General features: G+C 42.5%; 38 protein-coding genes and 1 riboswitch (1 of these 39 running past the window's edge). Of the genes, 32 read left to right on the top strand and 6 right to left on the bottom strand.

All coding sequences use genetic code 11. The features are described from left to right. The 19 genes from bioB to IEY18_RS11350 all read left to right on the top strand — a co-directional run. On the top strand, positions 1-871 hold the 3' portion of the coding sequence (bioB, locus tag IEY18_RS11260) for a biotin synthase BioB (protein WP_188920856.1). The gene continues 182 nt to the left of window position 1, outside the view; the window shows 871 of its 1,053 coding nt (coding positions 183-1,053); its start codon lies beyond the left edge, outside the window; its stop codon occupies positions 869-871. Between the two features lie 47 nt (positions 872-918). Beyond that, the gene (locus IEY18_RS11265; protein ID WP_188920857.1) at positions 919-2,181 is read left to right on the top strand and encodes an aminotransferase class I/II-fold pyridoxal phosphate-dependent enzyme; all 1,263 of its coding nucleotides are present in this window, start codon (positions 919-921) and stop codon (positions 2,179-2,181) included. Continuing rightward, complete coding sequence (locus tag IEY18_RS11270; RefSeq protein WP_188920859.1) at positions 2,174-2,995, top strand: methyltransferase domain-containing protein; 822 nt, start codon at positions 2,174-2,176, stop codon at positions 2,993-2,995. The genes IEY18_RS11265 and IEY18_RS11270 overlap by 8 nt, the downstream gene beginning before the upstream one ends. A gap of 25 nt (positions 2,996-3,020) precedes the next feature. Then, positions 3,021-3,695 carry a dethiobiotin synthase gene (bioD, locus tag IEY18_RS11275; protein WP_188920947.1) on the top strand — a complete coding sequence of 225 codons (675 nt, stop codon included), beginning with the start codon at positions 3,021-3,023 and terminating at the stop codon, positions 3,693-3,695. 417 nt (positions 3,696-4,112) lie between these two features. After that, positions 4,113-4,970 (top strand): protease HtpX, encoded by an 858-nt coding sequence (gene htpX / locus IEY18_RS11280; protein WP_188920861.1) that lies wholly within the window; start codon positions 4,113-4,115, stop codon positions 4,968-4,970. Between the two features lie 513 nt (positions 4,971-5,483). After that, positions 5,484-5,831: a tetraheme c-type cytochrome CctA gene (gene cctA, locus IEY18_RS11285; protein WP_188920864.1), complete on the top strand. Its 348-nt coding sequence runs from the start codon at positions 5,484-5,486 to the stop codon at positions 5,829-5,831. Between the two features lie 243 nt (positions 5,832-6,074). Beyond that, on the top strand, positions 6,075-6,707 hold the full coding sequence (locus IEY18_RS11290; RefSeq protein WP_188920866.1) for a response regulator transcription factor: 633 nt from the start codon (positions 6,075-6,077) through the stop codon (positions 6,705-6,707). Between the two features lie 279 nt (positions 6,708-6,986). Then, complete coding sequence (gene hinT / locus IEY18_RS11295; RefSeq protein ID WP_188920868.1) at positions 6,987-7,343, top strand: purine nucleoside phosphoramidase; 357 nt, start codon at positions 6,987-6,989, stop codon at positions 7,341-7,343. Next, positions 7,340-7,858 carry a PaaI family thioesterase gene (locus IEY18_RS11300; protein WP_188920870.1) on the top strand — a complete coding sequence of 173 codons (519 nt, stop codon included), beginning with the start codon at positions 7,340-7,342 and terminating at the stop codon, positions 7,856-7,858. Before hinT ends, IEY18_RS11300 begins: the two co-directional genes overlap by 4 nt. After that, a complete protein-coding gene (locus IEY18_RS11305; protein WP_188920872.1) occupies positions 7,855-8,316 on the top strand; it encodes a PaaI family thioesterase in 462 nt (153 codons plus the stop codon). Before IEY18_RS11300 ends, IEY18_RS11305 begins: the two co-directional genes overlap by 4 nt. Before the next feature lie 36 nt (positions 8,317-8,352). Next, positions 8,353-8,751, top strand: coding sequence for a YcfL family putative periplasmic lipoprotein (locus IEY18_RS11310; RefSeq protein WP_188920874.1), 399 nt, complete (start codon positions 8,353-8,355; stop codon positions 8,749-8,751). A gap of 142 nt (positions 8,752-8,893) precedes the next feature. Further along, positions 8,894-9,010, top strand: a riboswitch (TPP riboswitch). 52 nt (positions 9,011-9,062) lie between these two features. Next, on the top strand, positions 9,063-11,237 hold the full coding sequence (locus IEY18_RS11315; protein ID WP_229779826.1) for a TonB-dependent receptor: 2,175 nt from the start codon (positions 9,063-9,065) through the stop codon (positions 11,235-11,237). 96 nt (positions 11,238-11,333) lie between these two features. Beyond that, entirely contained in the window at positions 11,334-11,594 is a 261-nt protein-coding gene (locus IEY18_RS11320) for a YkoF family thiamine/hydroxymethylpyrimidine-binding protein (RefSeq protein WP_188920878.1), read from the top strand. A 93-nt stretch (positions 11,595-11,687) separates the two neighbouring features. Further along, positions 11,688-12,338, top strand: a complete 651-nt coding sequence (pnuC, locus tag IEY18_RS11325; protein ID WP_188920880.1) for a nicotinamide riboside transporter PnuC — start codon at positions 11,688-11,690, stop codon at positions 12,336-12,338. Positions 12,339-12,419: 81 nt separating this feature from the next. Continuing rightward, positions 12,420-13,610: a phosphotransferase gene (locus IEY18_RS11330; protein ID WP_188920882.1), complete on the top strand. Its 1,191-nt coding sequence runs from the start codon at positions 12,420-12,422 to the stop codon at positions 13,608-13,610. Between the two features lie 147 nt (positions 13,611-13,757). Continuing rightward, positions 13,758-14,351, top strand: coding sequence for an HvfX family Cu-binding RiPP maturation protein (locus IEY18_RS11335; RefSeq protein ID WP_188920884.1), 594 nt, complete (start codon positions 13,758-13,760; stop codon positions 14,349-14,351). Positions 14,352-14,523: 172 nt separating this feature from the next. Further along, positions 14,524-15,072 (top strand): NAD(P)H nitroreductase, encoded by a 549-nt coding sequence (locus tag IEY18_RS11340; protein WP_188920886.1) that lies wholly within the window; start codon positions 14,524-14,526, stop codon positions 15,070-15,072. A 113-nt stretch (positions 15,073-15,185) separates the two neighbouring features. Then, positions 15,186-15,794 (top strand): GNAT family N-acetyltransferase, encoded by a 609-nt coding sequence (locus IEY18_RS11345; protein ID WP_188920888.1) that lies wholly within the window; start codon positions 15,186-15,188, stop codon positions 15,792-15,794. Between the two features lie 40 nt (positions 15,795-15,834). Further along, positions 15,835-16,245: a hypothetical protein gene (locus IEY18_RS11350; protein ID WP_229779827.1), complete on the top strand. Its 411-nt coding sequence runs from the start codon at positions 15,835-15,837 to the stop codon at positions 16,243-16,245. Between the two features lie 103 nt (positions 16,246-16,348). Here the strand turns inward: IEY18_RS11350 and IEY18_RS11355 are convergent, their stop codons facing one another. Both IEY18_RS11355 and cysK read right to left on the bottom strand, forming a co-directional pair. Beyond that, complete coding sequence (locus tag IEY18_RS11355; RefSeq protein WP_188920890.1) at positions 16,349-19,174, bottom strand: TonB-dependent receptor domain-containing protein; 2,826 nt, start codon at positions 19,172-19,174, stop codon at positions 16,349-16,351. Between the two features lie 851 nt (positions 19,175-20,025). After that, positions 20,026-20,994, bottom strand: a complete 969-nt coding sequence (cysK, locus tag IEY18_RS11360; protein WP_188920892.1) for a cysteine synthase A — start codon at positions 20,992-20,994, stop codon at positions 20,026-20,028. Between the two features lie 346 nt (positions 20,995-21,340). On the opposite strand from cysK, the gene IEY18_RS11365 reads away from it, so the two are divergent. Further along, positions 21,341-22,594, top strand: a complete 1,254-nt coding sequence (locus IEY18_RS11365) for a response regulator (protein WP_188920894.1) — start codon at positions 21,341-21,343, stop codon at positions 22,592-22,594. Positions 22,595-22,645: 51 nt separating this feature from the next. On the opposite strand, the gene IEY18_RS11370 is transcribed toward IEY18_RS11365, so the two are convergent. Then, positions 22,646-24,997, bottom strand: a complete 2,352-nt coding sequence (locus IEY18_RS11370; RefSeq protein ID WP_188920897.1) for a carbohydrate binding family 9 domain-containing protein — start codon at positions 24,995-24,997, stop codon at positions 22,646-22,648. Between the two features lie 205 nt (positions 24,998-25,202). Then, positions 25,203-25,985, bottom strand: coding sequence for a sulfate transporter CysZ (gene cysZ, locus IEY18_RS11375; protein WP_188920899.1), 783 nt, complete (start codon positions 25,983-25,985; stop codon positions 25,203-25,205). A gap of 221 nt (positions 25,986-26,206) precedes the next feature. On the opposite strand from cysZ, the gene smc reads away from it, so the two are divergent. The 11 genes from smc to IEY18_RS11430 all read left to right on the top strand — a co-directional run bounded on the left by smc (position 26,207) and on the right by IEY18_RS11430 (position 41,431). Then, on the top strand, positions 26,207-29,650 hold the full coding sequence (gene smc / locus IEY18_RS11380) for a chromosome segregation protein SMC (RefSeq protein WP_188920901.1): 3,444 nt from the start codon (positions 26,207-26,209) through the stop codon (positions 29,648-29,650). Positions 29,651-29,672: 22 nt separating this feature from the next. Beyond that, entirely contained in the window at positions 29,673-30,698 is a 1,026-nt protein-coding gene (gene zipA / locus IEY18_RS11385; RefSeq protein WP_188920903.1) for a cell division protein ZipA, read from the top strand. A 107-nt stretch (positions 30,699-30,805) separates the two neighbouring features. Then, positions 30,806-32,818: an NAD-dependent DNA ligase LigA gene (gene ligA / locus IEY18_RS11390; protein WP_188920905.1), complete on the top strand. Its 2,013-nt coding sequence runs from the start codon at positions 30,806-30,808 to the stop codon at positions 32,816-32,818. 91 nt (positions 32,819-32,909) lie between these two features. Next, positions 32,910-33,377 (top strand): DUF2919 domain-containing protein, encoded by a 468-nt coding sequence (locus IEY18_RS11395; RefSeq protein ID WP_308424064.1) that lies wholly within the window; start codon positions 32,910-32,912, stop codon positions 33,375-33,377. Between the two features lie 112 nt (positions 33,378-33,489). Then, a complete protein-coding gene (locus IEY18_RS11400; RefSeq protein ID WP_188920909.1) occupies positions 33,490-34,695 on the top strand; it encodes a cyclic di-GMP phosphodiesterase in 1,206 nt (401 codons plus the stop codon). Between the two features lie 127 nt (positions 34,696-34,822). Continuing rightward, positions 34,823-35,650: an SDR family oxidoreductase gene (locus tag IEY18_RS11405; RefSeq protein WP_188920910.1), complete on the top strand. Its 828-nt coding sequence runs from the start codon at positions 34,823-34,825 to the stop codon at positions 35,648-35,650. 361 nt (positions 35,651-36,011) lie between these two features. After that, positions 36,012-36,278, top strand: a complete 267-nt coding sequence (locus tag IEY18_RS11410; protein WP_188920912.1) for a DUF4212 domain-containing protein — start codon at positions 36,012-36,014, stop codon at positions 36,276-36,278. Positions 36,279-36,290: 12 nt separating this feature from the next. Further along, positions 36,291-38,009 (top strand): sodium:solute symporter family protein, encoded by a 1,719-nt coding sequence (locus IEY18_RS11415; RefSeq protein ID WP_188920914.1) that lies wholly within the window; start codon positions 36,291-36,293, stop codon positions 38,007-38,009. Positions 38,010-38,164: 155 nt separating this feature from the next. Beyond that, the gene (locus IEY18_RS11420) at positions 38,165-40,009 is read left to right on the top strand and encodes a DUF294 nucleotidyltransferase-like domain-containing protein (RefSeq protein ID WP_188920917.1); all 1,845 of its coding nucleotides are present in this window, start codon (positions 38,165-38,167) and stop codon (positions 40,007-40,009) included. Positions 40,010-40,034: 25 nt separating this feature from the next. Then, positions 40,035-40,697, top strand: coding sequence for an exonuclease domain-containing protein (locus tag IEY18_RS11425; RefSeq protein WP_188920919.1), 663 nt, complete (start codon positions 40,035-40,037; stop codon positions 40,695-40,697). A gap of 128 nt (positions 40,698-40,825) precedes the next feature. After that, complete coding sequence (locus IEY18_RS11430; RefSeq protein ID WP_188920921.1) at positions 40,826-41,431, top strand: hypothetical protein; 606 nt, start codon at positions 40,826-40,828, stop codon at positions 41,429-41,431. Between the two features lie 107 nt (positions 41,432-41,538). Here the strand turns inward: IEY18_RS11430 and IEY18_RS11435 are convergent, their stop codons facing one another. Continuing rightward, positions 41,539-42,603 (bottom strand): ketoacyl-ACP synthase III, encoded by a 1,065-nt coding sequence (locus tag IEY18_RS11435; RefSeq protein WP_188920923.1) that lies wholly within the window; start codon positions 42,601-42,603, stop codon positions 41,539-41,541. A 90-nt stretch (positions 42,604-42,693) separates the two neighbouring features. Further along, positions 42,694-43,365 carry a GntR family transcriptional regulator gene (locus tag IEY18_RS11440; RefSeq protein WP_188920951.1) on the bottom strand — a complete coding sequence of 224 codons (672 nt, stop codon included), beginning with the start codon at positions 43,363-43,365 and terminating at the stop codon, positions 42,694-42,696. Between the two features lie 329 nt (positions 43,366-43,694). On the opposite strand from IEY18_RS11440, the gene gmhB reads away from it, so the two are divergent. Continuing rightward, positions 43,695-44,261 (top strand): D-glycero-beta-D-manno-heptose 1,7-bisphosphate 7-phosphatase, encoded by a 567-nt coding sequence (gmhB, locus tag IEY18_RS11445; RefSeq protein ID WP_188920925.1) that lies wholly within the window; start codon positions 43,695-43,697, stop codon positions 44,259-44,261. Positions 44,262-44,675: the final 414 nt, after the last annotated feature.

Below are 44,675 nucleotides of genomic sequence, written 5' to 3' on the forward strand. Positions count from 1 at the left end.
ATATTGCCCTCAAAGTGCACGTTATGATACGGGCCTAGAAAAAGAGCGTTTACTAGAAATTGAAAAAGTTCTTACCGAAGCGCGTAGCGCGAAAGCTGCCGGTGCATCTCGTTTCTGTATGGGGGCTGCTTGGCGAAATCCTCACGAGCGTGATATGCCATATCTAACTGATATGGTGAAGGAAGTGAAGTCTATGGGGATGGAAACTTGTATGACTCTTGGTATGCTTTCTGAAGATCAGGCATCACAATTAGCAGATGCCGGTTTAGACTATTACAACCATAATTTAGATACTTCTCCTGAATACTATGGTGATGTGATTACCACGCGCACTTATCAGAACCGTTTAGATACTTTATCTCATGTGCGTGGTGCGGGCATGAAAGTGTGCTCGGGTGGCATTGTTGGTATGGGTGAGCAAGCGAGCGACCGCGCAGGATTATTGCAACAGTTAGCAAATATGGAAAAACACCCAGACTCAGTTCCGATTAATATGCTCGTGAAAGTAGCGGGTACACCCTTTGAAAAGTTAGATGAATTAGACCCGTTTGAGTTTGTCCGTACGATTGCTGTGGCACGGATCATGATGCCTTATTCTCGAGTCCGTTTGTCTGCGGGGCGCGAAGAGATGACCGATGAGTTGCAGGCGATGTGTTTCTTTGCTGGAGCAAATTCAATTTTTTATGGTTGTAAGCTTTTAACGACTCCTAACCCAGAAGAAAACAGTGATATGAGTCTATTCAGAAGGTTAGGGCTTCACCCTGAGCAGGGAAAAGTTGCAACGCCTGAAGAAGATGAACAGTTAATGCAAAAAGCGGCCGCTAAAAAAGATAAAGCGTCAGCGCAGTTTTTTGATGCTGGAGCGCTGTAATTGCACATTTATTTTGAAGTAATTCATACGGCTGCTAAAGAGAGTGTATGTCTAAACGATTGAGTGCACGTATCGCGGATACGCAACAGCAGCTCTCTGAGCAAGGCTTATTGAGAACAAGGTCGTGCCACAGTGAGCCCAACCTAACTGCGAGAGATCTTCTCAATTTTTGTGATAATGATTACCTCGGTCTTTCACAGTCTCTTGAATTAAAGCAGGCTGCAGCCGAAGGCGCGGAGCTTTATGGCGTAGGGTCTGGAGCTTCGCCTTTGGTCAGTGGTTATCAAACTGCGCATCAACAACTCGAACAATTACTTTGTCAACGAACAGGTCATGAAGCCGCATTGTTATTTTGCTCCGGTTTTGCCGCAAATGAAGCTTTGGTGAAGACATTGTTTAGACCCTCAGATGTCGTACTCACAGACAAATTAATTCATGCTTCCGTTATTGATGCCGTACAAGCGAGCGGTGCCCGGCTCGTACGCTTTGCTCACAATGATACTGTCAATGCAGAACATAAACTGGCACATTTCTCACCATTAGCCGTGATGACTGAGAGTGTATTCAGTATGGATGGAGACATCGCGCCATTAGAAAAGCTTGCTGCAATCGCTCAAAACCACGATGCATATTTTATTGTGGATGACGCACACGGATTTGGGGTTATTGGAAAAAATAGCTGTGGCGCATCAATGCTTTGCCCCAGTATTGATATACAGGTTGTCACGTTTGGCAAGGCTCTTGGGTGCCAAGGCGCCGCCATTTTAGGTCGACAAAAAGACATCGATTTTCTTGTTGCTAACGCGCGACACTATATCTATTCAACTGCACTTGCGCCTGTGAGTGCATTTGTAGCTTATAAAGCGATTGAAATGCTAGCAAACTCCAATCATCTCCAGCGTCAGCTTTCGCGCAATATTATTCACTTTAGAAAGCAATGTTTAGCCAAGGGCATCGTGTTAACCGAATCATCAACGCCGATCCAACCCATAATTATCGGCGAAAGTGAAAAGATGATGCAAATAGCTGAGTTAGTGAAAGCCGAAGGGTTCCGCATTGGCGCTATTCGCCCACCAACAGTACCATCAGGGAGCGCTCGATTGAGAGTCACCTTGTCTGCAAGGCATCAGCAAGCACAAATCAGTGGGCTCGTAGAAGCAATGCGCTGCGCAATTAATCAGGTATCCCCAACCCTATTGATGCACCTCTGTGACAACAACAAAGCAAAAGACAAAAGGATGAGTTTGTCCCTGAAGGATCAGCAGCAATCGATAATTGATATGAGTCATTGTGGTGGTGATAATGAATAGCGGCTTAGATAATAAACAACAAGTTGCCGCTGAATTTTCTGCCGCGGCAAGTCACTATTCAAACTTCAATAGTATGCAAAAACAGAGTGCCGGTATTCTATTTGACATGATAGGTACTGCAAAGGTGCTGGATAGTCATACTAACTTGCTTGACATTGGTTGCGGCCCTGGGACAGATTTTGACGCAATAAATAAGCCTGCTAGCGTTTTTGCTTTAGATATCGCGCCGGGAATGCTCGCCCAAGTGGTGCAAGATTTCCCCGAATATCTTGCGGTTCAATCCGATGCGCAAGCATTACCGTTCCAAAATGAATCATTTGATCTCATCTATAGCAACTTAGCAATGCAATGGTGCCCACAACTCGACTTGGTTTTTGCTGAAGTCGCACGGGTACTTAGATCTGGAGGCCATTTTTATGGTGCGATTGTCGCTGATGGCAGTTTACCGGAACTTGCTGAGCTCGGTTTGCGATTTAATGGTTTTCATACGCTGGATCAAATTCAAAAGGATCTCAGTCAGTGTGGTTGGCAAAATGTGCGAGTCGAACGAAAATGCTTAAGTGTATACTTTGATGATCTTAAGGCGTTGTTATATTCAATAAAAGGTGTCGGCGCTTCCACTATATCACCGCTTGACCAGCGACAGGCCGAAGCGAAAGCCAAGACTGCTTTTCAAGAAAATTCGATGGCAGGTGTCAAATTACGCGGTCGACAGGATTGGCAAAATTTGCTGGGAAAAGCAGAAGCGTTGCGGCAAGCCGATGGCTTGCCACTACACTATGAGATTGCTTTTATTCATGCAATTGCCAAATAGCTAGGATGGAAAAAAGGACATCATGATCTATTTTGTTGCAGGAACAGATACCGATAGCGGTAAAACTATAGTCTCCTCGGCCTTGCTTCACTTAGCTCAAGAGCAAGGCATACAGACGCTGGGAGTAAAGCCGATTGCATCGGGTTGCCAGGATACTCCTGCAGGACTACGCAACTCAGATGCACTGAGTTTGATGGCTAAATCTAGCATAAAACTTGAATACGATGAGGTAAACCCATTTAGTTTTGAACCTGCGATTGCACCACACATTGCAGCAAAGGAGCAGGGTGTACCTTTGAGTCCAGAAGCTTTACAGCAGACGATAGATTTGTGTCTTTATCAAGATGCTGAACTCTGCATCATTGAAGGTGCCGGTGGATGGCGTTTACCTTTAGGTTCAGGTGCATTTTTATCTGATGTCGTCAAAGCTTGGCAATTGCCTGTGATTCTAGTTGTTGGGGTCAAGCTCGGCTGTTTAAATCACGCAGTGCTTACACAAGAAGCGATTCTTGCCGATGGCTTGAAAATTGCCGGTTGGGTCGCGAATCAAGTCGACTCAAATATGAGTTGTTATCAAGAAAATATAGAGAGTCTCAATGAGTTAATGCAGGGGCCGTGTCTTGGTGAAATTCCATATTTAGCATCAGCTACTGCTGAAGTTGCAGCGAATTACTTATCGCTGAGTTTTATGAAGTCTTAGTGAAACAGCGCCTGCTGTAAGACGGGCGGTATAACCGAAACGGTAGCTTTTTAGCTTAAGAGTTTTGTTCGGCGCAGTGTTATGGTTCACGAAGCTTGATTGTGTACATGACAATACATTTTGGATTTTGCTCTATTTATTTTAATGCTCAGCACTATTTCTCCTCTCTATATCCGCGTTCCTAGGTTTTAGATTCAGCACTTTTTTTCGGATCGTGATTGCGTTGTTTTTCGCTATAAATGCACGTTTATATGTTGCTATTTAGCTCTTATATTTGCTGAAGAGGTTGCAGTTGATGTAAACCTAGTTTTCGATAAACACAAATATAAACAATTCCGCCCTTGATTTTGAACTTTTAGGACATATTATGTCTATTATGTGGTTAGACATATTATGTCTTTTTAGTAGGAGTTAAGAATGAAAAGAATTTTCCTTTTGATCGCGACCAATATCGCGGTATTAATGGTTGCTTCGATAGTGATGTCTTTGTTGGGGGTGAATAGCTCCACAATGAGCGGGCTGCTTGTGTTCGCTGCACTATTCGGTTTTGGCGGTGCGTTTGTTAGCTTGGCGATTTCAAAGTGGATGGCTAAGAAGACAATGGGCTGCGAGGTTATTGTTACACCTCGGGACCAGAATGAGCAATGGTTGATGGATACGGTAGCTGCGCAGGCGAAGGCCGTCGGTATCAAAATGCCAGAAGTCGCCATTTATGCATCACAAGATATGAATGCTTTCGCCACCGGACCAAGTAAAGATAATTCTTTAGTTGCAGTTAGTAGTGGCTTGCTTTATGGCATGACAGCTGATGAAGTCGAAGCTGTGCTCGCCCATGAAATTAGTCATGTTGCAAACGGTGATATGGTCACGTTAACTTTGATTCAAGGCGTGGTGAATACCTTTGTTATCTTTGCTGCACGGGTCATCGCAGGCATCATCGACAACTTTGTTGCTGGCGATGAAGAAGGGGAAGGTCTAGGCATGTTTGCTTATATGGCTGTGGTTTTCGTATTGGATATGCTACTTGGTATTCTTGCCTCGATGATCGTTGCTTATGTGTCACGCAAACGAGAGTTCAAAGCAGATGAAGATGCAGGGCAATTAGTTGGTAATCATAAAATGATTGCGGCGCTAGAGCGATTAAAGCAAGGACCAAAAAATGCAGAAATGCCGCCACAAATGGCTGCTTTAGGTATTCACGGTAAAACAAGTGTTGCGCAGTTATTGATGAGTCACCCACCACTTGAATCACGAATTGCAGCATTGAAATCATAAGTTGTATAAAAACCAAGAAAGGATGATAGCTATCATCTTAAAAAGGGGCATTAGCCCCTTTTTTATGGATGCTTGTTTCAAGGAACGATATCTTCAAACTACATAGTTATGCGTTGTATGCCTCTCAGAGGTTGTTTTGACAACTCATGCCATATAACCGCTTTAAATGTGTGGGTAAGCAGGTTTCAAGTTGAATGTTATGCGAGCTTATACGTACGGAATTTGCCGGTAAAGGGTGCGCTTGTTCTCAAAAATAATTCAAGTTTGATCCGTTAAGTGGTTTGAAAGCTGAATATTTGCTTATAAATCGCTATTTTTATTCCGCAAGCGTTTGTTTACATGATTTAGCGCACATTTTGCTTTTATTTATGTTGGTAAAGTGTCGCGCTCTGAGGGGCGAGTTGATTAATTACCAGTCGTTCGCTAAGTTAAACAGTGAGTGTCGAGTTTTTTAGATGCCTTTGTTAAAACAAGATAGATAAAAAAATGTCGTCGCATAGAGAGGGTATTACTGTGAGCAAAAAAATATTGAGTGCACTTTTTGGTGCAGGTTTAGCGGCATTAACAATGTCACCAGCGGCTTTTGCTGCTGACGAAACTCTTTCAGATTTTCATACTGAAATGGGTGGATGTGAGTCTTGTCACGATGAAGGCTCTCCTTCTGCAGATGGTGCTTACGAGTTTGAACAATGTCAAAGCTGCCATGGCGGTTTAGATGAAATGAACGATGTTCATAAGCCACATGATGGCAACTTGATGTGTGCTGATTGCCACGCACCGCATGATATGAATGTCGGCCAAGAGCCAACATGTGATAGCTGTCATGATGATGATAGAACTGCTGCTTCTGTATTGAAGTAATTATTACTTGAATCCATGCGCATGAAACGCTGGCAACTCGTCAGCGTTTTTTTTGCATTAAAAAATTGTATACAGTACTAGAACTGTGTGCTTGATCACTCGTTTCTGCTGTGACAAGCCAGAACTGACGAAAAAGAAATAGCACTAGCAAAAACAATAAGGTAACTTATAATGTATGCCCTTTCTTTTTGAGAGCATCAAAAGAAAGGTATAGGGAAGATAGATAACACATGGAGTGGCAGGATGTTCAAATTTGTACATTGGATAGTCGTATCTCGGTCAAGTATGGTCCAAGACCTACTGGCGATGAACTGGGAAAAGGAATTTCGAGTTAAGATCGAACGTTCTTCTATTGAAGAACTCAAGCCTGAGCGATTAAAAGGCCCTGCGTCTTTGATTATCGTCGATTTAGCAACAATTGACGTCCAGTCTGCTTATCAGCTGCAACGCGCTTTTGATAAGAGCAATCCACATATTCGTTTTGTTTTCATTCATTTCCCAGAGTCTGCTGATGCAGGGCTTTTGCTGCAATGTGCGAATGTAGCTGGCGTATTTCCGTTATCGACGGTTCATTCTGAAATTTCCGCTGGTCTCAAGGAGATTTCTAATGGTGTGGTTGTTATTCCGTTAAAAGTGCAAGAATCGTTGGAACGATCTGAATCGGTCTATGACAACGAACGCTTAACGGCACGCGAGCGTGAAGTGCTTAAGGCTTTATTATCTGGGGATACAAACCTTGATATCGCAAACTCCCTTTATGTAAGTGAAAGCACAATTAAAACCCACCTTTATCGAGCATTCAGAAAGATTGGCGTTTCTAGCCGTGGGCAAGCGATAGCTTGGGCACAACGAAATATCCATGAAGTACATGTCTAATAAAAGATTGTATTTAATCGTGTTGATAGGCTTTTGCTAAGCCCTATGTAAATCTTTAGAACAACACCAGTTTCAAGCACCACTTACTGTTTGGTCATATGATTAAACGAAGAGTGGTGTTTTTGTATCTGTAACTTGCCACTTTTAGTCGGTTGCCGTTTGCGGTTATTTTGTTAAAAGCCAGTAATCTCGCTGCAGTCGATTTAATTTTGTATATAATAGCCAAATGAATTTGTGACATTTCAGTATGATGATGAAATAGATTAGAGGAATGTTTGAATGACTGAAGAGACTATTTTTAGCAAGATTATTCGCCGTGAAATTCCCGCAGATATTGTATATCAAGACGAGCTCGTGACTGCTTTTCGAGACATTACGCCTAAAGCACCAACCCATGTTTTAATTATTCCTAACCATCATATTCCTACGATTAACGATGTGAAAGCCTCAGATGAGCTTGCTTTGGGACGAATGATGACGGTTGCTGCAAAAATTGCAGAAGAAGAGGGCATTGCCCAAGATGGCTATCGCTTAATCATGAATTGCAATGAGCATGGCGGCCAAGAAGTATTCCATATTCATATGCATTTGGTCGGTGGCCAAGCATTAGGCCCTATGTTGAGTCGAACCAAATGAAGCTAAATCCTGAATTTTTTCCGTTAACACAGTTAGCGACGCGCTTTGTTGATCAATTGACTCAATGTCGTCGGCTTGGCTTAAAAGTGCTGGAAGCGAGTGAGCACCATGTACTTATTGAGCTCCCTTATAGTACGGAGCTTATAGGGTATCCTGATACCGGAGTTATTCATGGTGGTGTTGTTACGACATTGATGGATACTGCGTGTGGTAGTGCTGTTGTGTGTGCAATTTTTGAGAAGTTCAAGTCTTTAGAAATTTCACCTACCCTAGATTTACGTGTTGATTATATGAAGCCAGCGATTCCAAATAAGCCGGTATATGGGTTTGCTGAATGTTACCGAATGACGTCTAGTGTTGCTTTCACTCGCGCGATTGCTTATCAAGATTCAATTGATGACCCGATTGCACATGCAGTTGGCTCATTTATGCGAATTAGCCCGGAGATGGTTGGCGAAGAATTTCGCCAAGCTTTAATGGGAAATGAGACCAAGAATAAAGGTGATAGCGCATGAGTGATTCAGTCAAGCCGGCAAAGGAACTTGATGTTCAAGGGATTGTCAAAAGAGCAACAGAGCTTAATGATTTTAGCCATCTACTTGAGCATGTACCCTATGCGAAGTTTATTGGGATGGCAGTCGAGCGGTTTGGAGACGAACTTGTCTTTAGAATGCCTGCGAATGACAATAATTTAGGTAACCCGGTGTTACCCGCAATTCACGGAGGGGTTATTGCTGGATTTATGGAAATGTCAGCAATCGTGCAGTTGATGGTGTTTATGCAAACTTCAAAAGTTCCAAAGATCGTTGATTTTTCAATTGACTACTTAAGAGCTGGCTACCATAAAGATAGCTTTGCAGAATGCCGAATTACACGCCAGGGGCGTCGTGTTGCGAATGTGAGTATCAATTGCTGGCAGACGAATCGTAAGCAACTGATTGCAACGGCAAGAGCTCACTTTTTGATTGAGTAACTGCAATAGATAAATGCGTGATTAAAGGAGATTGTCATGAAAAGGAAGAGTTTCGTATCTGCTATTTTGGTTTGTTTATTCATTTTGGCTGGCTGTGCAGACACAACTTCGGGTGTTTGGGTGAATTCACAAGGGCAGTCTAGAATTGATAATCACCAACTTGCACAAGATGTTATTTTGGAAAACTTGCAAACAAGACATATTGGCGACCTTATGCAAGGGATAACATTAATTACGAGTAAAGCCTCGATAGATCTGCGTTTACAGTACAAGTTTACTTGGTTTGATGCGCAGGGAGTTGCAATTGATGAAGAAGCGAGTCCATGGAAAAGCCTAACTTTGCATGGCATGCAATCGATTCAAGTGAACGCGGTCGCTCCCAATCCACAAGCGCAAAGCTTTGAGGTTTATCTTCGAGAAGCGCATTCATATTAATCCAATCTTTTAAGTATTTTTCACTACTGAATCAATAGAACACTTTAAAGGTGTTCTATTGGTTTTAGTTATTCACTTTCATCTGAATGAGTGAATTTAGTATTTACTAGCTGTTTATTGTTAGTTACTTTCATGTATACTTGCCCTCGCCAAGGGGTGTTTGACGAAAATAAATCGTCGTTAAACTGAGATGCTATATAGCGAACCCTTAGAACCTGATCCGGCTTATACCGGCGTAGGAATGGGCCAAATTCGCGCACTTCTTTATGCTTTCATGTTGCCGGATCTCAATATTTGTTTTTGAGGTCCACATGTCTAAATTTACAAAATTAACGCCATTATCAGCAGCTATTCTGGCTGCATTATCGTCCCCTGTTTCCGCGGTTTCTGCGGCTGAATCTGAAATAGAGAGAATCTTAGTTACGGCAGATTTTAGAGCCATTGAAATAGAAAAGGCGCCTTCAAGTGTTACGGTTATTGATCAGCAGCAAATAGAAGACGAGGGTGCACAGCACTTTGAGGATGTGCTCAATAGTATTGCAAACTTCAATTGGTCTGGTGGGAGCTCTCGCCCTAAGTATTTTCAAATCCGAGGTGTTGGTGAGCAAGAGCAATATCAAGGCGCTCCTAATTCATCAGTCGGCTATGTTATCGATGATATAGACCTGTCTGGATTGGGGATGGTGTCTAGCATGTATGACATGCAACAGGTTGAAGTTTTACGTGGTCCCCAAGGCACTCGATACGGTGCCAATGCGCTAGCGGGTTTAATTTACCTTAAAAGTAATGATCCAACACAAGATTTTGAGCATGGTGCACAAGTGAGTTTGGCAAATGATGACCTGCGTACTTTGAGTGGTTATAGCTCTGGTCCTGTGAATGATACGGGGAATTTGCTGTACCGAGTGGCCGTAGAGCAACACCAGCAGAACGGTTATCGAGATAATGTATACCTTGGAAAAGATGACACTAACGGCCGAGACGAACTTAGTGCAAGAGCTAAATTGCGTTGGTATGCCAGTGACGATTTGCAGTTTGATTTAACACTGATGCATGCTGATTTTGATAATGGGTACGATGCGTGGACATTAGACAATAATGGCTTTGATACGCTCACAGACCTGCCGGGTACAGATAATCAAAAAACATCTGGTGCAGGTCTTAAAGTTCAATATTCTGGATTTGAGAAATTCAACATTACATCGTTAACGTCATTAGCCGCTACGAAGCACCAGCATGCTTACGATGGTGATTGGGCGAATCCTGACTATTGGGCAAGTAAACAGTGTACAGATGATTATGATTCAAATGGAAATGGTCAGTATGATGACTTGATTGCATGTGAATACGACTACATTTGGGATAAAAAGGGTGACCGAGATACTTGGACACAAGAGTTTCGTCTAACGTCTACTGAATCCGGTAAATTATTCTCCCAATCAACGGATTGGTTGGTCGGCGTTTATATGATGAACCTGCAAGAATCGAATGACTTGTATTCTGAGTACAATACATATCCAGACGAAGTCCTTCAGTCAGACTATGAAGCGACTAACTTTGCCCTATTTGCACAAACAGACTCAGACTTAGGTGCAGGATTTGCTTTATCGGTAGGTTTGCGTCTGGAAGGCCGAGACAGCGAATATTTGGATAGCAATGGTGATGAGTTCAATCCAAGTGAAACCATGTGGGGAGGACACCTCGCTTTGAGCAAGTCGCTAAATGAAGCACATCAAACGTATGCGCGTATTGCTCGAGGCTATAAAGCTGGCGGTTTCAACATGACATTACCTGTAGAGCTTTCTGATAAAAAAGAATTTGATACTGAAATCATGTACAACTATGAAATTGGTGTTAAGTCTCAATGGCTTGAAGGAGAGGTAAGCTCAAATTTCGCCGTCTTCTTTATGGATCGTAAAGATCAGCAAGTGTCTGCTTCGCAACAAGATCCAAACCGGCCACAGCGATTTGTTCTGTACACTGAAAATGCAGGTAGTTCTGAAAACTACGGTGCAGAATTAGATGTAAACTGGTATGCATCGGAGAATATTCAGGTCTATGGTGCGTTAGGTTGGTTGGAAACTGCCTATGGAGATTACCTGTACCAAGATAAATATGGCTCCTTAGTCGACCTTTCGGGCAGAGAGCTTGCACACTCTCCAAATTACACATATAGCCTTGGTATTTCTTATCGTAATGATAGTGGTTGGTTTGCAAACTTAAATACCAATGGCAAAAGCGATTTCTATTACTCAGATAGTAACGACTCGCAGTCTGAAGCATATAACCTAGTGAACACCAAAATTGGTTACGAATCTGAAAATTGGTCTTTATACCTGTGGGGTAAAAACCTGTTTGATGAAAAGTTCGGTGTACGTGGTTTCTATTTTGGTAATGAGCCAGATCTGGGTTGGGCGGATAAACAATATATTCGATATGGCGACCCACAGCAGTTTGGCTTAACGTTTAATTATCAAGTTTTATAGTTAAAACGAAATGAGAGAAAGTCGGCCGTGTCCCAAGTGGTTGCGTTGCCGGCTTTTAAAATTCGTAGAATAGGGACGCTCCCTTGAGGTTGGATAATGAAATTGACCGCAGAAATAAGTATGTACCCATTCAGAGAGGACTATATCGAACCTATCCAATGGTTTATTGATAGAGTTTCTACTTATGAATCGATAGAACGTAAGACGAATGCGATGGCAACTCAAGTGTGTGGTGAATATACCGACGTGATGCAAATGCTGGCGATAGAAATGCAAGCAGCCCATGAAAAGTTTGGTAAATCAGTATTTGTTTGTAAGTTTATTGGTGGGGCGCTTGATTTAGGCCACCAACAATAAGTCGTCGCACATGCACTCAGCGTGTTTTATGGCAAGCAGACGACACTTCTGTCTGTACAACGGTAAATCATACATAGAAACTAGAAGATTGTGATGAAAGATCTGTTCTTATCCATTGGTAACACTTTGTCAGCAGCCTTGGGTGAAATACAAATGCTCACCATGTGGGAGTCTGTGGCTGTAATCCTAGCTCTTGCCTATTTAGTGCTCGCAATGAGGCAAAATATCTGGTGCTGGGCGGCGGCGTTTTTTAGTACTGCGATATATACCTTGCTGTTTTGGAAGGTGTCACTGTTGATGGAATCAGTACTTAACGTTTATTACATGGCGATGGCTGTTTATGGCTACCGATTATGGAAGGGTGGAGGTCAGCAAAATAGTGCTTTGCAAGTCGAGAGTTGGGGAATGAAGACCCACTTGATTTTGATCTGTGTGACTACATTGGTTGCCTTTATCCTTGGATGGTTAATGGCGACTTATACTGAGGCATCTTTTCCTTATCTTGACGCCGCAACGAGCTGTTTTGCAGTCATGACGACATATTTAGTGGCTAAAAAAGTGCTTGAGAATTGGTTGTATTGGGTCGTGATAGATTTAGTTTCTATTTATCTATATATGAGCAAAGGCTTGATGTTAACTTCGGTACTATTTGTGTTTTATGTCGGCTTAGCAGTTTGGGGTTACTTTATGTGGCGACAGCAATACATGCAAAACCTACAGTGTACCAACGCTGCCACAGCTTAATTTTGTTGGGAGAGGTTTGAGTGAAAAGGTGTATTGTAATAGTGCACAAATTGGATAGCAGAACCGAGCTAATCTAACGATATGGCAGAATGTACAGCGGATGATTTTCGCAAATTTGAAAAGCTACTGATGCAAGCCGGTTTTTGTGAAATTAGTGACTGGCAGTATTTAAACCTAGGCTTAAGTAATAAAAATTTTAGATTTTTAGCAAAGTACTCTGATTGCGAGCCACAGTTTTTTGTCTTGCGCCAAAATCAAAGCGAAATGCTCACTGAGCATGCTCGCAGGCTAGAGCTTGAAAACTGGCAACTAGCGAGCCAATTGGATATTGCCGCGCCGCTGATTTGGTCGAGTGAAGATGGTTTATTCTATGTCAGTCGTTTTATTGCACAGAAAGCCTTCGATTGGTCTTATTGGCAAGCCGAAGTCCCTGCAAAACAATTCAGACTCTATAGTGACCGACAAGACCTAAAGAGTTGTTTAACGAACAAGCTCTCCAACAGTACGAAACTGTACATCGATCTCGGTATGGTTCCGCTAGCTACCGTTGACGCAAGCAAATTAACTGCAGCGTCTAAACCTTGTGAACAACAAAGACTGTCCCGTTTAACTTTTGAAGCCATGATTCAACGCGCACCAGAACGTGCGCTTCTTGAGTTATTGAACACGCTCATTGAAGTTCCAGCACCCCATAATATGATTTCTACTGCAGAGCAATGGCACCACTATCGTGATCGGCTGATGGCGATTTCTGCTCAGCTTGAAGATTCAAAATTGTTGAATCCTCAGCTTAAACATTGGCAAGCGATGTTGAACAACATGTTAATGCAAGAATCTGAAATTGAGTCTTGGCTGCAACAAATGCAAGCTAACTTGTTAACCCCTCAGTTCTGTCATCGAGATTTGAATCCTTATAATTTGCTAGTCGAAAATGATCGCCTTGTTTGTATCGACTTTGAATATGCCTGTTGTTCAAACCCTTTATTCGACTTGGCTTCTATATTGTGTACGCATAGGTTAAATCCTGATCAGCAACAATGGCTCATTGAAAATTACCTTGAAAATCATCCAAATCTGAAATCAGCAGCCATAGATAGTGTGTATGCAGCTTGTAAAATCTATTGGCTATTTGCCACGAGCTGGGCGCTGATGATGGCGGCAGATGAGTACATGGGTATCGTAGGGCTTGATAACAGCGAAAGTGAGCCTGAAACCGTTAAAAATTTGGCTGACTACTTACAGTTTGCACAGACTTACCTTCGCTATATTTAATAAAAAAAGCTGTGACGTTCCTTTAACTTTTCCCATCACGGAAATACCCCTTCAGCAAAGCGGCATAAGAAATAATAACTTTATGTGAAAGTTTATTTATTGGTCCTAGGTCTTATGATTCAGAAGAGTAAGTATTTAGGAAAAAGTATGCAAATCGCTAATATTTATCAAAAGTTTTTAGACATCACTAAGCATTTAGATGGACTTGCGCCACTGGCCCTCCGATTGTATTTGGCGCCAGTGTTGATTCAGGCTGGCTACAACAAACTATCGCATTTTGATGATACGGTTGCATGGTTTGGAAACCCTGAGTGGGGATTAGGTCTGCCAATGCCTGAATTGATGACTGGACTGGCGGTCGGTGCAGAATTAGTTGGTGGCGGACTTTTGGTTGTTGGATTAGCAACTCGATTGGTCGCAATACCTTTGATGATTACCATGCTCGTTGCGGCTTTTACAGTCCATATTAAAAATGGTTGGTTAGCGATATCAGATCCGAGTTCTTGGTTAGCAAATGAGCAGGTCACCTCTGCTGCGGAAAAATTGGCAGCAGCGAAATCAATTTTACAAGAGCATGGTAACTATGATTGGTTAACCAGTTCAGGTAACTTTGTGATTCTAAATAATGGTATTGAATTTGCGATTACTTATTTCATTATGCTACTGGCTCTATTTGCGCTTGGTGGGGGGCGTTACACAAGTTTGGACTACATTTTGGCGAAGAAAAACCAGTTAGTTTAAATACATAAAGCTGTTTACGAATCCCACTCTATTTGGTGGGATTTTTTATTTGCAGCGTAAAAATTGATTTAGATCACGTTTTATTTGTCGTATGATGAAGCTCGTTAGCTGGAACCATTGGTTCGCTGACATGACAAGTATATGAAACCTCAAACTTCTATAGGGGTGCAACATGGATGCATTGCAGTTACTACATACTCGACAATCTTGCCCTCGACTTACCTTTCCGGCTCCTGATGAGAACCAACTTAAAAACATACTTGATGCTGGCATTCGTGTACCCGATCATGCCAACTTGTGCCCTTGGGAGTTTGTTGTTGCACAGGGCGAGGGGTTGAATAAACTTTCAGCTATTTTTAAAGAAGCTGCCATGGAGAAGGGGCTCGACGGAGAGGCGATAGAGCGTGTTGCAAAAATGCCACATCGAGCGCCGATGTTGATTACGGTGATTGCTAAAGTGAAAGAGCATCCGAAAGTGCCCATACTTGAGCAATATCTTGCGGCTGGATGTGCGGTGATGGCAATGCAGCAGGCAGCAGTGGCGCAAGGGTTAGGAGCTATTTGGCGAACGGGCGAATTCGCTTTCGATGCGATTGTAAATAAGCATTTAGAGGTGAACGGTGATGATCAGATCATAGGCTTTTTGTATCTGGGAACACCAGCGGTCGACGCGCCTGTAAAAGTAAGGCAAAGCGCCACTCCTTTCGTTAGGTACTTGTAAAAATACTGCTTTTCTGTGGTCGACTTGCATGTATGGATAAGTTGGGCAATGATTGTGATATTAACATTCATACAACAATTAGTTACAGCAATTGACTGGAAGGTAAGTAGTAGATGAAACAAAGACTTGATGGCTGCCTCACCGGAGAGCGAGTGGTTTTAGAGCCTATTTCAATTGATCATGTTGCGGCCATGAGCTTGGCTGTTGCTGACGGAGAACTTTGGAATCTTTGGTATGCCAGCGCTCCGCATCCAGATGATATGAAGCAATACGTAGAAGCAGCACTTGAGGATGAAAGTAGGGGAGACTCACTAGTATTTGTGGTTCGGGATAAATCGTCAGGGCAAATTGTTGGGACGACAAGGATACTTGCGTGGGATCAACCGAACCGGCGACTTGAAATTGGTCATACATGGTATAGCGTGAAAGCACAAAAAACCTTTGTAAATACAGAGTCTAAGCTATTGCTTCTCACCTATGCATTCGAAACGCTAGATGTGATGGCGGTTGAGTTTAGAACCCATTGGTGTAATCAAACGTCAAGAGAGGCGATTACTCGCATTGGTGCAAAACAAGACGGAATTTTAAGAAATCATAAGCTTTTACCAGACGGCAGTATTCGAGATACGGTGGTATATTCGATAATTGATCGTGAATGGCCCGAGGTAAAACACAACTTAAAAGTGCTGCAACAGCAATATGTTGAACATTTGTCCACATAGCTGACCGTACAGTGATGGAATATCAAAGAGGAAATTGGAAATGAAAAGTATGCATTTTAGCAAGTTCGGACTGCCAGTTATATTGCTTAGCGGCCTAACGTCGCCGAGTTATGCTAATGAGGCTGAGCAGTCTTTTGTAAAAGAGCTTGCAAGCTGTGCTGCTTATTATGAAATTGCCTCGACAGCGATCGCTTCAATGAATGCACCGCAGATGCAGGTTGTTGGTAAACGGCTGCAGAAGTCTGGCATACAAGCAACAGAAATTGCTAGCCAATATTCAGAGAAAGCTCAAGTTCAAAAAGTGGTTGCTGCGGAAAAGCTAAAGCAAGAGCAGGCATTAAATGGTTCAAGTAACCTAGGCGTGTTGATGCGCCAATATAAAGAGCCGTGTAAACAAATTCTTGCTGAGCCACAAAAGCGCTTGGACTATTGGGTGATGGTCACTATGTAAGGATTTATATCTGGTTAGTTCAGACGGGTTAGCCTGGAAATATGTAGCTTGAATAAAAACGGCACCCTGAGGGTGCCGTTTTAGTTAAATTCAATACGAAAAGTTACATAACGTAGCTAACTGTCGCATGGAAGAAGCGGCCAACATTGTCGTATGATGCAGATCCTGCACCAGTACCTGTCGTACCGAATGGTAGGTCTTTATCAAATAGATTGTCGACACCAATTTTTAGGCTAACACCGCTGTCGAAATCATAAGACACTGCTGTATCACTGATAAAGTACTCTCCGTAACCCATTGAGCTATTTGGATTCGGATTCTTCTCTAGCTCTTGATCTGTATACAAGCTAACTTCATCAACAAAACGAGTACGCCATAATACAGTCCAGTTATCAATGTTATAGCTCAAGTTGATGTTAGCTTGCCATTCAGCATTACCTAACGTTCCTGCTTGTTGCTCAAAAACATCTGGCTCATCTTGGAAAGAGTAATCTTTTCTGTCAATTAGCTTAGTAGCAATGAAGCTAGTACGAACTTCACCGTCAAACGCATCGAAGTTATAACCAATATCAAAATCGATACCCGTTGCTTCTAACTTTGCAATGTTTAACGCGTATTGTTTAATACTTGTGATTTGGTGAGTTGTCTCGTCACGTGTCAACAATGTACAGTATTCGTTGTTAATGCCACCAGGAGCGTCGACACAGCGATTGATAATATCTTGGGCGCCAACTGCAGAAATGGCATCATCAATTTCAATGTCCCAGTAGTCAACACTGATAGATAGGCCGTCAACGAACTCAGGTTGGTAAATTGCACCAATTGTGTAGCTTGTAGACTCTTCTGGAGATAACTCTAGGTTACCGCCACTAACACCCTCAATTGAAGCTGAGTCATAGTCACTATCGAAGTCAGTTGGAACACCGAGTGCTGCGCAGTTGGCTGCACGAACGGTAGCATCTTCTAACTGTGATAGCTCAGAAGATTTACAAGTGTCATCAACGCTATAGAAGTTTTGGCTTTCTGCACCAAATAAGTCGCTGATGTTAGGTGCACGAATAGCTTCTGCAAATGTAGCGCGAACACGCAATTGATCATCAACTTCCCAGCTTAAGCCGGCTTTCCATGTCGTTGCACTACCAACAGAGCTGTAATCTGCATAGCGAACCGCTAAATCTAAATCAAGTTGTTCGATAGCTGGAAGCTCACTAAGAAGAGGAATTGTCACTTCTGCGAATATTTCGCTTACATCGAAGTCACCTTTATCTTCACCAAGTGCATTGAAGAAAGTACCTTCTGCGTTATCAGGCTCAAATACTTGGCTTTCTTCTTTACGATACTCAACACCTGTCGATAACCCAACATAACCCGCGGGTAATTCTAAAATACCTGAGTTCGTTAGCGTACCACCAATAACTGTTTGCTTAATTACAGAAGTACCGGTTGAAACTGTATTGATATAATCAATTGCAGCTTGGCTTGGATTACCATTGCCCATAATATCTACTGGTACACAGCCTTCGGCACGGGCATCAGCATCACGACATACAGCTTCGCCGTTGATAAGTACTGAATCTAAAGCATTGGCGTAGTTGGCGCGGATAAGGTTATTACGGTTAATTCGCTCAAGATCTGTTTGACCGTAAATACCGTAGACTTCAAAGTCCCACTCTTCAAATACAATACCTTCTAAACCGACAACGTAGCGTTGGGTTTCACGAGTATCATCTTCGATACGCTGACCTAAGTCATCAAGCATTCTATTGACACGGATACTATCAACACCTTGCTCATCCATTAAAGCGACAAGGCTGTCATCGATAAATGCGTTATCACGTTTAATTGTATTGAAGCTGTTAAAGAAGAAGAACGCAGGTTGACCATGATCTGTAGATTGACTGTTTACATATTTGGCTTCGAAATATGCATTAAGATCATCATTGATTTCATAGTTTGCTTTGAAATTGACGTTGAAGCGTTCGAATTCAGGTTGTAAATCTGTGTATTCTCTCAGATTAAAATAGTCACAATTTGCACATTTAGTATATGTTGCATTGTCACCAGTATAAATGTCTCTTACAGAACCATCTGGATTGAATGTTTTCCAACCATCAAGGTTAAATACACCAGCATTGTTAATCGCGTGATAGCCAGCATTTGGAGTTAAAATCTGGTCTGGTCCACCATTCGTTTCTTGATCAAAGTTTGGTAGATTCGTAAAGGAAGTCGAAGTTTGTTCACGATCTAACGCACGTAAACGATCCTGTCCACTATATTCTACTGCAATAGCGACATTACCTTTCGAATCGTCGAAACTCGTACCATATGAAACAGATAAACGCTCTTTGGAGTGATCGCTATCGTCGGCGTAGCCTTTGTTAGCAGAAACTTCTAGCCCTTCGATGTCATCTTTAAGAATAAAGTTAACCACACCGGTTACAGCATCAGCACCATAAATTGCAGATGCACCGCCCGTAATGATTTCTACTTTATCTACCCATACACTTGGGATCGTGTTTACATCGACCGATTGCGTTCCTGCAGAACTAGATACGTGACGCTTGCCATTAACTAATACAAGCGTTCTCGCTGTACCCATATTACGGAGATCTAGAATATTCAGACCTGCGGTACCAATAAATCGACCTGAGTTTGCAAGCGAATAAGTGCTACCAAGGGCTGGTAGTTGGTTTAGTGCTTCACCGATATTTGCAACACCAGTCGATAGAAGCTCATCACCAGTAATGACAGTAACAGGTGTTGGCGCAATTGAACCTTCGCGAATAATACGCGAACCTGTTACTTGAATACGTTCGACTTCTTGTTTTGCTTCCTCAGCAATTGCAGCTGGCATGGTCATTGCTGAAGCAACGGCACCACCAACTAAAGCAAGCTTTATAGAGCTTGCTAGTTTTGAATTATTTTGCATTTATCTTATCCCTGAAACGAATATATTTATAAGTTTTTTATTAACAACTATGAAATATAACTTGTTTAATTTAGACCTATAGTTGTTAACTCAAAGATATAATCACAGCAGTAAAGTATGTTCAACATGCCTTATTTTGAACGTTTGTAACAATTTCACCTTCATAATATGGTGATGTTTATTTACATTTTTTCTTGGCTATTGGTTTTTACCTTTGTTTTGTTTGGTTTGTGTTGTTTATGTTTTTATTATGTTGCGGTGTGTGTTGCGTGATTTGCGGGTGTGTTTTGTTTTGTTTTATTATGGTTGCGTTTTTTTGCCAGAGTTAACTTTTGAGGTACACCTGTAACAATAAAAAATATTGAGATCTAGTTCAAAGTTATAAGCAAAACATTATAAATGAGTAAATGTTGTTCATTTATAGGCGGTTATAGTCCACCGTCCCGTATATTCTTCCTGTTAATGTTTATGGTTTGTGATGATTTTAGACACCGTAGTGGGCAAATAAGTGTAATTAAGAGTTATTGTTTATCTATGCATGTTTTAATTTATGCAAATAGTATGACTGTATATTTAATTTGTTCGTATGCCTAGTTTATATCAATATAGTATGTGGGGTTTCAATTAGGGAATCGACTTTTGATGAAGTGGTATGTTTCGGCAGATGTGAACTCTTAATAAATTAACGCGCATACAAAAAGAAAATTTTTGATTAAAAAAACCTGCAACGCAAAGAGAATATTCTGAGTATTTAAGCTATTTGCATTTGAGCTAGCTACTTCTCATTGAACTTTTCGCAGCAAAAAGGCGCCCAATAAATAGGCGCCTTTTTATGCATTGAGTAACAATGACTATTGGACGTTTTCTTCGTCGCCAAATTGGCCTTGGAAAAGAACCGAAGATAAGTAACGCTCAGCGGCTGAAGGCAATATAACCACAATATTCTTGCCTTCGAACTCTGGAAGATCAGCAATACGATTTGCTGCAACAACTGCTGCCCCGGATGAGATACCTACAAGTAGCCCTTCTTCCTTCATTAATCGATGAGCCATATCAATTGCATCTTCATTTGAGACTGCTTCGACACGATCGATTAAATCTAAATCAAGGTTTCCTGGTATGAATCCGGCACCAATACCTTGTATTTTGTGCGGTCCAGGTTGAATCGTTTGACCCGTTTTGGCTTGAGCAATGACAGGTGAGTCAACAGGCTCTACCGCTACGGTGGTAATCGATTTTCCTTGTACTTCTTTTATATAACGGCTCACACCTGTAATGGTTCCGCCCGTTCCAACACCGGCAACAAAAACGTCAACTTCACCATCTGTGTCTTCCCAAATTTCAGGTCCAGTTGTTTTCACATGAATCTCTGGGTTTGCAGGGTTATTAAATTGTTGGAGTAAGATGTATTTTTCGGGTGCTGATTGACAGATTTCTTCTGCCTTATCTATTGCACCTTTCATCCCTTTAGCACCATCGGTTAGCACGAGGTTTGCGCCAAGCGCTTTTAAAAGCTTGCGGCGTTCAAGACTCATGGTGTTGGGCATCGTTAGCGTGAGCTTATAGCCACGAGCCGCCGCGACGTAAGCTAGAGCAATACCGGTATTCCCTGATGTTGGCTCAATAAGCTCTTTGTCTTTGGTTAGAAGCCCTTTTTTCTCAGCGTCCCAAATCATATTTGAACCAATACGACATTTGACACTAAAGCTTGGGTTGCGCGCCTCTACCTTTGCAAGAACATTGCCCTTGCTGACTCGGTTAAGTCGAACCAACGGTGTGTTACCAATGGCCTGTGAATTGTCTTCAAATATTTTGCCCATGAATAGCTTGCTCCTTTGATTGCATGAGTAAATCATAATCGTCTTTTTATGAAATAGAAGTGATAGTTTGTTCTTCTTTATTCCTTTTGGTTATTAGCATATATTTAGTTTTCCCTTAACTAACTGATTCATTACTAAACGATGATTCATCAAGCATTGTTTGGCTGCAAGAGATTTAATATTTTTACCTAAAAATGAGGGGTTTATTTCACTTTCTCCTGCGAAACTAAGCAAGCTTTGACTACAATAAAGATATCGGTGGGTTTCGTTGTCGATGTCCAACGCCATTTTTATATATGCTTAATTTGTTTAATGAAAGATCTTCGAGATTTGTGAGGGGAAAAGGTTGCGGATTTTAGTCGTTGAAGATAGTCAAGTTGTTGCAAAAATATTACGCCATTTATTGCAACAAGAGTTGGATTGTATTGTCGATATTGCACCAGACCTTACAACCGCTCGCACGTTTTTAGAACAAGAGCAATATTTTGTCGCCATTGCCGACCTTAGTTTGCCCGATGCAAATGGTGGGCAAATAGTCGAAGTTGTTCAGCAATATCAAGTACCCTGTATCGTAGCGACCGCAACTTTGGATTCAGCACAGCGAAAACGGTTGCTCAGCCTAGGCATTGTTGACTATGTATTTAAAGAGAATCGATTTAGTTATGAATATATTGTCAAGCTAGTCAAGCGGCTGCACCGAAACCAAAAAATTAAAGTCTTAGTTGCTGATGATTCATCGGTCAGTCGGAATTATATACGGGCGTTACTTGAGCAGCACCTTTTTCAAGTGATGGAAGCCAAGGATGGTGCAGAGGCACTAGCGTTATTGCAGTCATCTGCTGGGATTAAGCTATTAATCACCGATTACAATATGCCAACCATGGATGGTTTTGAGCTCATCATTAAAGCCAGAGAGCTCTACTTGCGGGAAGAGTTGGCTATTATCGGATTGTCAAACGATACCGATGAAAGCTTGTCTGCACGCTTTATCAAAAATGGCGCGAATGACTTTCTACAAAAGCCCTTTGTACATGAAGAGTTTCATTGTCGAGTGCTTAATACGCTCGATGCGCTTGAAATGCTCAGGTTATTTTGGAAGCAAGCAAACTACGACTATTTAACACAAGTTTATAACCGTCGATATTTTTTTGATTATTTTAGCCAGCAGATGCCTAAAATTTCGAAGAAGAAAACTCAGCTTGCCGTCGGCCTGATTGACATCGATTTCTTCAAAAAAGTGAATGATAATTATGGTCATGATGTTGGGGATGAAGTGTTGATTGAGTTTAGTGCACGGTTACGCAAGATTTTTGCTGACAAATTTATTGTCGCTCGGATTGGTGGGGAAGAGTTCGTTGTCGCACTGAAAGGGTTGAAACTTGCGCAAGCGCACCAGCTGTTTGATGACTTTAGAGAGAAACTAGCTGCTCAGCCCATTGTAACCTCTAAAGGAGATCTCAAGGTTACAATTAGCATTGGTTTGCATTGTCGTAATGCAGATGAGTCAATTGATGAAATGATTAAGATCGCAGATCAATCACTCTATCGGGCTAAAGAGCAAGGTAGAAATCTAGTTTGTGTTAGCGGACTACAGATTTAATTAGTCAAGGAGTGGCTCGTCGCTCACTCCAGTCCATTGATTGGTGCTTATTTATATAATCCAAGCATAGCTCACTTTCATAAATAGCGTTTGCTCATTTCTGGTGAGTGTGTTTATCCGATCATCTCTTTTTAAACCATCAGAATACCCTAAATAAAATACGCTCTGTGGGTTAAGTTTATAACCATAAAGTAGCTCATTTCCTAAATGCTGTTTATTGGTAAACGTTGGTTTGCTATAGAGTGCCGTATTTCTATCAATATGTGTGTATACACTGGATATGCGTAAGAATTGGTGTTTATCGAATTGCCAGTTTAGTCGTAAATCGCTTAAGTTTGCGGTGAACAAACGACCTTCATCCACATCTAGGTGACGATAGACATGTGTGAAATTAAGGGAAATTGATGGCGTGATTTTCCAGTCGATTTCTGGATTGACAACAAATTTCGTACCGAGCTGGTTGTTACTAAAGTCGATGTCATCGCCATAGCTCACATCTAACTCAAGGTTTAGGGTTTGCAGCGGGCTTAGTTCTCCGTAAATCCAAAATTGAGTTTCGTCAAATCGAGTTGTGTTGCTATCAATTGCTAAGGATGAGGGATCGATTCGTCTCCCGACTCTTTCGCGATTAACGGCACCCATTGCAAGAAAACTTTGCATTTGAGTCCCTGTAAATTCAATAAAGGCCTCGACTTCTTGCTCAAGCAATTCACCTGCTTGATTGTGGCTAATATCCCAGTCTCCGCCAGTTTTTATCTTACTAACCCAAGCATGATCTGGGTATGCAATATAGCCGCCGCCTGCAACGAATTTTTTAAAATCAACACGCTCGATAAATCCTAAATCCGCTCGAAAGTCTTCCCCAATACTTTCAAATTGAGTAAATGCATAATAGTTACGGCTGTTGTGATTGTATTTTATGCGATAAAGGTGATCACGAAACGCTCCCTTATCTTTGGTTCTCAAGACTCGCTCATTGTACAAGCACTCGCCAGCACTCAGTTGTAATAAAGAACATGTTTCAGTCGGTGGTTTACAGTCACCGTTGCAAAAGTCTTGGTAAAGATCTTCTGGGTACTCTGTATCTGAAAATGCTGCTTGAACTTTGAATGTGTCTTGATCTGTTAGTTGATATTTACCATCAAAACTCGCCAAATAATTGTGATATTGGTTTTGTGAAGATTTAGCTGTAAACAATGCGCCAAGGGATAGCGAACGTCCAAAATCTGCTCGATAGCGAGTCGCTAAGTTTTGGCTTGTTTCATCGATTTTTGCTATGTCTGAACTTAAGTTTCCAGGGATTAAAAAGTTTGTGGTTGTATCCTGCGCAACGAGTCCTGCAAAGGTATGATCCCCAACTTTCCCTGTGAGTTTTACGCCGTAATCAGGAGCGACAATATTGCGGGTATGAAGCAGGTTAATTTGGGTATCAAAGTAGTCTTTATTATCTAAAAAGAATGATCTTTTTTCCGGGAAGAACAGCGCAAATGTACTGTTTACGTCTAATTGACCTGCATCCGCTTCGACTTGAGAAAAGTCCGGGTTAATCGTTGCATTTAATAAGGTACTTGGTGTGAGGCTCCAACGGATATCTGCTCCAGGTTCGATATTGGTTTCATTATTCCAGCCTTGATTCTGCGGTAGTTCTCGTTGGCGGTTATGGGTTACCACGAGAGCTGGTGTTATTTGAACACCTTGCCCTTGTTTCGCACCTCGAAGACCGCTCAAAACACCGAGTTGACATAATTGGCAGGTATTATCACGATCGATTTTATGTGTTGAGAATCTTTGTCGTTCCTCCCTTGGGTAGAAACGGATTAGCTCAATCCCCCAATGTTGCTGACTGAGACTGTCATCGAAGCTCAAAATACGTAATGGGAGTTCTATTTCAACTTGATAACCATCATGAGTTATTTGACCTGCGCTATACCAAATTCCGTCCCATGCATCACTTTCTTGACCCGTTAATTCATTTTCTATGGAGTCGTTTTGTATACCGAGAGGGTTGATGAAAAACTGATAAGCAAGCTTTGATTGATTAAATGTATCGAGCTTTATACCGACGAGATCATCACTCCAAGCATTATCTCTATCGCTGAGATTTGCTCGGATATTGCTAACGTTCGGGTCAAACGCCTTGAATGCAACAAATAAGCTTGTTTCAGTTGCATACATGCGAATTTCTGTTTTTACCGGAACAGGCTGATTTTCAGCTGGGCGCGTTTCGTATCTCAAGTGAGTTAAAGCGGCTTGCTGCCAAACTGATTCATCAAACTTTCCATCTATTGTGGCTGTAGAGGTTAATGTTGGGATTTTTAAGCCGAAGTTATGCGCTGTTCCTGCAGTGGCGAATTGGCTAAAAACCAGGCTGAGAACCAAAATGAGAAGGGCTTGTAAATGCATTTTCTGTGATGCTTTTATTTTATTGATTATCGAATTATTGTGGCAGATATATATAGGGAGTGGGAAGCCCGTAGAGTGGATGAATTGTTACATTATTTGTGATTTTGTTATGAAATGATGATTTTTGTGATTGATAGACGAACGACTCATCAACAGGTCAAAATACACGCCTTCATTTAGAAGGCGTGTTTGGGTGGATAGAGTTTTAGTCAGCTGCAATGACTGGGTGCTTATAAGCTTCTCTATACTTGTCAACCCACATCGCAGTTGCCCCACAAATAGCGACAGGCATAACGATAAAATTAACTACGGGTATCATTGAGAATAAGGTGACTGCCGCACCGAAGCTAACACTGGTACCTTTGGTTTGTTTTAGGGCAAATTTCATATCGTTAAATGGTACTTTATGGTTATCAAATGGGTAATCACAGTACTGAATTGCCATCATCCAGGCCGTAAACAAAAACCAAAGGACAGGTGCTGCTGTTTGCCCAACAACAGGAACAATAAACAACAGTAAACAACCAATTGCTCTTGGAAGATAGTACTTTAACTTGGTCCATTCACGACCTAGAATGCGCGGTAAATCTTTAACGAGATCAACCGTTGTTCCTGAATTGAGCGGTTTGCCTGTTAACAGCTTTTCAACTTTTTCTGCAAGTAGTCCGTTAAATGGTGCAGCTAGCCAGTTCATGACCGAACTAAAAACAAAAGAAAGAACAACTAACAATGCGATAACTGCCAGTGGCCAAAGAATGAAATTCAGCCAGCTCAACATATCCGGCAACTGGCCTTCAATCCAAGCGAAAACGTTTTCAAGTTCGCCAATGGCAAAGTAAATGACGCTCCCGAAAAGTATCAAATTGATCATAAGCGGAATAAATACGAAGGTCCTCAAACCTGGGCGTTTGATGAGGCTAAACCCAGCCATAAAATAGTTAACGCCAGTTTTTGGAATTCCTTTTTTAACTTGTTGCTGATTATTCATAACTCTCTTTTAAATTTGTCTTTGCCATTTATGAGTCGATTGTGAGCAAGTCTACGCCTGAAGACAAGTCAAAATCGTTACAAAATTCAGCATCTAGGCGCCTCCGAGGAGAAAAAACGTTACAAAATGCGAATGCGTTTGTTAAAGTGCTTAATCAGTTAAATCCGCGCTCAATAGCAACCATACTCTAGCGATAACTAGACAAATGGCATTCTGGCACTATGAAATTAAAACAGATCAAACTTGCTGGTTTTAAGTCGTTTGTTGATCCCACCAAAATTCCCTTTGTTAAAGAACTCTCTGCCATTATTGGACCAAATGGTTGTGGGAAGTCGAATGTAATTGACGCCGTACGGTGGGTTCTTGGTGAAAGTAGTGCAAAGCACTTACGTGGTGACTCCATGCTTGATGTGGTGTTTAACGGCTCCAGTGCACGCAAACCTGTATCTGTCGCATCTGTTGAGCTACTTTTTGACAATAGTCTAGGGCGATTTGGCGGCCAATATGCCAGTTACACCGATATCCATGTCAAACGGCAAATTAGTCGAGATGGTGATTCAAATTATTACTTGAATGGGCAAAAGTGTCGTCGCAAAGATGTTACCGAGCTTTTCATGGGGACAGGATTAGGCGCGCGCAGTTATGCTATTATTGGCCAGGGAACCATTTCAAGACTGATTGAATCCAAGCCTCAGGAACTGAGAGTTTTTATTGAAGAAGCTGCGGGTATCTCACGGTACAAAGAAAGGCGGCGAGATACAGAAAACCGGATCCGCCATACTCGGGAAAATTTAGAACGATTAGGCGATATTCGCCAAGAACTCGCCTCACAGTTGGAAAAGCTCGCAAAGCAGTCACAGACAGCCATTAAATATCGTGAACTGAAGCAAACTGAGCGAGAGAGCAGTGCATTGTTACATGTGTTGAAGCAACATGAATTGCAAACGGCTGCCAATGGATTAAGTCAACAAATCACTGGGCTAGAGCGAACCGCAGAGACCCTGCGCATTGACGTTGAAGCGAATAACGCACAACGAAATGTTTACCGTGAATCTATGTTGCAGTTGGTAGATGAAGAACATGCAATTCGAGAGCAGTACTATGATGCAAACACCAAGATTGCTGCATTAGAACAGCGGATCAAAGAGGCGAAAAGCCGCGCAACTGAAACGAACCAGGCACAGCAGAAGTTAGCGCGAGAGATTAAAAATAAGCAGCAGGAACTTGATGTGTTGTTGGGCGAATTGCAAAACGAAACGCAACAATTTAATCAAGGCCAAGCCAATATTAAAAGCCAGCATCATATCGTTCAAGGGTTAGTTGATGTCGCTCAGGAGCACCAACTAGAATTTAATGATATCTCTGTTTTAAAAAAAGAGAGCGAGCTGCATACAACGAATCTACGACATGAATTAGCATTAACAGAGCAGCGCTTGTTATCTCATGAGCAAACACTTGCTCGACTAATATCGTCTCAAGCTCAATATCAGCAACAAGTTAGTCAAACAACAGCCGCAGAAGAACTTGCTGGAATTGAAAAGACAAAACGAGAGATTGCCGCCCTTCAAAATCAGCTTGCAGAACTAGAAGAACAAATTCTAGAAGTGAGTGCACAACAGGGAGAGGAACGTGAGCGAGTTGCGAGTCATCAAACCCATTATCAAGAAGCCTTACAGCAGCAAGCCCGATTGCAAGGACAGATAAAAACACTTGAAGGTCTGCTCAGACCTCATCAACAGCGCAATATGGTGTGGCAACAGTTAGAGATTCAAACCGGTTGGGAACAAGCCACGCAACTGCTACTGGGCCAAATACTGTATCAGCCGATGGTTCAAGAATCGCCTGATACCGAACATCAACCTAAACTTGGCTTTCAAGTTGTACCAGCTTTGGCGCACCAGCGCCTTGGAAATCAAGTTTCAGCCCCACCGTTTCATTGTGAACTCAATTTATTGCCTTGGCTGCATGGTGTGCAATGGTGCGAATCGTTGGAGCTTGCGCAAGAGCAACTTCAAACATTAGAGATGAACCAGTGTATCGTGACTGCTGACGGATATATGCTCGGTCATGGTTTTCAGATTTCTTGCGTGGACGGTAGTCAATCCGTACTCGCGATACAGCATGAGTTAACAGAGCTAAGTGAGCAGTGCGTTGAAATGAAGCAGCAGGTTTTGCAATGGCATGAACGATTGCAGCAATCACAGGCCTCGGTTCAGCAAATTGAGCATCAACTCGAAAGCTTAAATCGTCAAAAAGTGGTTGTAAACACTGAAATTGCCCGTCGTCAAACCAACTTAAATATGGCAATTCAAGCCAGTAAGAGTCAAAAAATTCAACAGGATAAGTTGAAGAAGCAGTCCCAGGAAAATGAACAAGAAATACTGGACTATCAAAACTTACTGGGGGAAGGCAAACAAAAGGTTTTGGGTTGTAGAACTTTGCTCAGTGAGGCCGAGGAGCAAGGCAGTGCTTTCAGTGCGCGTTTTGAGTTGGCTCAGAGCCATCATCAGCATGCGCAATCTGAGTTACAGGCAGAAAAGCAAAAATTGAATGTGCTTGAAAAACAGCAGGGGTCTTTGCACACAAAACTACAGCTTACCGAGCAAAAAGTAGCGCTTTTAAATAAGCGAATAACTGAACTTGTCAATGAACAAAAAAACCTCAATCAAAAACTACTTCATTTAGAGTCTCAATCACCTGTTTCCAATGAGTCTCAAGCTGAGCGATTACAAAGTTTATTGTCTTCAAGGTTAAAGTATCAACAGCACTTGGAAAAGAATCGACAAGAGCAGCAAGCTTTGCAGGAAATAATTGATACAAGTGGTTTGCAGCATGATCAACAGCTTGATAAGATTCAACAGCTTAATGATGGTATTAGTGAGCTTAAACTAAATCGTGAAGGATTGAATGGACAGCTCGCGAGTCTTGCTCAGCAAGCACAGGAGCAAGGCGTTGCTTTGGAACGTTACTCGACGGAGTCTATTCAGAGCCATGACAGTGCACGTGTTCAAGAACGGCTCGATAAAACGCGCCGTAGCATTGCACGACTCGGTGCGATTAACCTGGCTGCAATTGAAGAGTTTGAGCAACAGCAAACGCGCAAAACCTACTTGGACAATCAGGATTCAGATCTTTGCCAAGCGTTAAGTAGTTTAGAAGATGCTATTCGCAAAATTGATCGAGAAACGAGAAGTCGTTTCAAACAAACCTTTGATGAAGTGAATAAAGGCTTGAGCCAATTATTTCCCAAGGTCTTTGGTGGGGGGAGTGCATACCTCGCGTTGACTGAAGCCGATATGCTTGAGGCTGGGGTGACGATTATGGCTAGGCCACCAGGCAAAAAGAATAGTACGATACATCTTCTTTCTGGTGGTGAAAAAGCGCTAACCGCTTTATCATTAGTGTTTGCTATTTTTAGACTCAACCCCGCGCCATTTTGTATGTTGGATGAAGTCGATGCACCGCTTGATGATGCGAATGTTGAAAGATTTTGTAGACTTTTGAAAGAGATGTCTCAAAGCGTGCAGTTTGTTTATATAAGCCACAATAAGGTCACAATGGAATTGGCGGATCAGCTTATAGGTGTCACTATGCATGAACCTGGCGTATCACGCATAGTCGCAGTAGATTTAGATGAGGCGGTGGCTTTGGCCGACGCGGTATAACAGTAGGATATATAGGTAACCAATGGAAGATTTGCAACTCGTATTGTCTGTGTTGGGTGCGATAGCTATTGTCGCGGTAACTGTGCATGGGTTTTGGTCGATAAAGAAGGAACGTCAATCTAGGGAATCCTATAAAGATGATTCACCATTACAGTCGCTGGGCTCTGCAGGCCGGGATCGTGATGGCTTTGATGAATATGGTGTTGGAGATGTTGTTGTCAAATCAGCGACAGATGCAGGGAGCACCGACAGTATCATATCTACCTCCGAGGCTTCTAGCGAGGCACCTGTAGATGTGTCACTCACAAATTCACGATTCATTAAACCACAGTCGACAAAAGCAGTGAATGAAGTCATTGCAGTGAATAGTGAGTCGATAGAAAAAGATGTCGCGGATGAACTGTTTGAGCTTTCAGAAGCGCCCAGTCAAACTAAGCGCAAAGAGCCCGTTATGAATTCGGCGAAAACACCAGAGCCTGAGATTGAACAAATTCAGCTTGATCTTGGAGATATGTTCTCAGAGGAGATTGCCGAAGAAGTTGAGGTTGATTTACGTAATGGTGTTGAAGAAAAACAAAATCAAGCGATTGAAGAGCAACTCAAAGAAGAGCAAGAAGCAGAAGAGCAGCTTGGCGATCCTGTCGATGTTCTCGTACTACATTTGGTCGCGAAAGAAGGCGAAGTTTTAGATGGTGCTGAACTACTACAGTGTTTGTTAACGCTTAATTTCAAATTTGGCGATATGAATATTTTCCACAGACATCAAGATAACGCCGGGACAGGGAAGGTTATTTTTTCCTTAGCCAACATGGTAAAACCGGGTATTTTTGACCCCGACAATATGGAGCAATTCACGACCCCTGGCGTCGTATTATTCCTCACGTTACCTTGTTATGGTGACGCGCTAATGAACTTTTCTAATATGCTGAATTCTGTACAGCAATTGGCTGATGACCTAGGCGCACGAGTTCTTGATGGTGAGCGTCAAGCATGGAGTGAGCAAACTAAATTGACTTATGTTCAGCGGATCAAGACGCAGCAAATGTAAATGAACACCTTGCATTGATTTGCCTGCAACGATTGAATGTGGACATCATTGGCTGTCGGTGAATTACAACGAGAGGTCGCATTGGCGGCCTTTTTTATGGGAATACCATGAACAAGATACAACAAGAAATCCAACAATTAACTCAAGAGTTGAATCAGCATAACATTCGCTATTATGTGAATGATGAGCCGACTATTCCTGATGCTGAGTACGATCGTTTGATGCAGCGCTTGAAGCAATTGGAGTCGGAAAATGCCCAATGGATTTTGCCGGATAGCCCAAGCCAAAGAGTCGGCGGGCATGCGCTTGATAAATTTGAGCAAGCGACTCATTTGATGCCAATGCTCAGCTTAGATAATGTTTTTAACGAGGTGGAATTCACCCAGTTTTCTCAACGTAATCAAGAAAAAGTACCTGAAACGCTAGAGTTTTGTTGTGAGCCTAAGCTGGATGGCTTGGCTGTTAGCTTGCTGTATAGACAGGGTGTACTTGAACGCGCTGCGACTCGTGGTGATGGCACTGTAGGCGAGAATATTACTGAAAATGTGAAAACCATTCGCAGCGTACCGCTACGCATTCAAGGGGACAATATTCCTGAACTCATCGAAGTTCGTGGTGAAGTTATTATGCCCAAAGCAGCATTTGAACACTTGAATGACGTCGCGAGAAAGAAGGGCGACAAAGAGTTTGTAAATCCAAGAAATGCCGCCGCGGGTAGTTTAAGACAGCTTGATAGTAAAATTACGGCGAGTCGTAGTCTCGGGTTTTATGCCTATGCATTGGGGGTTGTCGAAGGTGATTCTTTTGCGCTAGAAACCAGTCATTACCAGCAGTTGATGGCACTGAAACAGCTAGGTTTTCCTGTGAGCGAAGAAGTCAAATTGTGTCGTTCAATTCAAGATGTAGAGCATTACTACCAAGATATTTTGCAACGTCGTGACCAACTCAATTTTGAAATCGATGGTGTCGTCATAAAGGTCGACAGTATTCAGCATCAACAAGCGCTCGGTTTTGTTGCTAAAGCACCAAGATGGGCAACAGCTTATAAATTTCCAGCACAGGAAGAGATTACCGTATTAGAAGGCGTTGATTTCCAAGTTGGGCGAACGGGTGCGATTACGCCTGTTGCACGCTTAAAACCTGTTTTTGTTGGCGGGGTTACGGTTTCTAATGCAAGTCTGCACAACGCTGATGAAATTGCACGCCTCGGCGTGAAAGTCGGAGATAGTATTATTATTCGACGTGCCGGTGACGTTATTCCGCAGGTTGTGGCTGTGGTGTTAGATAAACGGTCTCAAATGTGCAGAGACATTGAATTTCCAAAGTTGTGTCCAGTTTGTCAATCACAGATCGAAAAAATAGAAGGGGAAGCTGTCGCGCGCTGCAGTGGCGGTTTGTTCTGTGAAGCGCAACGAAAAGAAGCGATCAAACACTTTGCTTCTCGAAAAGCACTCGATATTGATGGAATGGGTGACAAGATTGTCGAACAGTTAATTGATAAAGAGCTGGTTCAAAGCCCTGCTGATTTGTTTAAGCTAACACCATCAATGCTTACGATGTTGGAGCGTATGGGGATGAAATCAGCGACTAAACTGGTTGTCTCAATTGAATCCTCAAAACAAACCAGTTTCGCCAAGTTTCTATATGCATTGGGGATCCGTGAAGTCGGGGAAGCAACAGCTGCAAATTTAGCGGCTCATTATCGAGGGTTGGCGGCACTACAAGCTGCAGATTTGGATTCGCTCATCGAAGTGGATGATGTTGGAACGATTGTGGCGAAACATGTTGTGAGCTTTTTTGCTCAGCAACATAATTTAGACGTCATTCAGGCTTTAGTGGATGCAGGTGTTCATTGGCCAGATGAGCAAATCAAAAGTGCTGATGAAATGCCGTTAAGTGGACAAACTTGGGTATTGACCGGAACACTCTCTCGACTAAATCGAAATGATGCTAAAGCTCAGTTACAAGCGTTAGGCGCTAAGGTTGCTGGCAGTGTATCTAAAAACACAGACTGTTTAGTTGCAGGTGAGGCGGCTGGGTCAAAGCTTGCCAAGGCCGAGCAGCTCGGTGTAAAAGTACTTGATGAGCAAGGTCTGTTAGAAGTTTTGGGGCAGGGCTAGGTTGCAAGTGAACGGCGGTCTCTGTCTCTACAAGTATTGATTAATTCATAAAGAGCACCATATCAGACATGATGGTGCTCTTTTTTTTAAGGTGTTGGGTCAGTTGAATTTCAGTCATATAAAATGGTTAGACGATCGGGGTCATGTCAAACCACCAATTTTTCTCTATTTGATGTTAGCGTTTTTAGCGAGAGGCTGGTGTGTCTGGATCATGTCACTCACACAGTTTAACGATCGCGCGGGGCTGGTTCGGCTGATTTATCCACAAAAAGAAGAGTTTTTATTAGCTCTCGCTTCGGGCTTTGGAGCGGCTTTGCTGTATGGTGTTGTGCTTGCTGAAAGAAAGCGCACTTTGACTTGGCCGAGATATATATTTAGGCAGCTAAGAGTTATTTTGTTGCTTTTGTTGCTCGTCGATGGTGGGATTTTAGTGCAGCGACTCGTTCATGCCGATTTCTTATTTAATTGGAGCTTTGGATTTGACGCTTTATTTTTATTTTGGTGCTCCTTATATCTAGTTAAATCGAAGCATTTGCAGCTTTACCGTTCAGACTGGTAACCCTGTTTTATATGCCTTGAGTCCATGCTCACTTAATTCAATGATCTATAATGAAATATGCATCATACTGGTGTAAATTTAGTGAGAGTGTAATTGAAAGGGCGTAGTCAGCGTGGCGAAAGAAGAGTCTCCTAAAATTTCAGTATCCAAACTGCAGCTCGGTTTGACCGTGAAGTTGCCGCTGTCTTATACCAATCATCCTTTTTTGTTTAACCGCATTGAACTCAAAGAAGCGTCACAAATAGAGCTTATTAAGAGCCTCGGTGTAACTTATGTGTATCTCCTTGCCGGTGAGGAGTTCTTAGTTGAAGAGCCAGAAACTGAACAATCAGACATAGAAACCACGCAAGAGATTGTCGAAAAAGATTTACAACAAGAAACCCGCAAAGCGATGCGTTTAAGTCAACAGCGCTTTATTAAAACGATTAATCAAAGCCGAGAAGTTTTGGGGAAGGTGGGCAGCGATCCCGAAGGTGCTTATCGAGCGTCGGCGTCACTCGTTGAAGATTTGGTGGCACATATTCAAGAAACAGAAGCTCCAAAGCTTGCACTAGTGAGTAGTGGTGATATACGGGTCTCTGTGACCCAACATGGTATATCTGTCGCGGTTTTGAGCATGATGATTGGCCAGGCCCTTGACTTGAGTGTGAGTGAGCTCCGAGATATCGCTCTGGGGAGTTTGTTCCACGATTTTGGCAAAATGAAAGTGCCTGAAGATATTCGTAACAAGCGTGGAGAGCTAACCACGCCTGAGCTAAATTTTATGAAAATGCACCCAAAGTTTGGCTTTGACTTACTTGATAAAAGTGGGTTGTTTCCAAAGGCAGCATTGAATATTGTTTTGCATCATCATGAGTATATCGATGGTTCTGGTTATCCTGATGGATTAAAGGGCAATAAAATTCCAATTCCAACGCAAGTGGTTAGTCTCGCCAATGATTATGAACAAATTTTAAGCGATTTGTATCCGCCATCTCCGAAAGTGGCGCTTGGTTACCTGTTTAAGAATCGTGCCGGTAAGCATGCAGAGCCTTTGGTTGCAGTTTTAGTTAAATTACTCGGAATATACCCGCCTGGCACTTTGGTTAAGCTGGCCGACGAAAGCTTCGCAAAAGTAATGATGACGACGACGTCGGTAAAGCAACCCAATGTATGGGCTTGTCAACCCGATGGCAGTGAACCTAAGCTTCGTTTTTTGCTGCAAGAAGGCATTGAAATTGAGGATGCCGTCATGGTGGAGCAATTACCGGAAGCTTGCATGAAAGTCTTACAAGCTGATTCAGCGATTAGTTTTTATTTTAGTTCCCTAGAGCTGTAAACATCGACAATACTTTCCTTCGACTTCGCGGGTGTTGGTGTTCAGCTGTAACCCTCTACTGGACCATATGATCATTTTATAAATTGGGAAACTGCCTTTCTGAATCGATTTAAGGCTAGGAGTTTGAATGAGTGCGAATAATCAAAGTGTGGCGATCTTAGGTTGTGGCTGGTTTGGTTTGCCTCTGGCAGAGTCACTTCTTAAGCAGGGTTTTATCGTTAAAGGCACGAAAAGAAGTGCTGCTGGTGTAGATATGCTCCGATCCAAGTCAATTTCTGCAATGGGGCTAGATTTGGATCAGCCTCTGTCAAGCCAACAGCGAAAAGCGCTCCATGCTTTTCTTGACGTGGATTACTTAGTGGTGAACATTCCCCCTAATATGCGCGCTGGAAGGTTAGATTACTTAGAGAGAGTCAACCGGCTGTATCAAGTTATTACGCTTCACGATTTTAAGAAACTTATCTTTATAAGTACGACGGGGGTGTATGACAGCAAAGATGCTGAGTTTGATGAAACTCAAGCGAGTGCCCATTCCGAGCGAGCACGAATTTTACTCGATGCAGAAGATTTGTATTTAAATAAAGAAGAAACCTGTGTACTTCGCTTTGCAGGGTTGGTCGGCCCTAAGCGGCATCCTGGTCGTTTTATGGCAGGGAAATGTGACTTAAGCGGTGGAAACTGTGTAGTGAACTTAGTCCATTTGGAAGATTGTATTGGTGCGACGCACACAGTGCTTCAATCCAAAACTACCAGCCCTGTTTATAATCTTTGTTCGCCACACCATCCAACTCGGAAAGACTTTTATTCACAAGCGGCGGTCGATTTACAGTGCACGCCTCCGCAATTTAATGCTCAGCATTTACCTAGTAAAGTCATCAACGGGCATAAGATTACCGAGGAGTTAGGCTTTCAATATCGATACTCCAACCTAGTGGATATGCTCAAGCAATGCTAAATGCAATTCCTTGTATTCAAGTGATAGCAATGTATCTTTAATTTCAAATCTACCCGTCAATATTTCCATCAATAACTCGAACAAAATGAGAAAAGCTAGACGAAGTGTCTGGCTTTGCTCGTTTTTGTTTTACTAATCGGAAATTCTACCAACGTCCAGTGCGACATTGGTCTAACACAAGCGACAGCATTTCTAACGTGTTAATGATTTAGATATCTCTAACATGCTGTAAATCATTGTTATTTTGGTTTTTGTAAATTGGTTTTACCAATTGGCTTAGACTAAGGTCGTGATTCTCGTCACACTTTTGCTTGCTAGATTAAACCTGACTTAAAAGAAAAACTAGCACAAGGGAGTCGCTATGAGTTTTGAAAATAATGATCAGGCACAAGGTTACTGGCGTGAAAACTTACGTTTAGTACTCAGCCTGTTAGCAATATGGGCTGCAGTGTCATTTGGCTGCGGGATTTTACTGGTTGATGTGCTCAATGAAATTCATTTCATGGGATTCAAGTTGGGTTTCTGGTTTGCACAACAGGGCGCAATGTATGTGTTCGTGGCGCTTATCTTTGTCTATGCGGCAAAGGCGAACGCGCTGGACAAAAAATATAACGTTCACGAAGACTAAAGGATAACTATAATGGATGTTCAAACGTTAACATATCTAATTGTGGGCTTTACATTTGCCCTCTATATCGGCATCGCCATCTGGTCGCGAGCAGGCTCGACTAAAGAGTTCTACGTCGCTGGTGGTGGTGTTCATCCTGTAGTCAACGGTATGGCAACAGCTGCCGACTGGATGTCTGCAGCTTCATTCATCTCCCTTGCTGGTATTGTCTCTTTCGTCGGTTTTGACGGCAGTGTCTATCTGATGGGGTGGACAGGTGGTTATGTACTACTGGCCTTATGTATGGCTCCCTACTTACGTAAGTTCGGTAAGTTTACCGTCCCAGATTTCATCGGTGATCGTTATTACTCTCAAGCAGCACGTACCGTAGCGGTCGTTTGTGCGATTTTCATCTGTTTCACATATATTGCGGGTCAAATGCGTGGTGTGGGTGTTGTATTCTCGCGCTTCCTAGAAGTTGATGTAGAAACCGGTGTATACATTGGTATGGCAGTTGTATTCTTCTACGCGGTTCTTGGTGGTATGAAGGGGATTACTTATACTCAGGTTGCTCAGTACTGTGTTCTTATTTTCGCATTCATGGTTCCTGCAATTTTCATTTCTGTGATGATGACAGGTCACATCTTGCCTCAAATTGGCTTCGGTGCTGAATTAGTCGATGCTGCGGGTAATGGAACTGGAACCTACCTACTCGATAAACTCGACGGTCTCTCCAATGAACTCGGGTTTGCCCAGTATACCGAAGGGTCGAAGAGTACTATTGATGTGTTCTTTATTACTGGTGCATTAATGTTCGGTACTGCGGGTTTACCACACGTTATCGTTCGTTTCTTTACCGTACCTAAAGTAAAAGACTCTCGTTCTTCAGCGGGTTGGGCGCTTGTATTCATTGCAATTATGTATACGACAATTCCAGCTTTGGCTGCATTCTCACGTGTAAACATGATTGAAACCATTAACGGTCCTGATTCAACAGGTGTTGCATATGAAACTGCACCACAGTGGATTAAGAACTGGGAAAAAACGGGCTTGATTAAGTGGGATGATAAAAATGCTGATGGCAAGATTTACTATGCCAAGGGCCCTGAAAATGAAATGAAGATTGACCGCGATATCATGGTTCTTGCAACGCCTGAAATTGCAGATCTTCCAGCTTGGGTGATTGCATTGGTTGCTGCAGGTGGTCTAGCTGCTGCGTTATCGACATCCGCGGGCTTATTACTCGTGATTTCAACTTCCGTATCCCATGATTTGCTTAAGAAAAATCTGATGCCAGACATCTCAGATAAGAAAGAATTGATGTTTGCGCGAATTGCCGCCGCCGCTGGTATTGTGATGGCGGGCTATTTCGGGATTAATCCACCAGGCTTTGTTGCTGCGGTCGTCGCAATTGCTTTTGGTCTTGCAGCTTCCTCGCTCTTCCCTGCAATTGTTATGGGGATCTTCTCGAAGACGATTAACAAAGAAGGTGCAATCGCCGGTATGATTACAGGTTTAGGTTTCACTGCGGCATACATCATTTACTTTAAGTTTATGAATCCTGGTGATAATAACCCTGCAAATTGGTTCCTAGGAGTGTCTCCTGAAGGTATTGGTATGCTTGGTATGTTGATTAACTTTGCTGTTGCCTTTGGTGTAAGCAAAGTGACAGCGAAAGTACCTGATTCTGTGCAAGAAATGGTTGAAGGAATTCGTTTCCCTAAAGGCTCTGGTGGAGCTCAAAGCCACTAAAGTTTAAGTGAACACTTTTAAAAAGCCTTGCTGTTGAGCAAGGCTTTTTTATTTGGGGTAAATAATTGAAGCGGTGTTGGGCTTTGGTCGACTAGTTTTGGCAACTGGCTTACAGGTATAGTGAAATAAGTTATCGCCCCAATGAGAATAGAGTTATGGATGCAAGTGAGCTTCAACCTGTACTTGATTTTCTAAAGAGTTTAGTGCCTTTTGATGATTTATCAGAGCAAACGTTGCTGCAATGCTGCAAACGACTAACCATTGGTTATTACGGTAAAGCGCAGGGATACGTCCCGCTTGATGCTGATAACCCACAGCTTTATATCGTTCGTAGTGGCGCGTTTGAGGTAACGGATCCTGATGGGGAGCTGATTGACCGATTGGGGGAGGGAGACTATTTTGGTTTTCCTTCTTTGTTGAGTGGAGAAGTCAATACAAGAGTCCATATCTTAGAAGATGCACTAGTTTACCATTTAGACTTAGAATCTTTTGACGACTTGCGTAAGGAAAGTCGTTTATTTGATCGTTTTTTCAATCGTGCATATGCAAAAAGAATGCGTCACCAAGGGCGCTTTAAAGCAAAAGAGTTAACGACGACGAGCCGCATTAGAACACTAATGTCTTCTAGCCCACTGACGATTGATATGCAGTCGACAATTCTTCAAGCGGCACAATTGATGCGTCAAGCAAGAGTTTCTTCTGTACTGGTTATTGATAATCATAAACTTGCAGGTATTTTAACTGACCGAGATCTTCGCAATCGTGTATTAGCCGAGGGGCTTGATGGTGCTTTACCGGTTCACCAAGCGATGACCACCACGCCAATTACGGTACATCCAAATACAATAGTATTCGAAGCGATGCTATTAATGAGCGAGCATAGTATCCACCATTTACCTGTCGTAGAAGAAGATAAAGCTGTAGGTGTGATAACAAGTACTGACATATTGCGTGGTCAAAGCTCACAACCGTTGTTGCTCATTGGTGAAATTGAGCGTCAAAAAGATTTACCTAGCCTCATCAATGTAAGCAAACAAATCCCATTACTACTTCAAAACCTGATCAGTGCTGATGCGAGAGCTGAAGAGATTGGACGAATTCTAACCTCCGTGACCGATGCCTTGACAAGGCGACTTATTCATCTGAACCAGCAAGTACTTGGGGAAGCACCGATGCCTTTTTGTTGGCTTTCATTCGGCTCTCAGGGGAGACAAGATCAAGCTGCTTGCTCAGACCAAGATAACGGCTTATTACTTGCGCATGAGCCGGATGAACATGCCAAAGCATATTTCGAAGCTCTTACTAAAGCGGTTTGTGCGGGCTTAAACGAATGTGGTTACGTGTATTGTCCCGGCGATATTATGGCGCAAAATCCGCAGTGGTGTATGTCATTAGAAAAGTGGCAAGGGGTCTTTGAGCAATGGGTCATGTCGCCGCAGCCTAAAGCACTGATGCACGCGAGTATCTTTTTCGATATGCGTTCGGTTTACGGCCCAATTAGCTTGTTTGATGCACTACAAGATCGGGTACTTGCCAATACAAAAGGCAACGATATTTTCTTGGCCGGGCTTGCTGGTAATGCACTGTCTGAAGCGCCACCGCTTGGTTTCTTCCGTAAGTTTGTGCTCGAGAGAGATGGCAGTGAAGTGAAAGGAATTGATTTAAAGCATCGTGGCAGTGCGTTGATTAATGATATTGCACGTGTGTATTCGTTGTTTGCAGGAATTAAAGAAGTGAATACAGCAAAAAGGATCCGCGTGTTGATGGAAATGAATATCATCAACCGCAAAGATGCGCTCAATTTGGCCGATGCGCACGAGTTCATTGGGCATATGCGATTAGCGAATCAAGGGCATCAGTTCACCCATGATCAAGCGTGTACAAACTACCTCTTGCCCCAAAATTTGTCGTCACTGGTTCGCCATCAATTGCGAGATGCGTTTAAGGTGGTGCATGATGCACAATCGGGTATGAAGTTGAAATTTACGAGGACATTTTAGTTTGTTAGCGAGTTTCTGGTTAAAAATGCGATTACGAAAACAACTGCTAAAGTGTAAGCATGTCACTTTGCAGCGTTACTTGGAGGCCTTGAATCGTGTTTTGAATTTAAATGTTAATGATGTTGAATTGGTTGCACTCGATCTTGAAATGACCGGTTTAGACCCTCAAGTGGATCAGATTTTGAGCATAGGAATCGTGCCGATATCCCATGGGCAATTGCAAATGCAGCAAGCCGAGCATAAGCTCATTAAAATTGATGGCAGTGTCGGTCAAAGTGCCACGATTCACGGTATTTTGGACCATCACTTAGAAGATGCAGTATCAATTGAAGAAGCGATTGAGTGGTTGCTTGAACAGACACAAGGAAAGTTCATTGTGGCTCATCATGCTCCATTAGATATTCGGTTTCTGCAGGTTCAATTCCAAAAAATCTATAATGAAAATGTCAAATTGCCTGTTATAGATACATTAATGATTGAGCGAAACCGATTGTTAAAACAACACGAAACCCTCCAAGATGGCGCGCTGCGTCTTGGCGCTAGCCGAGCGAGGTATAACTTACCTGTTTATAACGCCCACAACGCCCTCATTGATGCGTTGGCTTGCGGTGAGTTATTGCTGGCACAAATCCAGGCGATATCAACGCAAGGTCAGGTTAAAATCGCGGATATCGCGAAGCTCACCTAGGTTTTACGCGTCGTTGAGACTTAAAGTGCAGGTTAAAGTTAGCGCAAGTTTATTTACAATTTTGTAATTCCTTTTTCCATTTATCTCTTCTAATTTTAATATAAGCTTTTCATCGAGGAGCCTTGAATATGGCTATCCCTCTCATTCTGTTAGGTAGTGCAATCGTGGGTGCGGGAATGCTCGCTGAAGACCGCGCTCGTCGCCAAAAAATAGAATTAAGGCGTCGGCTAAACATACCGCAGAAGGCCGGTGTACTGGAACCAAGATTAATTCAGGAGCCGAGCTTATATGAGCAAGGTTTTTTGCGTGTAAAGCCGGTACCGGGTTCAATTATTTGTTGTTTTGTGTTTGGCGTGATTGAGCATAGTGGCATTTGGCTGGGTGAGGATACGATTATTGAACTTCATGGTAGTGGTTTAATTCGAGCTGTTTCTGTGCAGCGATTTCTTGCTGGTCGAAGTGGCAATAACATTTTTATTGCTTGTGATGCCCATCATCAGCCTTTGGTATCTAGCCATTGTTTAGAGGCCGCAAGCAACCAAATATTTTCTTATCGAGATTATGATCTGTTTGATAATAACTGTCATCGATTCGTATGGGAGTGCCTAACGAATGAGTCGGTTGCGATTGCGAGTTTTGAGACATTGAGTCAAAAAATGGCGGTGCATTTTAAAAAGTCAATTTATTGGGATCAAATTGAAAGAAGCCCATTCGTGAGTGGTGAAATCACTTAACCATATAACTCGTGTTAAATGGTTAAGTGCCATAACCGTGCAGCTTCACCCTTTGGCATCATCAGCCTGAGGTCTAAGCTGGATAGACTTAAGCTTTTTACAAACCTTTATTTACAAAAATGGTCTACTGCGCGTTTCACAAGTTCAATGCCTGTTTTATCGCAGGGTGGCAATTCGGCATCGGACTCTGCAAGTGGAGTTACTCGGTCTCCCCATTTTAGGGCTAATGCTGCTGACGTTAAGCCTGCTCCGAAGGCACAAGACAGAATGGTTTGATTTGGCTTAATCATGCCTTTTTCTAGTGCATCACAGATAGCAATAGGAATCGTAGCTGCCGATGTGTTGCCGTAATTCGCAATATTTACCACAGCCTTTTCTTTTGGAATTTTCATACGGCTAATGAGAGTATCAATAATTCGTTCATTGGCCTGGTGTGGAATGACCCAGTCAACTTCGTCTTTATCGATATTACATTTCTCTAGAACTTTCTTACTTAGCTTACCCATGCCGTTAATTGCACGCTTGAAAATTTCTTGGCCATCAAATTGAATAAAGAAATCGAGGGATTCTGCAGCAAATCGGTCCATAGCTGTACCAAAACCGGCCGATAGTATATCGCGCCCAGCGGGGTCATTGTTGAGCTCATAGCCCAGTACACCACCTTCGATTTCGCTTGCCTCTAATACCACTGCGCCAGCACCATCGCCAAATAACACGGCTGTTTCACGACGAGACCAATCTAAGTAAAAAGACAGTCGTTCGGCACCGATCACAAGAACTTTTTGGTTCTGACCACTTTTGATCAATGAACTTGCAAGACCTAAACCGTATAAGAATCCACTGCAGGCTGCATTCACATCAAAAGCCGCACATTTTGCACCGATTTCAGCTTGTACTGTTGAAGCTATATTAGGAATAAGAGTATCTGGGCTTGCAGTGGCAAGGATAATCATATCGATATCACTGCCTTCAAGGCCCGCAGCGGCTAAAGCTCTTTTTGCCGCAACAACGGCTAGGCCCGATGTATTGACATGACTAATGTGCCTTTGGCTTATTCCTGTACGAGGTTTTATCCATTCATCAGAAGTTTCGATGAACGTCGCAAGGTCGTGATTTGTAAGTGTTGCGGGAGGGACACATTTTCCCCATCCGGTAATATGAGCATACTGCATGAATTTTCTCTTATTAAAAAAGCAGAATTCTTTTTCTGCCTGATAGTTCATCGTCTTAGCTTAGAGAAGGTGGGTACATTCGTCCGTGATCTAGGCCACCTGTTTGGCGACTCGTTCTTTAATTGCTTCAGCAGCTTGCAAAATATGCTGCTTAAGTAAATCAACGGCTTGTTCGATTTGTTTATCTCTACAATAGCTAAGTAGTTGTTTGTGTTCTTGCTCTGCTTGTGGAATGCCGCCATCAAGTAAAAGCTGCAAACGGATATATCGGTCACACATCGTATTGAGCCCGTGAACAACGGCCAGAGTGTGTGGACGTTGAGCGGCTTGATATAAACAAGTATGGAATTCGGTGTTTAGAACACTCCAGCTCGCTACAGAATCGACCTGCTTAAATGCTGCGTTCATCTTGTCTAACACATTTTGTGCTTGCTCAATGTCGCTATCCGATAACTGTGGGATGGCTTTTGCTAATAGATCTGTTTCAGTCAACGCCCTGAGTTCAAACAGCTCCGTGACTTGTTCAACCGACAAAGGGCTTACCGTAGCACCTTTATGCGCCTCGAATACAACAAGACCTTCAGCTTCCAATTGTACTAAAGCTTCACGGATGGGAATGCGGCTGACATTGAGCATGGTTGCAAGCGCACTTTGCCTTAAAGGCTTTCCTGCAGGAATATCACCTGAGAGAATTTTTTCCCTGAGTATTTCTACGACCAGTTGTGTCCGCGTTTTATGTGCGATGGGTTGAGTCATCATGATCGAAGGAACTCTATCTGGTTAAACAAGCGGCTAAAGGTTAACGTGTCATATTAGATAAATAAAGTAAAAACAAGCAAGAATATAAGCATAGTCGCAGTTCCAGGACTGCTTCCTAAATTTGTTGGGTTTGCCGATGAACTTATGTTTCTTACGTTCTGCTCGAAAATGTTAGTTTTTTTAAGTGCTTTTTTGTCTGACTAACCCATTCATTGCGATGAACCGAAGTTGTGAACTTGCGAGTTGATTGTGAATTATTGTGAAAATGAGAGTATGAATTGCAGCGGTTAGCTGGAATAATAGCTTGTAATTAAAAGGTGAGGAGAAAGACGGTGACCCCGGCAGTATTTTTAGATCGTGATGGTGTGATCAATTTGGATCATGGATATGTTCATCAAGTCGATGACTTTGAATATGTTGAAGGGGTGTTTGAAGCAACAAAAGCGTTAAAAGACGCTGGCTATAAGTTAGTTGTAGTGACCAACCAATCGGGCATTGCCCGAGGTATGTATAGTGAAGAGCAGTTTGCGACACTCACGGAGTGGATGGACTGGAATTTTGCTGACAAAGGGGTTGATTTAGATGGGATCTACTATTGCCCGCATCACGCAGAAAAAGGTCTCGCTGAATATAAAGTTGACTGCGAATGTCGAAAGCCTAAACCTGGAATGCTACTGACCGCGGCTAAGTTTTTAAAAATAGATGTGAACCGTTCGGTGATGGTTGGTGATAAGCGTGATGATATGCTAGCAGCGGCAGCGGCAGGGGTACCGATTCGAATCCTAGTGCGTACCGGGAAAAGCGTAACCCAAGAAGCAATGGATAGTGCGACTGTGGTTCTTGATAGTGTGGCAGATGTTCCTGCTTATCTAACTCGTTTATCCTCATCAACGGATTAAGCCTTTATATATCCCTGCAAACCGTTAACGTTGAATGATATGGTGCACATTAATTCATATGTTCATTGCGACTTCAATGGCTGGCTCGCCATGAGAGGATTGCTCGTTTTTAAACGATATCTTCGATAACAAAACCTCTACTAATAATTGGGTTCATTCAAATAAGCCAATTAAAGCTTATGTCTGGTTATCGAGGATTATCGTGTTATTTATTGTCATTACGTTTATTCATAAACTCAACTTGGTGGATTCTTAATCAGTCAGTCAAAGGATGAAACATTTTTCTGAAAAAGCCCTTGCGCGGTTTCAAAATCTCCCTATAATGCGCATCCACTGACACGGCAGAGCAACTTCGCAAGAAGGTGATAAAGCCAGTCAGGGCGCAGAATTAGCCTTGGTTAATTCATCGGTGCA

The sequence above is a fragment of the Shewanella gelidii genome (genome assembly GCF_014647855.1).
In the GTDB taxonomy this organism is placed as follows: domain Bacteria; phylum Pseudomonadota; class Gammaproteobacteria; order Enterobacterales; family Shewanellaceae; genus Shewanella; species Shewanella gelidii.

What these genes read in the sequence shown, in the direction of transcription:
- IEY18_RS11270 (WP_188920859.1), top strand. Translation starts at nt 2,174, where the DNA reads ATGAATAGCGGCTTAGATAATAAACAACAAGTTGCCGCTGAATTTTCT.
- IEY18_RS11355 (WP_188920890.1), bottom strand. Translation starts at nt 19,174, where the DNA reads ATGCAAAATAATTCAAAACTAGCAAGCTCTATAAAGCTTGCTTTAGTT.
- IEY18_RS11350 (WP_229779827.1), top strand. Translation starts at nt 15,835, where the DNA reads ATGAAAAGTATGCATTTTAGCAAGTTCGGACTGCCAGTTATATTGCTT.
- IEY18_RS11335 (WP_188920884.1), top strand. Translation starts at nt 13,758, where the DNA reads ATGCAAATCGCTAATATTTATCAAAAGTTTTTAGACATCACTAAGCAT.
- IEY18_RS11300 (WP_188920870.1), top strand. Translation starts at nt 7,340, where the DNA reads ATGAAGCTAAATCCTGAATTTTTTCCGTTAACACAGTTAGCGACGCGC.
- cysZ (WP_188920899.1), bottom strand. Translation starts at nt 25,985, where the DNA reads ATGAATAATCAGCAACAAGTTAAAAAAGGAATTCCAAAAACTGGCGTT.
- ligA (WP_188920905.1), top strand. Translation starts at nt 30,806, where the DNA reads ATGAACAAGATACAACAAGAAATCCAACAATTAACTCAAGAGTTGAAT.
- IEY18_RS11330 (WP_188920882.1), top strand. Translation starts at nt 12,420, where the DNA reads ATGGCAGAATGTACAGCGGATGATTTTCGCAAATTTGAAAAGCTACTG.
- IEY18_RS11310 (WP_188920874.1), top strand. Translation starts at nt 8,353, where the DNA reads ATGAAAAGGAAGAGTTTCGTATCTGCTATTTTGGTTTGTTTATTCATT.
- IEY18_RS11290 (WP_188920866.1), top strand. Translation starts at nt 6,075, where the DNA reads ATGTTCAAATTTGTACATTGGATAGTCGTATCTCGGTCAAGTATGGTC.
- IEY18_RS11320 (WP_188920878.1), top strand. Translation starts at nt 11,334, where the DNA reads ATGAAATTGACCGCAGAAATAAGTATGTACCCATTCAGAGAGGACTAT.
- IEY18_RS11265 (WP_188920857.1), top strand. Translation starts at nt 919, where the DNA reads ATGTCTAAACGATTGAGTGCACGTATCGCGGATACGCAACAGCAGCTC.
- pnuC (WP_188920880.1), top strand. Translation starts at nt 11,688, where the DNA reads ATGAAAGATCTGTTCTTATCCATTGGTAACACTTTGTCAGCAGCCTTG.
- IEY18_RS11405 (WP_188920910.1), top strand. Translation starts at nt 34,823, where the DNA reads ATGAGTGCGAATAATCAAAGTGTGGCGATCTTAGGTTGTGGCTGGTTT.
- IEY18_RS11420 (WP_188920917.1), top strand. Translation starts at nt 38,165, where the DNA reads ATGGATGCAAGTGAGCTTCAACCTGTACTTGATTTTCTAAAGAGTTTA.
- IEY18_RS11305 (WP_188920872.1), top strand. Translation starts at nt 7,855, where the DNA reads ATGAGTGATTCAGTCAAGCCGGCAAAGGAACTTGATGTTCAAGGGATT.
- IEY18_RS11415 (WP_188920914.1), top strand. Translation starts at nt 36,291, where the DNA reads ATGGATGTTCAAACGTTAACATATCTAATTGTGGGCTTTACATTTGCC.
- IEY18_RS11370 (WP_188920897.1), bottom strand. Translation starts at nt 24,997, where the DNA reads ATGCATTTACAAGCCCTTCTCATTTTGGTTCTCAGCCTGGTTTTTAGC.
- zipA (WP_188920903.1), top strand. Translation starts at nt 29,673, where the DNA reads ATGGAAGATTTGCAACTCGTATTGTCTGTGTTGGGTGCGATAGCTATT.
- IEY18_RS11345 (WP_188920888.1), top strand. Translation starts at nt 15,186, where the DNA reads ATGAAACAAAGACTTGATGGCTGCCTCACCGGAGAGCGAGTGGTTTTA.
- smc (WP_188920901.1), top strand. Translation starts at nt 26,207, where the DNA reads ATGAAATTAAAACAGATCAAACTTGCTGGTTTTAAGTCGTTTGTTGAT.
- cysK (WP_188920892.1), bottom strand. Translation starts at nt 20,994, where the DNA reads ATGGGCAAAATATTTGAAGACAATTCACAGGCCATTGGTAACACACCG.
- IEY18_RS11410 (WP_188920912.1), top strand. Translation starts at nt 36,012, where the DNA reads ATGAGTTTTGAAAATAATGATCAGGCACAAGGTTACTGGCGTGAAAAC.
- IEY18_RS11340 (WP_188920886.1), top strand. Translation starts at nt 14,524, where the DNA reads ATGGATGCATTGCAGTTACTACATACTCGACAATCTTGCCCTCGACTT.
- IEY18_RS11315 (WP_229779826.1), top strand. Translation starts at nt 9,063, where the DNA reads ATGTCTAAATTTACAAAATTAACGCCATTATCAGCAGCTATTCTGGCT.
- IEY18_RS11430 (WP_188920921.1), top strand. Translation starts at nt 40,826, where the DNA reads ATGGCTATCCCTCTCATTCTGTTAGGTAGTGCAATCGTGGGTGCGGGA.
- hinT (WP_188920868.1), top strand. Translation starts at nt 6,987, where the DNA reads ATGACTGAAGAGACTATTTTTAGCAAGATTATTCGCCGTGAAATTCCC.
- IEY18_RS11435 (WP_188920923.1), bottom strand. Translation starts at nt 42,603, where the DNA reads ATGCAGTATGCTCATATTACCGGATGGGGAAAATGTGTCCCTCCCGCA.
- IEY18_RS11425 (WP_188920919.1), top strand. Translation starts at nt 40,035, where the DNA reads ATGCGATTACGAAAACAACTGCTAAAGTGTAAGCATGTCACTTTGCAG.
- htpX (WP_188920861.1), top strand. Translation starts at nt 4,113, where the DNA reads ATGAAAAGAATTTTCCTTTTGATCGCGACCAATATCGCGGTATTAATG.